Here is a 57671-nt window from a genome sequence, read left to right as displayed (position 1 = left end):
ACCACCACCATGGCCGCCGGAGCGCCGGAGCCCGAGGCCACCGGCGACATCCAGTCTTCCTTGCCGTACACGCGGATCTGCCCGGCGGCCGCGCCGGTGTATTCGGTGAGGAACGCCTGCATCATTTGCGGCTTGGCCGGCAACGACACGTCGGTCTCGGTGGCCATCACCAGTTGCGCGGCCTTGGAGATCAGAAAGTGCACCTCGCGATCCTCGCGCACCAGACAATCCAGCAGGCGCAAACCGTACTGGGCGCCGGACGCGCCGGTCATCGCCAGCGTGATGCGTTCGGGGCCATTGCTCTCGAAACGAGTGTTCATTTCAGCGCCTCGGCGAGTTTGCCGTGCAGGCCACCGAAGCCGCCGTTGCTCATGATCACCACGTGAGTGCCGGGCTGGGCCTGGCTCTTCACCCGTTCGATGATGCCTTCCAGCGAATCGCTGACGATCGACGGCACGGTGCACAACGCGGCGGTGCCTGCCAGATCCCAGCCGAGGTTGGCCGGGGCGTACCAGATCACCTGATCGGCATCGACCACGCTGTCCGGCAGACCGTCACGGTGGGCGCCGAGCTTCATCGAGTTGGAGCGCGGCTCGATGATCGCGATCAGCGGCGCATCGCCAATGCGTTTGCGCAAGCCGTCGAGGGTCGTGGCAATCGCGGTCGGGTGGTGGGCGAAGTCGTCGTAGATGGTGATGCCGCGCACTTCCGCGACTTTCTCCATCCGGCGTTTGACGCTCTTGAACGCGCTCAACCCGGCGATGCCCATCGACGGTACAACGCCGACGTGACGCGCGGCAGCCAGAGTGGCCAAGGCGTTGGCAACGTTGTGCTGACCGGTCAATTCCCACTCGACCACGCCTTGGGACACGCCTTCGAACATCACTTCGAACGCCGAGCCGTCGTCTTTCAGCAACTTGACCTGCCACTGACCGCCAGCACCGGTGGTTTGCACCGGAGTCCAGCAGCCCGTTTCGATCACGCGCTGCAAGGCCGGCTCAGTGGTCGGGTGAATCACCAGCCCTTCGCTCGGGATGGTGCGCACCAAGTGGTGGAATTGCCGTTCAATGGCCGGCAGATCAGGGAAGATGTCGGCGTGATCGAACTCAAGGTTGTTGAGGATCGCGGTACGCGGACGGTAGTGGACGAACTTCGAACGCTTGTCGAAGAACGCGCTGTCGTACTCGTCGGCTTCGATCACGAAGAACGGCGTGCCGCCCAGACGCGCCGACACCGAGAAATTCTGCGGCACGCCGCCGATCAGGAAACCCGGGCTCATGCCGGCGTGTTCCAGCACCCAGGCGAGCATGCTGCTGGTCGTGGTCTTGCCGTGCGTACCGGCAACCGCCAGCACCCAGCGACCTTGCAGCACATGGTCGGCCAGCCACTGCGGGCCGGAAACGTACGGCAGGCCTTTGTTCAGCACATATTCCACCGCCGGGTTGCCGCGGGACATGGCGTTGCCGATCACCACCAGATCCGGCGCCGGATCAAGCTGCGCCGGGTCGTAACCCTGGGTTAGCTGAATACCCTGAGCTTTGAGCTGGGTGCTCATCGGCGGATAGACGTTGGCATCGGAGCCGGTCACATGATGGCCCAGCTCTTTGGCCAGAACCGCCATCGAGCCCATGAAAGTCCCGCAGATACCCAGAATATGAATGTGCATAGTCGACCTCGTAAAACATGGCCGCAGGTTAGCGCAGGGAGGGGGAAATCGCATCCTTTAGCTGATGGAGCCGGGCGAGTGGATCACGACATCTCGGTCCGACTGGAGACTGTTGCCCTCACCCCAGCCCTCTCCCGGAGGGAGAGGGGGCTGATTTGTATGGCTTTCAGAATCTGAGTTCGACCGGATATCTATGTCGACGCAACTTGAGAGAAAACACCGGTCGGTTCCCTCTCCCTTGGGAGAGGGTTAGGGTGAGGGGGCTCTAACTGACACGCCGCTCGATCCCGTGCTTGCGCAGCTTTCTATAAAGCGTATTGCGGCTCACGCCCAGTTGCTGCGCCGTGTGGGTCATGTGCCAGCGTGTGTGTTCCAGCGCATTGAGCAACGCCAGCCGCTCGGCATCTTCCAATGGATGTTCGGACGACGATTCATCGACTTTGACCAACAGCGGCTGCACCTGCCGAAACATCGCCGGCAGATCCTCCAACCCGATCCGCCCTTCATCGCACAATGCCGCCAGCGTGCGCAGCACATTGCGCATCTGCCGCACATTGCCCGGCCAGTTGAAGCCCAGCAACGCCTGGCGCGCCGGTTCTTCGATCAGGATCTTTTCCCCGCCCGCCTCTTCGGCCAGCAGGAAATCCAGCAACTGAGATTTGTCACTGCGCTCGCGCAACGGCGGCAACGCGACTTCCAGTCCGTTGAGCCGGTAATACAGGTCTTCACGGAAACTGCCATCGTCGACCCGCTCCAGCAGATTGCGGTGAGTGGCGCTGATGATCCGCACGTTGACCGCTTCCGGCTCGCCGCCAATGGGCACCACTTGCCGGTCCTCCAGCACCCGCAGCAGACGGGTCTGCAAGGCCAACGGCATGTCGCCGATTTCATCGAGGAACAGCGTGCCGCCATCGGCCTGCTGCAACTTGCCGCGCATGCCGTCCTTGCGCGCGCCGGTGAAACTGCCGCCGCGATAGCCGAACAGTTCGCTCTCGATCAGGCTTTCGGGAATCGCCGCGCAGTTGAGGGCAACGAAGGCTTTGCCGGCGCGTTGACTGGCGTTATGCACAGCCTTGGCGAATGCTTCCTTGCCGGAGCCGGTTTCACCGTTGATCAGCAGCGGCACGTCACGCTCGAATACCCGCAACGACTTGCGGAAATCCGCCTGCAACGTCGCATCACCGAGGCAAATGCCTGCAAGACGCGGCGCTTCCACAGGCGCGGGAGCCGGCGCGACCGGCAACGGCCGGCGGGTCTCACCGCGCAGCACCGCAAACAGATGCCGCCCGTCACGGGTGCGCAGCGGCCAACTGGCGCTGGCATTGGCGCTGGCGCGCCCGAGCAACTCATCCAGCGAACAATCGAAAAACGCCTCAACCGGTTTACCGAGCAAGCCGCCACGAATGTGCCCGAGCAAATTCAATGCGCTCTGATTGACCGCGCTGATCCGCCCTTCCCCGTCAAACGCCAGCAGCCCTTCGCTGAACAGCCCGACGGACTCGGCCTGGAGATGAAAACGCAACAACCATTGATTATCGAAACAGCGCAGGAAATAGCAGCTCTCGATCATCTTCGCCGACAGATTGACCAGCGCCATGGTGTGGAACTGGCTCTGCCGCGAGACATCGTGCCGCGCCGAGGAAACATCGAGCACTGCCAGCAGTTCGCCGTGCGGGTCGAACACCGGACTCGCCGAGCAGGTCAGGCCGGTGTGACGGCCGCGAAAGTGTTCGTCCTGATGGATGGTCAGGGCCTGACGTTCCACCAGGCAGGTACCGATGCCGTTGGTGCCCTCGCAGGCCTCGCTCCAGTCGGAACCCAGCCACAGGCCGGCGCGTTCGAAAATCTTGCGTTCAGCGGGAGCGGTGACGCAGTTGAGGATCACCCCGCGCGCGTCGGTCAGCAGCACCGCGTGGCCGGCGCCGGAGAGTTGTTGATGCAGACTGCTCATTTCATTGCCGGCAATCTGCAACACCTGTTGCAGCCGTTCGCGGCTTTCGAGAACGCGACCGTGTTCGAGCACGGTCGGCGCCATGGTCAGAGCCGGGTCGAGGTGATAGTCCTCAAGACAACGCAGCCACGAACGGGCAATCGACGGGTCGGCACCGGGGCCGTGCAGGTGCGGCTTGCCCTGGGTGACGGTGAGAACCTGCCGGGCATGGCGACTCAAATGGTTGTCGTGCATTTCTTATTATTCTCCCCGAGGCTCATCGGCCCATGCGTGAAGTGGTGCCCAGCATCCTCCAGCCCACCGGTCTTTGCAATGCTGGCAAGACCGCCCGGTCACGGGCTGTGCCAGAAGCGGTACAAACTGTCACCCAGGCTGTACCGATACCGTCACAGGCGCTTGCCACTTGTCCGACAGAAATCACGCAAGGCCTTGATTTGCCTGACCTGCACGGCAGTGGCCCGGCCTTTGCTCTACGCTTATAGCAAGCGCTCATGCGCGTCTCTCTGATAAGTACAACAGCCAAGGAGAACATCATGCGTTACGCTCACCCCGGTACTGAAGGCGCCAAAGTCTCGTTCAAGAGCAAGTACGGTAACTACATCGGCGGCGAGTTCGTCGCGCCTGTCAAAGGTCAGTACTTCACCAATACCTCGCCGGTTAATGGCCAGCCGATTGCCGAATTCCCGCGCTCCACGGCCGAAGACATCGACAAGGCCCTGGACGCCGCCCACGCCGCTGCCGATGCCTGGGGTTCCACTTCCGCCCAGGCCCGCTCGCTGATCCTGCTGAAAATCGCCGACCGCATCGAACAGAACCTCGAAACCCTGGCGATCACCGAAACCTGGGACAACGGCAAAGCCATCCGCGAAACCCTCAACGCCGACATCCCGCTGGCTGCCGACCATTTCCGCTACTTCGCCGGGTGCCTGCGCGCCCAGGAAGGCAGCGCCGCCGAAATCGACGGCAACACCGTGGCCTATCACATCCATGAACCGCTGGGCGTGGTCGGCCAGATCATCCCGTGGAACTTCCCGATCCTGATGGCCGCGTGGAAACTCGCCCCGGCTTTGGCCGCCGGCAACTGCGTGGTGCTCAAACCTGCCGAGCAAACCCCGCTGGGCATCAGCGTGCTGCTGGAGCTGATCGGCGACCTGCTGCCGCCGGGCGTGCTCAACGTGGTGCAAGGGTTCGGCAAAGAAGCCGGCGAAGCCCTGGCCACCAGCAAGCGCATCGCCAAGATCGCCTTCACCGGCTCGACCCCGGTCGGCTCGCACATCATGAAGTGCGCCGCCGAAAACATCATTCCGTCCACCGTGGAACTGGGCGGCAAGTCGCCGAACATCTTCTTCGAAGACATCATGCAGGCCGAGCCAAGCTTCATCGAAAAAGCTGCCGAAGGCCTGGTGCTGGCGTTTTTCAACCAGGGCGAAGTCTGCACCTGCCCTTCCCGCGCACTGGTTCAGGAGTCGATCTATCCGCAGTTCATGGAAGCGGTGATGAAGAAGGTCAGCCAGATCAAACGTGGCGACCCACTCGATACCGACACCATGGTCGGTGCCCAGGCGTCCGAGCAGCAATTCGACAAGATCCTGTCGTACCTGGAAATCGCCAAGGGCGAAGGTGCCGAACTGCTGACCGGCGGCAAAGTGGAAAAACTCGAGGGCAGCCTGGCGACCGGGTATTACATCCAGCCGACACTGCTCAAGGGCACCAACAAGATGCGTGTGTTCCAGGAAGAAATCTTCGGCCCGGTGGTGAGCATCACCACCTTCAAGGACGAAGCCGAAGCCCTGGCGATTGCCAACGACACCGAGTTCGGCCTCGGCGCCGGCCTCTGGACCCGCGACATCAACCGCGCCTATCGCATGGGCCGCGCCATCAAAGCCGGTCGTGTATGGACCAACTGCTACCACCTGTACCCGGCGCACGCCGCGTTCGGCGGGTACAAAAAGTCCGGCGTCGGCCGGGAAACCCACAAGATGATGCTCGACCACTACCAGCAGACCAAAAACCTGTTGGTGAGCTACGACATCAATCCGTTGGGCTTCTTCTAAAACACGGGCTAGGCAGGTGTTTTTGCCTAGCCTTTCTACCGCTATCGCGAGCAGGCTCGCTCCCACACTTACAACGCGTTCCCCCTGTGGGAGCGAGCCTGCTCGCGATTGGCGTCCTTGATGACTACATACATAGCCTGGCCGCTCTGGCACGGGCCTTGCCTACCCGTCATTCAGGATTTGCCTGAACACTGCCGCTGCGTGAACAGCCTCCACCCACCCAACCGCTACTCCTGAAAGTCCAACAGATCGAACAATAAAAAAGACAGAGAGGACTTATGACTTCCACCACACAGCTCAAACCCACACTCGGCACCCTGCACCTCTGGGGCATTGCCGTCGGCCTGGTGATTTCCGGCGAATACTTCGGCTGGAGTTACGGCTGGGGCACCGCGGGAACCCTGGGTTTCCTGGTCACGGCCCTGATGGTCGCGACCATGTACACCTGCTTCATCTTCAGTTTCACCGAACTGACCACCGCGATTCCTCACGCGGGCGGGCCGTTTGCCTACAGCCGTCGGGCGTTCGGCGAAAAAGGTGGATTGATCGCCGGCATCGCCACCCTGATCGAATTCGTGTTCGCCCCGCCGGCCATCGCCATGGCCATCGGCGCCTATCTGAACGTGCAATATCCGGGGCTCGATCCAAAACTCGCGGCGGTCGGCGCGTATTTTGTGTTCATGACCCTGAACATCCTTGGCGTCAGCATCGCCGCGACCTTCGAGCTGGTGGTGACCGTGCTCGCCGTCGCCGAACTGCTGGTGTTCATGGGCGTGGTCGCGCCGGGCTTCAGCTTCAGCAACTTTGTGCTGAACGGCTGGTCCGGCGCCAATGAATTCACGATGGGTTCGATTCCGGGCATTTTCGCCGCGATTCCCTTCGCGATCTGGTTTTTCCTCGCCATCGAAGGCGCAGCCATGGCGGCCGAGGAAGCCAAGGATCCGAAACGCACAATTCCACGGGCCTACGTCAGCGGCATCCTGACTTTGGTGTTTCTCGCTATCGGTGTGATGGTGATGGCTGGCGGCGTCGGCGACTGGCGCCAACTGTCGAACATCAACGACCCGCTGCCGCAGGCGATGAAAGCGGTGGTCGGCAACAATTCGACGTGGATGCACATGCTGGTGTGGATCGGCCTGTTCGGACTGGTGGCGAGTTTCCACGGGATCATCCTCGGCTACTCGCGACAGTTCTTTGCCCTGGCCCGGGCCGGTTATCTGCCCAAAGGTCTGGCCAAACTCTCGCGTTTCCAGACCCCGCACCGGGCGATCCTGGCCGGCGGCGTGGTCGGCATCGCGGCGATCTACAGCGACGGTCTGGTCAATCTGCAAGGCATGACCCTGACGGCGGCGATGATCACCATGTCGGTGTTCGGCGCCATCGTGATGTACATCATCAGCATGCTCAGCCTGTTCAAACTGCGCAAAATCGAGCCGAACCTGGAACGCACCTTCCGCGCGCCGGGCTATCCGGTGGTGCCGGCCATCGCGCTGTTTCTGGCGCTGGTGTGCCTGGTGGCGATGGCCTGGTTCAACACGCTGATCGGTTGTGTGTTCCTCGGGTTCATGGCCGCCGGTTACCTGTATTTCCAGCTGACCGCCAAGCAACGCTCCGAAGCACCGGCAGACGCTATGCTCGAAGGTATATGAATTGCACCGGCACCGCGCCTTTCGCCCGGTGCCCGCTATATAGAAGTGCATAAAGATCCAATGTGGGAGCGGGCTTGCTCGCGAATGCGGTGCGTCATTCAACAATGATGTCGCCTGACACGACGCCTTCGCGAGCAAGCCCGCTCCCACAGGGGATCGAGTTATCCACAGAATCAGGAGGAACGCGCCCAATGGCCGCATTTGCCCATACCGTCGGCGCCCAGACCTACCGCTTCGACAGCCTCAAGGACGTGATGGCCAAGGCCAGCCCGGCACGCTCCGGGGATTTCCTGGCCGGCGTCGCCGCGCTCAACGATGGCGAGCGGGTAGCCGCGCAAATGGCACTGGCCGACATCCCGCTCACGCATTTCCTGCAGGAAGCGCTGATTCCCTACGAAACCGATGAAGTCACCCGACTGATCATCGACAGCCACGATAAACAGGCTTTCGCCGTGGTCAGCCATCTCACCGTCGGCGGCTTTCGCGACTGGCTGCTCAGTGACGCCGCCGATGAAACCAGCCTGCGCGCCCTCGCCCCCGGCCTGACGCCGGAAATGGTCGCTGCCGTTTCGAAGATCATGCGCGTGCAGGATCTGGTGCTGGTGGCGCAGAAGATCCGCGTGGTCACAAAATTTCGCGGCACCCTCGGCCTGCGTGGACGGTTATCCACAAGGCTGCAACCCAATCACCCGACCGACGAACCGTCCGGCATCGCCGCGAGCATTCTCGACGGTCTGCTGTACGGCAACGGCGACGCGATGATCGGCATCAACCCGGCCACCGACAGCATCGCCTCGATCTGCGCGATGCTGGAAATGCTCGACGCGATCATCCAGCGCTACGACATTCCGACCCAGGCCTGCGTGCTGACCCACGTCACCACCTCTATAGAAGCGATCAACCGTGGCGTGCCGCTGGATCTGGTGTTCCAGTCGATTGCCGGCACCGAAGCGGCCAACGCCAGTTTCGGCATCAACCTGAACATTTTGCAGGAAGGTTATGAAGCGGGCCTGAGCCTCAATCGCGGCACACTCGGGCAAAACCTGATGTATTTCGAAACGGGTCAGGGCAGTGCACTGTCAGCCAACGCCCACCACGGCGTCGATCAACAGACCTGCGAGACCCGGGCCTACGCCGTGGCGCGCCATTTCAAGCCGTTTCTGGTGAACACCGTCGTGGGATTCATCGGCCCGGAATACCTCTACAACGGCAAACAGATCATCCGCGCCGGCCTCGAAGACCACTTCTGCGGCAAGTTGCTCGGCGTGCCGATGGGCTGCGACATCTGCTACACCAACCACGCCGAAGCCGACCAGGATGACATGGACACCCTGCTGACCTTGCTGGGCGTGGCCGGGATCAACTTCATCATGGGCATCCCTGGCTCCGACGACATCATGCTCAACTACCAGACCACTTCGTTCCACGACGCGCTCTACGCGCGCCAGACCCTGGGCCTGAAACCGGCGCCGGAGTTCGAGCAGTGGCTGGCGAACATGGGCATCTTCACCCAGGCGGACGGCAAGGTCCGCTTCGGCAACAACCTGCCGCCGGCCTTCCGCCAGGCCTTGGCGCAACTGGGATGAGTCAGATGGAAAAACCGCCCGTCGATCCGCAAAACCCGTGGCTGGAGCTGCGTCGTCTGACCCCGGCGCGCATTGCCCTCGGCCGCACCGGCACCAGCCTGCCGACCCGCGCACAGCTGGATTTCCAGTACGCCCACGCACAGGCACGGGACGCGGTGCATCTGCCGTTCGATCACGCCGGGCTCAGCGCCCAGCTGACTGAACGCCAATGTGAAAGTCTTGTGCTGCACAGCGCGGCGGTGGATCGCAACAGCTACCTGCAACGCCCGGATCTGGGGCGCAAGTTGAGCGATCAATCGGCGCAAACCCTGCGCGAATACGCCCAGGCGCATCCGGGCGGTGTGGATCTGGTGATGGTGGTGGCGGACGGTCTGTCGGCGCTGGCGGTGCATCGGCATACCCTGCCGTTTCTCACCCGTCTGGAAGAGCAGATGAGCGCCGACGAATGGTCGACTGCACCGGTAGTGCTGGTGGAACAGGGTCGAGTGGCGATTGGCGATGAAATCGGCCAGTTGCTGGGCGCGAAAATGGTCGTAATGCTGATTGGAGAGCGTCCGGGCCTCAGTTCGCCGGACAGCCTGGGTTTATATTTCACCTACAATCCCAAGGTCGGCCTCACGGATGCTTATCGCAATTGCATCTCCAATGTGCGGCTGGAAGGGCTCAGCTATGGCATGGCGGCGCATCGCTTGCTGTATCTGATGCGCGAAGCCTGTCGGCGCCAGCTGTCGGGCGTCAATCTGAAGGACGAGGCGCAGGTTCAGACGCTGGAATCGGAAGCCGGTGCAGACATGAAGAGTAATTTCCTACTCGATCCGCCCCCAGCCTGAACCGTTTCCGCATTGCCTTTCTGCGCCGGTTTCAGGCAGGATCGATGCACGGCCGCCCGGGTTTCCCATCGCCGTCAGAGCACGTGAAGACAGCCACTTGAAGGACGAGACCTACCATGCGGATTATCCAAGCGACCCTCGAACACCTGGATTTGCTGACCCCGTTGTTCGTTAAGTACCGCGAGTTTTACGGCTCCCTGCCCTATCCAGACTCGTCCCGGGCCTTTCTCGAAAAGCGCCTGCGACGCAAGGAGTCGGTGATCTACCTGGCCCTGGCCGATGACGACGACAGAAAGCTCATGGGCTTCTGCCAGCTCTACCCGAGCTTTTCCTCGCTGTCGCTCAAGCGCGTGTGGATTCTCAACGACATCTATGTCGCCGAGGACGCCCGCCGCCAATTGGTAGCCGACAACTTGATCCGCACCGCGAAGAAAATGGCCAAGGAAACCCAGGCCGTGCGCATGCGCGTCTCCACCAGCGCCGACAATGAAGTGGCGCAGAAAACCTACGAATCCATCGGGTTCAAGGAAGACACCGAGTTCAAGAACTACGTGCTGCCGATCAGCGAAGAACTCTGATCGCGGGGTGCCCTGCGGGGAGGGAGCAGACTCCCTCCCCAAAATGAATGCCAACCCGACATTTATTCACACCGACATCCCCCGCTACAAAACCAACGCGCTTTTCACCCCTCTGCCCGTATAATCCCGATCTTTCCGGCTTGTAAGAAAAACTACACCCGCTTGTAGGCTTACACGAAGTCATCCGCACAGGTCTGCCGAGTCAGACCGTCACCACAGGTGCCTCCATGGATTTCAACCCGCTCGACCTTATCCTGCATCTCGATGTTTACCTCGACCTGCTGGTGAATAATTACGGGCCATGGATCTACGCCATCCTGTTTCTGGTGATCTTCTGCGAGACCGGTCTGGTGGTGATGCCATTCCTGCCGGGTGATTCCCTGCTGTTCATCGCCGGCGCAGTGGCTGCGGGCGGCGGTATGGACCCGGTATTGCTGGCGGGCTTGCTGATGCTCGCGGCGATTCTCGGCGACAGTACCAACTACGTGATCGGGCGAACGGCGGGTGAAAAGCTGTTCAGCAATCCGAACTCGAAAATCTTCCGCCGCGACTATCTGCAACAGACCCACGATTTCTACGACAAGCACGGCGGAAAAACCGTGACCCTGGCGCGCTTCCTGCCGATCATCCGCACCTTTGCACCGTTCGTCGCCGGTGTCGCCAAGATGCCTTACCCGCGATTCTTCGGCTTCAGCGTGTTCGGCACCGTCCTGTGGGTTGGCGGTCTGGTGACGCTGGGCTATTTCTTCGGCAACGTGCCGTTCATCAAGAAGAACCTGTCGCTGCTGGTGGTCGGCATCATCCTGCTGTCGCTGATTCCGATGATCATCGGCGTGGTTCGCAGCCGTTTCGGCGGCACCAAAGCCCAATCGCACTAAGCCGATGTGGTCGCTGAGCGCCTGGCGCCGCCGGCGCATTCTGGCCAGGCACCCGATTGCCGACGAACTGTGGCAGCGGGTGCGCCATCACCTGAGTTTTCTCGATGGCATCACGCCCGCTGAAGACCAGTGGCTGCGTGAAGCCAGCGTGCTGTTCCTCGAAGACAAACACCTGACCGCCCTGCCCGGAGTCGAGCTGCACCAGGAGCAACGCCTGCTGCTCGCCGCCCAGGCGCAATTGCCGCTTTTGCATCTCGGCGATCTGAACTGGTATCAGGGTTTCCACGAAATCGTCCTCTACCCCGACGACTTCCTCAGCCCCCAGCGCCATCGCGATGCCAGCGGCGTCGAGCATGAGTGGGACGGCGAACACAGCGGCGAGGCCTGGCAACAAGGGCCGATCATCCTCGCCTGGCCCGGCGTAATGGCCAGCGGTGGCTGGGAAGGCTACAACCTGGTGATCCACGAACTGGCGCACAAGCTCGACATGCTCAACGGTGACGCCAACGGCCTGCCCCCGCTGCATGCCGACATGCGGGTGAAAGACTGGGCCGAAGTGATGCAGGCAGCGTACGACGACCTCAATCGCCAGCTCGACCGCCATCCTGACGCCGAAACCGCCATCGACCCGTATGCCGCCGAGAACCCGGCTGAGTTCTTCGCCGTCACCAGTGAGTACTTCTTCAGCGCTCCGGACTTGTTGCACGAGGCTTACCCACAGGTGTATGCGCAGCTGCGGCTTTTCTATCGCCAGGATCCGTTGACCCGCCTGAAGCAACTTCAGGCCAGCGACCCGGTCTATCAGGCTCACGAGTAAAGGTCTGCACGACTTCCGGTACATGGCGTCCACGGCAGAATATGCCTATAATCGCCGCCACTTTTTGGTCAATCCGGCCAAGTGTTTTTGGTCAACTAACGGGGGCAAAGCCCAATGAGCTACAGCAAGATTCCGGCTGGCAAAGACCTGCCGAACGACATCTACGTCGCGATCGAGATCCCGGCCAACCACGCGCCGATCAAATACGAAATCGACAAAGACAGCGATTGCCTGTTCGTTGACCGTTTCATGGCCACCCCGATGTTCTACCCGGCCAACTACGGTTACATCCCGAACACCCTGGCTGACGACGGTGATCCCCTGGACGTGCTGGTCGTAACCCCTTACCCGGTTGCTCCAGGTTCGGTGATCCGCGCGCGTCCGGTCGGCATCCTGAACATGACCGACGACGGCGGCGGCGATGCCAAAGTCATCGCCGTTCCACACGACAAGCTGTCCCAGCTGTACGTGGACGTGAAGGAATACACCGACCTGCCAGCCCTGCTGATCCAGCAGATCGAGCACTTCTTCGCGAACTACAAAGATCTCGAAAAAGGCAAATGGGTGAAAATCGAAGGCTGGGACGGCGCTGAAGCTGCCCGCGCCGCGATCACCAAGTCGGTTGCTGCCTACAAAGGCTAAGCCTCGCGACCTGCGAACGCTTGAAGAAAACCCCGGTTGATCCGGGGTTTTTTGTGCCTGCCTGATAAGTGCTTAAACGAATTGTTTATAGCGGCCTACAGAAAAGTTTTAGTGTGTGTAATTTCCCACAAGGGCGTCTTACATCCCGTCGCAAAATTTGCCCTGATTTTGAACGCAAGGTTTATTCAAACCGCTCTAGGCCGGTCGTAGACTCGTGTTTATGAGAAAGAACACTAGCGGTCCAAGATTCAAGGCACTCCTGGAAGCTGCGAACATCACCACCACGGGATTCGCAAAGTTCTGGGGCACGGAAGCCCAAAACGTTCATAACTGGTACACCCGGGGCGTACCCGCGTACCGCATGGAAGAAGTTGCGCGCCTGCTGTCCGTCAACAGCCAATGGCTGAAGACCGGCGAAGGCCCGAAAGACGCCCCGCACCTGCATACGGAGTCGGGCGACATCCTCGATGCCCATGCCATTCGCGGCGTCTACACGGTGCTCGAAACCAACGACATCGAACTGCCGCTCTACAAGGAAGCCCCGACTGCCCCTGGTTCCGACAAGACCCACGTCATCAAGGACCCGGACCAAACCATCCGTCTGCCCCGCAGCCACCTCGAAGCCCTGGAAATTCGTCACACCGATGCCATCTGCACTCACATGATCGGCAACAGCATGGCCGAGAAAATCGAAGACGGCTCAACCCTCGCCATCGACCGCGGCCTCACCCAGGTGGTGGACGGCGAAATCTACGCCATCGAACACGACGGCATGCTGCGCATCAAATACCTGCACCGCATGCCCGGCAACGCCCTGCGCCTGCGCAGCCACAACAGCGCCGAATACCCGGACGAGATTTTCCGGGCGGCGCAGATTGAGGAGCAGCGGATTCATGTGTTGGGATGGGTGTTCTGGTGGTCGACACTGGGCAAGCGCCGACCGGTGGTGCCGTTTCTCTGATCCAGCTTCTGTCGTGAGGGGCAACCGGCCCGGATAGTCGGTACAAATACGGGATTTTTCATGGATAGAACGCTCTATCCCGCACTTCGCACTGGGAATCCCCAACAAAACTCAGTATCCTGCGCCCCACATTCGCGCATCGGCCCGCCAAGCGGCCCAGATGACGCCTGACGCGGCAGACCACTGTCTGACCAAGTCCCACAGCCGGACGCAAGATCCGGATGTACGTTTTGAAGGCTGGCGCGGTTTACCAAAAATAAACCAAGCCAGTCCCCGAGAAGCCGGCCACAAGCCGGCTTTTTAATGCCTATTGGAAAAGTGGTTTTCGAGAGCCGCTCAGCCAATGGCTGATCAGTACGCAAATCGTGCAGGCGCTACTTGCACAATTGTTCAGCAAAAAAGCTCTTGGCAATTTCGATGCTTAAAGCACTACAAGGACGTTCTAGATTGCTCCCATCTGCCCTGAACTCACGCCTGAAATACGTCGGACTGGTTTCGACCATATGCCTCAGCCTGCCAGCTTGCGTGGGAGTAGGCATTTCCTTCCCTGAAAAAAACACACTCAAAACCGACGCATACAAAACACAAAGTTACCGCTCGCTTCCCCCACAGATCACCAGAACATCAAAATCGACACCCGTCCGAGAATGGTGCGGAGTTACTGTCTGGGCGTTGGTGGTTCCGGTGCCGTTGCAGCTGCCGGTTTGCACGTCGTACTTTGAGCAATCCTTCGGCAAAGACGAGTTCGGAAACGAAGCCGTTCTGCTCAACACACAGCAAAAAGTGCCATCTTCGCTATACGCTTGTGGCCCATTCATGATGTTGGGACCGATCGTCCACGGTTACCAAGGCAACGCGCTTTGCGGTGTTTTCCCGGATTGATGGCGACCATGACAAAGCGGTTTACTCTTTCCCCTCCCAACACTTTCATTTGATTATTCAACCATCGCAATAAGCCATTAGCACATCCGCCCTAATTGCCCCTCACCCAACCTCGCCACTAAATTTCCATTCTGTTTTTGTGCATTGCAAAAGCACCAAGGAATGGAGCAACACCATGTCGTCGTTTTTCAAACTCAATCAATCCCTTGTTCTAGCAACCGCACTTCTGACCGCCACTACTTGCGCGCAGGCAGAAGAACCGAACCCCGTCGGTGACTGGTGGATCATTTACGGCAACGGCATTCCCAACAAGAACATCATGTATGTGGCCGACAGCACTTCAGTCGTGCCGTCGAACCATACCAAGGGTGCGAAATTGGTGGCCGTGACGCTGGTGTATGAAGAACCCGGCAAACCGATGATCGATGCCTACAACCTCGAAGTGCAGTGCTCCACGAACAAGGTCCGCTTTCTTAATGGGCAATCCATAGATCGCATTGCCTACATGATGCGGCACCTGAAAGTTAACAACCAATGGCAGCAGCCGAAGGAGTTCTGGGTACAACGCGCCGCCGAGTTTGTTTGCTCCCCCGCTAAAAAGGACATGATCGCGCTGGGCAAGATGGAGCCCTTGCAGATGATTCAGGGCATGCAACAGATGTTCTTCAAGCTGGCACCGATTCAGGAGAAGGGGCAGATGATGGACAACCTGGATTCGATCCTCGGTAACAAGTAAGCGGCGGAACGCATGATGAATCAATGGACTAAAACGTTACTGGCGGTGCTGCTGACACCCACACTATTGCTGCTGCATGGCTGCCACCTGATTGCTCAGTCTCGCTGGGAAGGACGCGATGTCCAGGAAGCACTCGACCTGTTCGGCAAACCCGACTCGATGAAAAAACAGACCGGTGCCAACGGTGAGAATCTGGCGGTTCTCACTTGGTTCAAATCCTCCAGCTGGACCACTACAGAAGCGGCCGGGACTTCAATGAACCATACCGGCAACGGCATGGTTTACACCGAGTACTACGAGACGGTCGGTCACAGTTCGGATTGCAAACTGGAGGCCACCGTCAATAAGGCCAAGAAGATCGTGCTGTTCAGGATTGAAGACGGGAAGATCATTCACGGGAAGTGCATCAACGTTCCGTTCGTGCCCGGCTACATTCCACCCGGCTTCTAATGCAACCCTGAGCAGGCTCCTGCTCAGGGATAACTAAACGACTTCACCAACGTCAACTCCCCCACCGCCCGCATCGGCACGATGAAAGTCTCCATCTTCTCGCTAGGCGTCCCCTCTTCCGTAATCACCGTCACCTGTGCGGTCGTCAACGGCTGCACCGCCTCTTCCCCACCTTCGTCATCCCCGCGATACCCACCACCAAAATAATTCACATACACCAGATACTGCCCCTTGATCGGCGCCGGCATGGCGAAGATTTCCGGGCCATAGCCGGTGGTTACGTCAACGTCCAAAGCCGCACCGTTGAGGGCGACGCGGTCGCCGTACCAGATGTGTGCGCCGTCAGGTGTGATGAGGTGCAGGTCGAGGTCGGTGCCGTCACTGTCCCACGCCAGCAACACCCGCAGTTTGGCCGGAGTAGCGCCACCGCTGGTGTTGAGAAACTGCGTGCGATGCCGTTGCTGGCCGTCCGGGCTGCGGACTTCGACGCTGTTGCTGCCGTTGGGAAACGAGAACGGGCGGTCGAAGCGGCCGCTGTCGTCGATTTTCAGCGGCATGCTGACGCCGTTGACGATCAGTCGGCCGGGCTCTTTGTTTTTCGGTGTGGCTTTGATTTCACCGCTGATGCGCGCGGTGTTGGCCTGGCCGAGCGGTGTGTTCACCGAGGAGGCAGGATAGTTGACGGTCTGGCGGAAGCTCTCGCCCTCGCCTTCGGGCGCGCCGCTGCGCCAACCGCCGACGGGGGTGTCGAGTTTGACGCCGTCAGCAGCGATCACCGGCGAAACCGCGGCAAATACACAGAGCAACAGCAAGACCTGTGGATAACGGAGTGTCATGGTCTATTCCAGCAAAAGGTGACGGGCGAGCCCTTCGATATAGGTTTCATCCTGGCCATTGGGGTGAGCTTCAAAGGCCAGGTGCAGGTATTCGTGAGTCAGGTCCAGGCGGTCCTGCAAGGACAGCACGCCGCGCACGTAGATGCGCTGGCGTTCGCGGTCGACGAAGGGGCGGCCGAAGGCGAGTTTGCAGACGGCGAAAGTGCTGACTTCGTTGTAACCGGTTTCGCTTTCAAGCGTCGGACGCCAGCCGCGACGTTGTTTTTGCAGCCAGTCTTGCGCGGCGGGCAGCGCTTCGCAGGACGCCACCGGGTTGTCCCAGCGACTGAGGCTCGCGCGCGGATAGGCGTGCAGCAAAATAGCGTCGTAACGCTGGCCGGCATTGGCTTGCTCGACGGCTTGCTGCCAGGCGAGTTTGTCCGAGCCGGGTTGATCGGAGTGATAGGTGACGGTGCTGCCGGCCAACACCAGATCCGCCGTCCATGCGGCGATGTTGCGGGATTCGGCGGAAGCAGGACGCGGGGCGACGCGTTGGCGTGTACTGCTGTCGTCGATGCTCAAACATTCGCCGTTACGCGTGGCGTTCTGCAGCAGATACGTGCGGATTGCCACGGCCAATGCTTTGGCCGCTTCGTGCGGTTCCGGTTTGGCTTCACGCTCCAGCACACGGGCGACGTACTCTTCGCGATCCAGCCGAGCCACAAGCTTGTCGTTGAGCAGAAACAGCTCGCCGTCGCTGTGGATATCCAGCGCATTACCATTGGCGAATTCGACGCGGTAATCGCCCTGCAACGGGCCGGAGCTCACCACTCGATCACCGGCCAGAACCCGCGAAACCGGATAACGCGAGAACAGCCCGACCTCAACACAACGCCCCGCTTCCGCCGGCCATGATGCGGGCAACACCGTCGCTAACGCCGAACCATAATGCCGCAAAACCATCTGACTGGTGCCCCGGCCACCGGCCCAGATCGGCGAGCCATCCGCCGTCCACCCAGCGAATCCACCCTGACGTGATTGCGGGTCCTGATTGCCGAGCCAGCTCCAGGTTTTCACCCGCAAGCGCCCGCCGAGTTCACCGGCGACATTGCCGTCCGCCGCATTCAGCACCACGTCGAGCAGCACCCGACGCATCTGATCCTGAGCCGGCAGCAAAACCAGAACCTTCAGCAAGTCCGCCACGGAAACCCGAGTAGCCGGTTGCACCGATGGCAAATCCAACAACCACGACGGCGCCTGTCGGGCTTGCCAATAGGTTCTCCAATCACCAGCGGTTATGCCCAACCGCGCCGGCTCGAAATACAGCCCGCAGGATTTCACCAGCGCCTGATCACGCTCGATCTTCCCGCCCGCCGTGCAGCAATAAACCTCTTCCTTCGACTGCCCACGACATTCATAAGCCGGTTCCCGCGCACCGGTATCCACCAGCCACGCATAAACGAACACCTTCCACAGACTGCCCAGCGGTGTCTCCAGCGAAGAAGGCAACGGCTCGCGAGCAGTCAGTTGTGTGGTGTTCAGCGACAGCAACTCACCCTTGTAGGCCACGCGCAACGGCTCATCCTGCGCCGTCGCCAGCGCAGGAATCACACACATCAGCAGCCAGACCAGCGGCCGGATCATGTCAGTTGACCGTGACCTGACCGAGGGCCGCTTTCGCTTCGCGGGCTTGATGCTGCGGCGCGTAGACCTGAGTGAAGCGCACCGGCGGCAGGTTGAACTGACCCTTCTGCGAGAAGCGCACCAGATGCCGCAGGCGCAATTCACCGCTCAGCGCATCCACCGGCACCGCGTAGGCCAGTTGGCCCGGCTCGAAACGCGCCTTCTCCAGCGCGGTCGGCTCGGTGCCGTCCTTGCCCTGCAACTTGATGCCCCACGTGGCGCGCTCGACATCCGCGCCCGGCGGCAACGGCACTTCGAGCATGCCGTAGCGCAACGGTTTTGGTGCTTTGCTGGTGAGGATCACCTCGTCCAGATACAGGCTGTCGCTGGACAGCGGTTTAGTGCCGACCGGCTCCAGTTTGAAGGTGAACGCTTCATCACCCGGCACCAGACGCGACAGGCGACGAGTGATGGTCACCGCCATCGGATCGACCGCCGGTTGCTGGGTCTGGTAACTCAGCGCGGCACGCAACGGACGCTCCTGAGTGCCCGATACCGACAACACGCTCGGCACCGGCGCAACACCCTGCCACGTCCAGTACATCTCGCCGGTCGCGCCGTAGTTTTTCTTCCAGCCTTCGCCCGGTGCCAGCGCGATGGTCGGCGAAGCCTGGGCGATGCTGCGTTGCAGCCAGGTCAGCGCCAGCGCACGTTCAAGGGTCGACTGCTGTGGCAACAGGCGTTGCAACAACGCTGTCGCGCGAGCCTGATCGAACGGTTGCAGCGACAGGTTCAGCGCTTCGGCAAACGGCTGCGAACTGACCGACAAGCGCTGTTGCGCAGCACCCAGCTGACGATTGAACGCGTCCGGCAAAGCAACTTTCGACTGGGTTGCCAACGATGCGGTCAAGACCCGCGCCGCCGCCAGACCGAGCGCCGAATCCGGATCGCCCATCACCAGACTGTCTTCGCCATCGTCCATCAGGGTTTCGGCATTGCCTTCCCCGGCCTGGGCCAGATCGTCCAGCAAACCGCTGAGCAGTGTGTTGACCGGCAGATGCATCTGCTTGGCGAAGGACAGAATCAGCGCCCGTTGCAGCAACGGCGTGTTCGGCGCCTGCTTTGCGTAGACCTCCAGCACCCGCTGCCAATGCTCCGGCGGCAAGGTTAGATCGAGCACCTGGCTGGCGTTCCAGTCGGCGTAATAGGCGTAAGCGGTGAGGAACGCATCCGGTTCGCCGTCAAAGCCCCACCAGGTGAAGCTCGCCGACGGCCCGGCCATCTGCACCAGGCGCAGACGGCTGTTCTGCATGATCAGGCGCAAGCGATCGCGGATCTGCGGGCTCGACGCCAGCGACGGATAGGCGATGCTCAGCGGCAGCAAACGGCTGGCGGTCTGCTCGACGCCGCCGTACGGATAGCTGAGCAGGTCATCGAGGGCCGAACGGAACAGCGCTTGCGGGCTGTCATCCAGACGCAGGCGAATGTCGGTGGCGTCCGCCGGCAGGCTCAACGGTGTGTCGCCGATGGCCACGTCGAGGCTCTGGGTCTGCGTTACTTGCCAGCCTTCGCCGGTGGCGGTCAGGCGCACCGCGAGGGCGTCGGCGGTCTTGCCGTCCTGCACCAGTTCGGCGGTCCATTCGCCGGAGGCCAATGCGAAGGCCGGCAGCGGCAGGTAGTTGATGCCGTTGTTGAGGGTCACCGGCAGGCGCTGTTCGGTACCGGCGTAATGCGTCACCAGCTCAGCCTTGACCGGTTTCTCGGCCTGGCTGAAGGCGAACACGCCGAGTTGCGGCTGATCGCCCTTGCGGAATTTGCTCGGCCCGCTCCACTTCAGGTACAGCGGTTTTTCCGAGCGGACGAATTGCTTCTTCTGCCCGACCTGACCGTCGTCGGCGATCGCCCGCGCGGTGATGCGCCAGCGGGTCAGCGAGTCCGGCATCTTGAAGGTGAAGCGGGTCTTGCCGTCGGCGTCGGTCAGCAATTCCGGCTGCCACGCAGCGGTATCGACGTCTTCGCGACGCGGCCGCTCCAGCACTTTCACCCCACGCTCGCTGCGGTTGGCCTTGCCCGGTGCGCCAGGGCTGCCCGGCAACGCCACGTCGTAGCTGATGAACGACAGGCTGGCGCTGGTGCGCACGTTGTTGCGGCGCGGGTGGTAGAAGAACTGGTCGATGGTCGGCGCGACTTCCGGTTGCAGCGCGTAGACCATTTCATCAACCACGCTGACCGTCAGGTGCGCTGGCACTGCCTTGCCGGCGAACTGCGTGGTCAGGTCGACGGTCACGGTATCGCCCGGCTGATAGGTCTCTTTGTCGGTTTTGATTGCCACGTCGATCTGCGGCGCAACAACCTTGATCCCGGCGTTCTGGAAGCTGTACTGACCGCCTTTGGTGTACAGCACGGAGAACGTCAGGTTCGGCGCGAAGTTGTCCTTCACCGGAATGCGTGCGCGGTATTGGGTGTCGCTGAGTTTTTCCAGTTTCAGCCAGTCGCCACCCTTGGCCAGCAGCGCGGTGGCTTCGACCTTGTCACGCTCCAGCGACAGCAGTGCATCGCTGACTGGCTCCGGGAACGTGATCAGCGCCAGCGCTTCGTCGCCGGCCTTGTACTCGGGTTTGTCGAGGACGATTTCCACGGTGCCCGGCACGGCCTTGACGCCGTCGCCGGTGACCGAGTGACCAGTCGCGCCAAGCACTCGGCCGTGCTGATCTTTCAGCGACAGGTTGTAGGTGCCCGGACGATCGAAGGCCACGCTAAAGCCTTTGTCTTTCGCCGCCAGTTTGCCTTCGCCGGTGGTCTGGTCTTCGAGGCGAACCCAGCTGTAGCTGCTCGGCACAACGGCCTGCGCCTGTTGGCTGCCGCCCTCGTTGGCGAAGCTGAACGCGACCTTGCCACCGACTGCACTGAAGCGCTGCGGCGCGGTCAGGCGGAAGCTGGCGGCGCCACGGTCGATGAGGATTTCCTTGGTGGTCTTGACCCGATACGCCGCGCCATCGCTGGCAAACACGGTGAGCATGTAGCGGCTCGGTTTGTCGGCGGCTGGCAGGTCGAGGGTCGCGTTGCCCTTGCTGTCGGTGGTCAGTTCGGTGCTGGTCAGTTCTACCGGGAATTGCCCGAGGTATTGCAGCTCGTTGTCGACCATCGACAGTTGCTGGGCGCGCAGGCTCAAGGTCAGTTTGGCGTTGGCCACCGGTTTGCCGTCCGGGTACAGCAGCACCAGGCTGCCCTTCACCGGTTCGCCGGTGCGGTAATCCTGCTTGGCCAGATTCAGCGAAATTTCAAAGTGCGGCTTGATGTACTCGGCCACACGGAACGCGCTGCTGTAGGCCTGATCCTTGTAGTTGAAACGCAGCTCGTAACCACCGGCCACCGCGTTGTCCGGCAACTGGAAACGGCCCTGAGTACCGGCCTTGGAATCGAGTTTCAGATCGAGCCGCTGCAGCTCGGTGCCGGTGGCATCGAGCACGCTGACATTGACGTCCGCCGCACCCGGCAATACCGAATCCCGCGCGTTCTTGAATTCGCGGCCGACGATTTTCAGCGACACCCAATCGCCCGGGCGATACAGCGGCCGGTCGGTGAAAGCGTAGAGTTTGGTGTCGTAGATTTCGCTGTCGTAATAGAAGTTTTCCGAGACGAATACGCCGCCCTCTTCGTCCTCGCCGATCACGAACGAACGCTCGGGGCTGACGTGTTTCAGGCGCAGCAGACCATCGGTGTCGGTGGCGCCGCTGCTCATCACGCCGAGGCCGTCGGTCCACAGCACGTTGACCTTCGGCACCGAGCTGCCTTCGTGTTTGCGCGCGGCCCACACCAGCAATTCATCACCGGCAATCTTGCTCACCGCCACGGTGTTGGAAACGAAAACCATGGTGGTCGCGCGGTACTTGCCGATCAGCGCTTCGACCAGATAAAGACCCGGTTTCAGATTGCCCAACGGGATGTAGACGTTACCCGGCGCGACGCTGACGAACTCGCTGGAAGACCCGGCCAGATTGACGCCGGTCGGCGGCTGGATCGGCTTGGCCTGCCACAGCGGATAGCGGAACTGGCTGACCACCGGCAGACCCGGAATCAGCGCGAACTGCGGTTGCGCGTCGTACGGCGTCGGCGCGGCGATGGCATTGCCCATCTTCAGCTCCGGCACTTCCTCGGTGACTTGCTGGCGCGACTCGTAAGAGAACGCACGCTGCATCACCCGACGGGATTTGCGGTACCAGTTGTCCCACAGGTACGCCAGGGTGTTCGACAGCCCTTCGCCCTTGAACTGGCCGTCACTGACCACGCGGTGCAGGTTCTTCTGGCGCTTGAGGAAGTCCAGCGGTTTGTCGATCTTGTACACGCGGATGTCGGCGCCGCCGTACGGCTCCATGCGGAAACGACGGTAGTCGCGGCCCGGAGCTTCGAGGCGTACCACCGCCTGTTCGTCGGCGGCGAAACTGCTGTCGGCCAGCAGGAAAAAGCTCTCACCGGACACCGGCGTATAGCCGCTTGGCTCCACGGTGTCTTCGGCATTCACGGCCGAGAACGGCAGGGTCAACAGCAACAGAAAAGGCAGTAAACGCAGCATGCGGGCACCGGTCATTGGGAGAGAAAATTCAGTCGATAGACGCCGATGAAGTTGGGGTTGGCTGCGTCGGGTATCCATCGGGTGTCCTTCCATGTCATGAGTTGCTGCAGGCTTGCCGAACGCATGCCGTTGTCGGTTGGGGTGGTCGTACCGGTGTGATAGGCGATGTAGCGGCCCATCCAGATCATCAGGTGCTGGTCATCGCCCTGATCGAAAAACATCAGATCGCCGGGCCGTGCCTGGGACACGTCGCGGCCAATCAGATGGCTGTTGAACTGAATCAGTTTGATCGCGTTGACGTAGGGCCCGACCTTGCCGCCGCCCTGCTGCCATTGCTGGGCGAGCTTGCGCTGGTCGGCGCTCAGGTCCATCTCCGGCGGCAGATAGCGATTGGACACGCCATTGCTGCGCAGCCATTTGTCGTCGTGGACTTTCAGCGCTTCGTTGGCGGCGAAACGCACCAGGCCGGCGCAATCCTGCTGATACCAGCGCGGGCTCGGGCCTTTGCTCAATTGTTCCTGGGCGATGCGCACGAACCAGGCGCGAAAGACCTGGGATTGCTGCGGATCGAGGGCCGGGGCCTCAACGGCTCGGGCGCCCGCGCTGAGCAAAAGCGCCAGCAAGCCGAGGCTGCGAATCAGTCCGGTCACAGCGCTTTCCACTCCAGCGGCAGCCATTGCCAGTGCCCGTCAGGCTCGCTTCCTTCCGGCAAAGTCAGGGCGTATTTGCCCATGCCGCCGAGGGTGCGCAGTTTCGGGATCAGGTAGGTTTGCGCGGCGTTGTAGAACACCGGCTCCATGTCCTGCGGCAGGCTGTCGAGGGTTTCCTGCTGGATCAGTTGCGCCATCGAATCCGGGCCGAAGTAGATCGGCATCAGCACGTCTTTCGGCAGTACGTCGGCCATCGGCGGGAAGCGTTTGTCGAGGGTGCCGAGGGCCTTGTCGACCAGTTTGTCGTCGAGGGAAAACAGCAGCGTCGAACCGTGGCGCGCCAGGCTGACTTTCATGAACGCACGGCCGGTGATCGCGTCCGGATTCTCGGCATCCTTTGCCGCATACGGGCCGAAGTTGGAGCTGACCTGACGCTGCCAGAGGTGGCTCTGGCCTTCCTGTTTCTCGACCACCGGGAACGCGTGCTCGTCGACCTTGCCTTCGTAGGCACCGACCATCGAATCGAACAGCGTGCCGATATCCGCGTCGAGTTTGCCGTTGTCTTCGTCGTTCAGGCTGGCCACCAGCAATGGCGTGTACAGCCGCGAATCGGCGTACCAGCACAGGCCCGCCGCGCCGGCCACGTGCTCGGTGAGTTTCTGCGCCACCGCTTCTTCGGCGCCGAGCTTCACCAGCAACGGTTTCTGCGGTTCGGCAGCGACCGGCAGGGTCACACAGGCACTGGCGCCCAGCGGCATGGCTTGCCAGACCGGTTTGAAATCGAAGTCCGGCTGGTTCTCCAGTTCGTCCATGGCGAGATAGCTGTGCCAGCCCTTGTCGTCCATGTCGAAACGCAGGCCGGCAAAGTTCGGGATGAAGCGCTGGTAACCCATGGCCAGGACGCTGGAATTGACCGACAGACGCTGTTTGGTTTCAGGCGTTTTGGCCGCGAGCCCGAACGCTTCGGGGAACAGTTTTTCGCCGTTGAGCAGCGCCGCGAGGGCTTGCGGCGAGACGTGGCCGGACTCCTCGGAAGCACCACTTTCCGGGTCGTAGAATTTGGTGGGGTTGGACAGCACCACCAGTTTGTCGCCATGGGAGGCGAACAACAGGGATTTGCCGGCGTTGTAGGTCAGCTGATACAGCGGCACTTCATCGCCACCGACTTTCAGGGTGCTGAGCACGCTCAGTTGCGAATCATCCAGGGCGACTTTCGCCAGCGGCTCCAGCACCTTGGCCAGACCGCCGCGATCCATCACCAGCAGGAAATCCTTCAAGCGACCATCGGCGCCGCGCCACAACGCTACGTCTGCCGGTTGATCGAAGAGCTGCTCGATCAGGCTGTCCTGCAACTTCAGGTCATGCTCGTAAATGATCCGCCGCAGACTGCCGATCAACCCGAGACGGTCGGCGTGGGTTTCGTAATAGAAGACGAAATCCTCGGTGAGCGTGGCCTTGAGGAACGGCACCGTCAGCAGGTCCTTGGGCAACTGGCTCAGGGAGCGGGTTTCCAGCAGCGCGTCCGGGCGGCTCAGGCCGAGCTTGTCGCTGGCCAGTTCCGCCGGCGGCGCCTTCGGCTTGTGCATCAGCCAGCCGAGCCCGCCCGCCACGCCGGCGACAAGGCACAGCCCGACCGCCAGTAACGGCCAGCGCCGGGAAGGTTTGCCGGCAGGTGTTACGGCGGCCGGTGCAGCAGTGTTATCGCTCATCTTTCCAGAACCCGAGTTCATCCGTGGCGGGATGCTTAATAGTTGAAAGTCTTGACCAGCAGCAGATCACCGATGGCCCGCAGGGGCACGATGAACGTTTCGCGTTTTTCGTCGACGGTGTTTTCGTTGAGCACCAGCGTGATTTGCGAGGTGATGACCTCGTTCTGGTTGCTGGTCTCCTCGAAGTTATAGCCGCCGTTACCGAAGTTGCCCCAATAGTTGACGTAAACCAGATAGGTGCCGTGCAGCGGCGCGGTCATGGTGAACATTTCCGGGCCGGGGCCGTCGACGCCGTCCGGATCGAGGCCGCCGCCGTTGCTCATCGCCGGGCGCGCCCAGAAGGCGTGCTGGCCGTCAGGCGTAATGACGTGCAGGTCGAGTTCGGCTTTAGGGTCATCCCAACCGAGCACCACGCGGATCCGCGCCGGCGTGCGCAGGTTATTGGCTTCGTAGAATTGAACGCGCTTGAGCGGCTGGCCGTCGGCGCTGATCACTTCGACGCTGTTGGAGCCGGCGCCGAACGCATACGGCCGGGCGAAACGCCCATCGTCGTCGGTGTACAGATTCAGTGGATTGCCATTCACCGCCAGGCTGTGCGGCGGACGCAGATGCCCGATCGCCTTGAGCTGGCCCTGGATCATCGTGCGATTGCGCTGGATGCCGCGATCGATGGGCGGCGTGGGATAGGCGACCTGCGGGTTTTCCGTGCGATCGAGCAGCCCGTGATAGCGCCAGCCGCCAACAGGCTCCGACAACTCCGCACTCGGCGCTGCCAGCAGCGCGGGTGCGCAGGCCAACCCGATCAGCAGCAAAAGAAGTGAACGCATGTGATGCCTCCTGCCATGCCTGACGAAACCTTGCACCCGATCCTCGGTACTTCACAGCGGTGAAAACTGCGTTTCGTCTGAAAGACCCGTGACTGTCGGGTCGTAGAAGGCGCGAAGGTTAGCGATTCGGCAGTTTTTTAACAATCGGATACATCTGGTTTTGCGGTGAGAATCACGGCGTTCAGTGGACGATGAGCCGAATAGGCGTCATATTCGGCTCACGAAATGAGCCGAATAGCGTTTCTATTCGGCTCACGCACTCAGGAACGGCATTTCATGGCAACTCACTGGATCTGGCAGCAGCCCGATTGGCCCGACTTCAACTGGCAGGCAGAGCGTCTCACTGCGCTGTTGCGCGAATGCGTTCAAGCGCAGGGACAATTGATGGGCATGGCGCGCTCAGTGGGCAATTCACTGAGCGCTCAGACTGAGCTGGACGCGTTGCTGCAGAACATCGTGACCTCCTCGGCCATCGAGGGGGAGCAGTTGAATGTCGAATCCGTGCGCTCTTCATTGGCTCGACGTTTGGGGCTGGAATCACCGGATGGCGACAAAGTCAGCAAGCGCAGCGAGGGGCTTGCGCAACTGATGCTCGATGCCACTCAACGTTTTGCCGAACCGCTGACGCTGGAACGATTGCTGGAATGGCACTCATGGCTGTTTCCAGAACAGGAGAGTGGTTTCCTTTCGCGAGCAATCAATGTCGGTGCATTACGCGGCGATGAGCCGATGCAGGTGGTTTCCGGGCGAATCGACCGCCCGACCGTGCACTTCGAGGCGCCGCCGCGACAAGGCCTCGAGCGACAACTCGACAGTTTTCTCAAATGGTTCGACGCCAGTCGGCATCAGGCAGGCCTCGATCCTTTGCTGCGAGCAGGCATCGCGCATTTCTGGTTCGTCACCTTGCACCCGTTCGACGACGGCAACGGCCGTCTTACCCGCACCCTCACCGATCTGGCACTGGCCCAGGGCGAAGCGCAGGCGATTCGCTTTTATGCGATGTCCGCCAGCATTCTCGATGATCGTGCAGGCTATTACCGGATTCTGGAATCCAGCCAGAAAGCCACGATGGACATCACCGCCTGGCTCGCATGGTTCCTGCAAACCCTGCTGCGCAGCCTGCAACAGGCCATCGCGCGGATTGAAGGCGTACTGGGCAAGTCACGCTTCTGGCAAACGCATCGCGAATCCGAGCTGTCGGTGGAGCAGATCAAAGTGCTCAATCGCCTGCTCGACGGTGGTGAACGTGGTTTCGAGCACGGTATCAGTGCGGCGCAGTATCAGGCCGTGGCAAAAGTCTCCAAGGCCACGGCGACCCGACATCTGGCGGAGCTGCTGGAAAAAGGTTGTCTCGAACGCCTGCCCGGTGGTGGGCGCAGCACGCGCTATCAGATAAGTTTTCCTGGCAAATCCGCGGAGTGATCCACGCCCCGCTCATTTGCCCATACCCCCCCTATCTGCTAGTGTCGCGCCGGTTTAACGTCAACCGGAATTAGCCGCCATGGCCCGCAAAAAAGCTGCACTGGATTTCGAACAGTCCCTCGCCGACCTGCAAACGCTGGTGGAGCGTCTGGAGAACGGTGAATTGTCGCTGGAAGACTCGCTGACCGCTTTCGAGCAGGGCATCGGCCTGACCCGTGACTGCCAGGCGGCGCTGGCCCAGGCCGAGCAGAAAGTCCAGGTGTTGCTGGAGCGCGATGGCGAACTCGCCGAGGAACCCTTCGACGCGGATCAGCCAGAATGATTGCAGCGTATTCGGCCACCAGCCAGGCGCGGGTCAACGCGGCACTGGAAACCCTGTTCAACGCCCCGCTGCCAGAACTGGCGCGCCTTTATGAAGCCATGCGCTATAGCGTGATGAACGGCGGCAAACGCGTGCGTCCGCTGCTGGCGTACGCGGCGTGCGAAGCCCTCGGCGGCAAGGCCGAACAGGCCAACGGCGCGGCGTGTGCGGTTGAGCTGATCCACGCGTATTCGCTGGTGCACGACGATTTGCCGGCGATGGACGACGATGATCTGCGTCGCGGCCAGCCGACCACCCACAAGAAATTCGACGAAGCTTGCGCGATTCTGGCCGGTGACGGTTTGCAGAGTCTGGCGTTCAGCGCCCTGCTCGACCCGCGTCTGAGCGACCTGAGCGCGGACATCCGCCTGCAGCAGGTCACAGCGCTGGCACACGCGGCGGGCCCGGCCGGCATGGTCGGCGGTCAGGCCATCGACCTCGGTTCGGTCGGCCTCAAGCTTGATCAGAAAGCCCTGGAACAGATGCACCGGCACAAGACCGGCGCGCTCATCGAAGTCAGCGTCAAGCTCGGCGCCCTGGCCAGCGGCCGTGCCGAGAGGGATGAACTCAAGTCCCTGCAGACTTATGCACAGGCCATCGGCCTGGCATTCCAGGTCCAGGACGACATTCTCGACGTCGAAAGCGATACCGAAACCCTCGGCAAACGCCAGGGCGCCGACATTGCCCGTGACAAGCCGACCTACCCGGCTTTGCTCGGCCTCGAAGCGGCCAAGGCTTACGCGCTGGAACTGCGCGATCAGGCCCTGCACGCGCTGCGACCGTTTGACGCGGCTGCCGAGCCGTTGCGCGATCTGGCCCGGTATATCGTCGACCGGCGCAACTGAAGGCTTATCTGCCAAAAAAGACCAACGCGTGGGCAGGGGGCGATGCATCAGGTAAACTGCCGCATCTTTTATACCTATAACGATTCGCCTGATGCCCACGACGTTTCATGAGATTCCCCGCAAGCGCCCGACCACGCCCCTGCTCGACCGCGCTAACACGCCGGACGGCCTGCGCCGGTTAGGCGAAGCCGAGCTGGAAACCCTGGCTGATGAGTTGCGCCTGGAATTGCTCTACACGGTCGGCCAGACCGGTGGGCATTTCGGTGCCGGCCTGGGCGTCATCGAGCTGACCATCGCGTTGCATTACGTCTTCGACACCCCGGACGACCGGCTGGTGTGGGACGTCGGTCATCAGGCCTATCCGCACAAGATCCTCACCGGTCGTCGCGAGCGCATGGAATCCTTGCGCCAGAAGGACGGCATCGCCGCCTTCCCGCGCCGCTCCGAGAGCGAGTACGACACTTTTGGCGTCGGCCACTCCAGCACCTCGATCAGTGCCGCGCTGGGCATGGCCATCGCCGCCCGCCTGCAGAACAGCGATCGCAAGGCGATTGCGGTGATCGGCGACGGCGCACTGACCGCCGGCATGGCGTTCGAGGCGCTGAACCACGCGCCGGAAGTCGACGCCAACATGCTGGTGATCCTCAACGACAACGACATGTCGATCTCGCGCAACGTCGGCGGGCTGTCGAACTATCTGGCGAAAATCCTTTCCAGCCGCACCTACGCGAGCATGCGTGAAGGCAGCAAGAAAGTGCTGTCGCGCCTGCCCGGCGCCTGGGAAATCGCCCGTCGTACCGAAGAATACGCCAAAGGCATGCTGGTCCCCGGCACCCTGTTCGAGGAACTGGGCTGGAACTACATCGGTCCGATCGATGGCCACGACCTGCCGACCCTGATCGCCACCCTGCGCAACATGCGCGATCTGAAAGGCCCGCAGTTCCTGCACATCGTCACCAAGAAAGGCAAAGGCTTCGCCCCGGCGGAAGTTGACCCGATCGGTTACCACGCCATCACCAAACTCGAACCGCTGGACGCCCCGGCCGCTGCGCCGAAGAAGGCCGGCGGGCCGAAGTATTCCGGCGTGTTCGGTGAATGGTTGTGCGACATGGCTGCTGCCGACCCGCGTCTGGTGGGCATCACCCCGGCGATGAAGGAAGGCTCGGATCTGGTGGCGTTCAGCGAGCGTTTCCCGCTGCGCTACTTCGACGTGGCGATTGCCGAGCAACACGCCGTGACCCTCGCTGCCGGCATGGCCTGCGAAGGCGCGAAACCGGTGGTGGCGATCTACTCGACGTTCCTGCAACGCGGTTACGACCAGTTGGTGCATGACGTCGCGGTGCAGAACCTCGATGTGCTGTTCGCCATCGACCGCGCCGGTCTGGTGGGCGAAGACGGCCCGACCCACGCCGGCAGCTTCGATCTTTCGTACCTGCGCTGCATCCCGGGCATGGTCATCATGACCCCGAGCGACGAAAACGAATTGCGCAAAATGCTCACCACCGGCCACCTCTACAACGGCCCGGCGGCGGTGCGTTACCCACGCGGTACTGGCCCGAACGCGACCATCGAGAAAGACCTTGAACCGATCGAGATCGGCAAGGGCGTGGTGCGTCGTCAGGGCAGCAAGGTCGCCCTGCTGGTGTTCGGCGTGCAAATGGCCGAAGCCCTGAAGGTCGCCGAGACGCTGGACGCGACCGTGGTCGACATGCGTTTCGTCAAGCCGATGGACGAAGCGCTGGTGCGCGAGATTGCCAACAGCCACGATCTGCTGGTGACCATCGAAGAAAACGCGATCATGGGCGGCGCCGGTGGCGCGGTCAGCGAGTTCCTCGCCCGCGAAAACATCCTCAAGTCGGTGCTGCACCTGGGCTTGCCGGACGTTTACGTCGAGCACGCCAAACCGGCGCAGATGCTGGCCGAGTGCGGGCTGGACGAGGCCGGGATTGAAGCGGCGGTGCGTGAGCGCCTGGAACTGCTTAACCGCTAACTCGCTAGATACACGCAAAACCCCATGTGGGAGCGGGCTTGCTCGCGAAAGCGTCGGATCAGTCGATGATGAGTTGACTGACAAACCGCCTTCGCGAGCAAGCCCGCTCCCACATTTGATTTGTGTACACCTGAAAGACCTACGGAATACCGATGAACCTCTCGCGCGTCGCCCTGCCCCTCCTGCTGCTGCCAACCGCCAACGCCCTCGCCGACACCTTCGAACGCGATCAGGCCCTGAAGCTGCCGGACGTGCTGATCAGCGCCAACCGCCAAGTCGAAGCGCGCAACGACAGTAGTGCCGCCAATACGGTTTTCACCCGCGAAGACATCGAGCGCCTGCAACCGCGCAGCGTCACCGATCTGCTGCAACGGGTGCCGGGCGTGCAAGTGGCGCAAACCGGCGGGCGCGGCAGTCTGCCGGGGATCTACATTCGTGGCACGCAATCGGCGCAAAGCCTGGTGCTGGTCGACGGCCAACGCATCGGCAATTCGACGTCCGGCGACAGCAACTTGCAACACCTGAACATCGAACAGATCGAGCGCGTGGAAGTGCTGCGCGGTTCGCGTTCGGTGATTTACGGTAGCGATGCAATTGGCGGGGTGATTCAGATCTTCACCCGACGCGGCGGCGAACAGGGCTTGCAGCCGCGGATGCATGTGGGCTTCGGCAGCCACCAGACCTGGGAGCGCAGTGTCGGTCTGTCCGGAGGTGATGAGAAAACCCGTTTCAACCTCGGCGCCAGCCTCGATGAAACCGCCGGCCTTGATCGCACCCACGAATCCTATCCCAGCGACAGCGACCACGACGCCTACCGCAATAAGTCCATCAGCCTGAGCCTCAGCCATGCGCTGACCGATGACATCGAAGTCGGCGCCAACCTGCTGGATAACCGTGGCAAAAGCGAGTTCGACAACCCGTTCGGCCGCTTCGACCCGGAGACCTTCGACTCCCTCCAGCAGCAGCCTTACAGCGATTTCACCGTCAGCAGTTTCAGCAGCTACATCGACGCTCGGCTCAACGAGCGCTGGAAGTCGCGCCTGGAACTCGGCCACAGCGAAAACCGCGAGAAGTCCTTCGACAAACTCAGCGTCGAACGCTCGGTGTTCAACACCTACCGCGACTCGGTGACCTGGCAGAACGACCTGACCCTCGATGCGCGCAACAGCCTGATCCTTGGCGGCGACTGGTACGAAGACCGGGTCAACAGCAGCACCGCGTTCGACGAAGACAGCCGCTGGAACCGCGCAGCCTTCATCCAGCATCGCTTCCAGGCCGACAGCTTCTCTACCGAACTGGGCCTGCGTCGTGACGACAACCAGCAGTTCGGCGGCCAGAGCAGCTGGAGCGGCACGCTGACCTTGCCGGTCAACCCGGACAACGATCTGCTGCTCAGCTACAGCGAAGGCTTCCGCGCGCCGACCTTCAACGATCTGTATTACCCGGACTTCAGCAACCCCGACCTGAAACCGGAAACCTCGAAAAGCTACGAACTGCAATGGCGCAGCCAGTTGAGCGACAGCACTCGCCTCGAAGCCTCGCTGTATCGGACCGATCTGGAAGACGCGATCATCTTCGGCAGCAACTCCCGCCCGGAAAACGTCGCCTCGGCGCGGATCAATGGCTTCGAAGCGACCCTGAAACAGGAACTGCTGGGCTGGCAGAGCAACCTCGGCGTAGCGATCATCGATCCCCGCGACCGCGACACCGGCCACACCCTGGCACGTCGTGCCCGTCGCACCTTGAGCTGGGATCTGGATCGGCAATTTGATCGCCTCGGCCTCGGCGCCAGTTGGCAGGCCGTCAGCAGTAGCTACGACGACCTGAACAATCAGCAACCACTGGGCGGTTATGCGCTGCTCGGATTGCGCAGCAGCTGGGCGCTGAACCGCGAGATCAAACTGGATTTCAAGGTCGACAACCTGCTGGACAAGGGTTACAGCCGGGCGTTGTACAGCCATGACGGCAGTCAGTATGGCTATCGCGAGGAGGGGCGGGCGTTCATGTTCGGGGTAACCTGGACACCGCTACTCTGATCCAGAACTTGCGCTGCATTGACTGACCTCTTCGCGAGCAAGCCCGCTCCCACAGGGGGAACGCATTCCAAATGTGGGAGCGGGCTTGCTCGCGAAGAATTCACCTCGGTCTCAGCGGTCTGGCGCGATCAGCTGGCAGAGCTTGGCGGTGGCTTCGATCATCTGCCCGCTCGGGCGTTCAAGGCCTTTGTCGGTGACCAGCAGCAATTGCCCGTGCTTGACCGCTGCCACCTGCGGCCAGGCGTTCCACGCGTCCAGTTGCAGCTGATCGCCGGCCAGAATCACTTCGGGATCACGCTGTAAAACGGCCTCGATGCTCACCTGCGGCGCCGGCAGACTCAAGTCGGCAAACACATTGCGTGCGCCGCACACTTCAAGCGCATCGCTGATGATCTGTCCGCCACCGACGGTGTACAGCGGCTTGTCCCAGACTTGATAGAACACCCGCAGCGGCGCTTCCCGCCTGTAGCGCTGGCGCAGCTCATCGAGGTTGCGCCGTAGCTCGGCGGCCCGTTCAACCCCACGCTCCGGGCGACCCAGCTGTGTCGCGATGGCTTCAATCTGCGCGGTCAGTTGCTCGAGACTGTGGGGCTCGGCAACGAAAGTCGGAATGTTCAGACGCTTGAGCTGATCGCGCTGGGCCGGGCCAACACTGCCGGGCCATAGCAGCAACAAGTCAGGTTTGAGGCTGAGCAGCCGTTCCATGTCGAGCTGGCCGTAACGCCCCACCGAAGGCACGTCCTTGATCGCGGATGGCCGCTCACCGGCATCCAGCACGCCGACCAGCAGATCCGCCGAATCCAGTTCAACCACGATTTCAGACAGAGATGGCGCGAGGCTGACCACCCGCAGGGCGGCCAGCGTTTCACCGCTGACGATCAGCAGCAGAACCGCCAGCCAGAGACGACGCATCAGGCGAGTTGACGCGGGATACGGTAGAGGTAGAACAGCACCGCCGTGGACAGCGCCAGCAACATCAGCGGCACCGCTTCAAGGCCGACAAACACCGCCAGCGCGCCAATCCATGCCGGCAGCGCCGCGACCACGAATGCACTGCGAAGGCAGGCCGCCAGGGCGATCCAGGCGGCGGGCTCGTCAGGGGTATCGAGGGCTTTTTGCGTGGCGATCAGCGCATGCTTGTAGCGGCCGAAAAACTTCAGGCTGACAAACATGGAGGCCACGCCCGCGATAAAGAAAGGCATCGCCAGCACCGGCAGAATTGCCTCGCCCTGACCGAATACAGCGTTGATCACGAACAGCGGCAACAGCGCCAGCGCCAGGTATTTCCACCAGGCGATCGACAGACGGCGCCGCACTTGCCCGCGGGTCACGCCCGGTCTACCTCGCCCTGATGCTCGTTGCCCATCATGTGGTCGAGCTTGCTGGCCTTGGTCGCCAGATAGAGTTTGTTGTGCGGGTTGTGGCCGGTGTGCAGCGGCACGCGCTCGGCGACGACAATGCCCATATCGGTCAAGGCTTTGACCTTGCGCGGGTTGTTGGTCATCAGGCGCAGGGATTTGACGCCCAGATGCTCGAGCATCGGCAGGCACATGGCGTAGTCACGCTGGTCGGCGGCAAAGCCCAGACGCTCGTTGGCTTCAACGGTGTCGGCGCCGCCGTCCTGCAATTCGTAGGCACGGATCTTGTTCAAAAGACCGATGCCGCGCCCTTCCTGACGCAGGTACAGCAACACACCACGGCCTTCCCGAGCGATGGCCTTGAGGGCGCCTTCCAGTTGCGAGCCGCAGTCGCAACGCTGGCTGAACAAGGCATCGCCGGTCAGGCATTCGGAGTGCAGACGGCCGAGTACCGGGGCACCGTCGGCAATCTCGCCCAGGCTCAGCACGACGTGCTCGCGGCCGGTGGCTTCATCGAGAAAACCGTGCATGGTGAATTGCGCAAAAGGCGTTGGCAGCTTGGAAGCGGCGACAAAAACGACAGGCACCGGTGTGCTCCTGATCTGAAAAGTCCGAGATTCGCTGGGCGGCATTGTAACAGCAGGTTCCTACAGGCGCTTAGGCTGAATTATCGGGGATAACTATCAAAAAGTTTGATGACAGGCTCGTCGCTATCGCCTTTACTCGAACGGATATGGCTGCTTCCAGCGCTCGAAGATCGGCTTCAACTCGCCGCTTTTCACCAGTTGCTCCATGCGCTGGTCGTAGATCGACATCAGCGCCCGGCCTTGCGGGGTGTCGGCGAAGCCGAGGTACAGCGGCAACTCTGCCAGATGCGAATAACGGTACGGCGATGGATCGGCGGCGTTTCGCAGCACCGCTTCGATTTCCGTCAGCGCATCGATGTAGTAATCCGCCCGCCCCTGCTTGAGCATCGACAGGATCCCGGTGCGGCGCTCGATCTGGTTGAAGCGTTTGACGTTCGGCAGATAGGTTTCGTAGCGATAGCCTCGCACCCAGGCCAGTCGGTACTTGCCCAGGGTCGCCTGGGTCGGCGAAGGATTGCTGGCCAAGCCGAGCGCGTAGATGTGGTCGGAATCGAAATTCCATTTCGGGTACAGCACCTGCTCGGCTTCGCCGCGATAGGAACCGACCAGTGCATCGACTTCCTTCAGTTGTACCAGCCCCACTGAACGAGTGTAGGGCACGGTGCGAATATCCAGGGTCACGCCGGCCGGCTCGAACACTTTGCGCAACACATCCCAGGCCAGGCCATGGCCGTCGGCGGCGGTGTAGTCTTCCCAGTCTTCGCTGGCCAGGTGAATGACCGACGGCGATGCGTCCTGTGCCTGGGCCACGGCACCAAGCAAGGTCAAAACCACTATCGCCAACCAGCGTCGAGTCATCCCTGCGTCCCTCCTCCACGCCCGGAAATCAGGCGAAAATCCACACCAGTCCCTGCATCGCCAGCCAGGCAAACACGCCGGCCAGCACGTCGTCGAGCATGATGCCGACGCCGCCGTGAACATGCCGGTCGATCCAGCGGATCGGCCACGGTTTGAGAATGTCGAAGAAGCGGAACACCAGGAACCCGGCGAGCAACCAGTACCAGCCTTCCGGCACCAGCCAGAGGGTGATCCACATCCCGACCATTTCGTCCCAGACGATGCCCTCGTGGTCGTGCACCCGCAGATCGTCGGCCACTTTGCCGCACAGCCAGAAGCCGAACAACATGGTGATCCCGAGCATCAGCCAGTAACCCCAGTCCGGCAGCATCTGCCACAACGGGATAAAGGGTAGCGCAACTAACGAGCCCCAAGTGCCCGGCGCCTTGGGCAAGGTGCCCGAGCCAAAGCCGAACGCGAGGAAATGCCAGGGATTGCGCCAGACCGACGGCGGAACGAATTCGGCCGGAACCTGTTTCGGGTGATCTGTCACGGTGACTCCTGAAAATGTTGATAACCCCGGATTTGCGGGGTGATGTCGTGCCCGTCGCGATCCAGCAGCACTACGCCCTGCCCTTGCGTCACGCGGCCGATCACATGGATCGACCAGCCATCGGCGAGCAGCGCCGGCAACTCGACGGCCGGCAGGGTGAAGGCCAGCACGTAATCATCGCCACCGCTCAAGGCCGCACGTTCGGCGCCACGCTGACCGAGAAACGCCACCAGCGCCTCCGACAACGGAACGCGCTCGCGCTCGACTTCGAGTCGAACCTTCGAGGCCAATGCGATGTGACCGCAATCGGCGAGCAGCCCATCGGAGATATCCAGCGCCGAAGTGGCCTTGCCACGCAGGGCCTGACCGAGAGCGAGTTGCGGTTGCGGCGACCAGTAATGATCAAGCAGCGGCTGGGCGATGTGTGGTTCGGCGTCTCGCTGCCCCAGCACCAGCGGCAGGGCCCCGGCGGCATTGCCCAGCTCACCGCCGACACACAGCAGATCGCCCGGCTGCGCGCCGCTGCGGGTCAGCGCTTTACCGGCCGGGACGCGACCGAACACAGTGACGGTCAGACTTAACGGCCCGCGGGTCGTGTCGCCGCCGACCAGTGCCACGCCGCAGCCTTGCGCCATTCGGTTCAAACCGCGGGCATAGGCTTGCAGCCAATCGGCGGTCACCGTCGGCAAGGTCAGGGCAAGGGTAAAGGCGACGGGCGAGGCGCCCATGGCAGCGAGGTCGCTGACCGCCACGGCCAGCGAGCGCTGACCGAGCAGAAACGGATCGCAGGGATCGGCGAAATGCACGCCGGCCACCAGCGTATCGGTGGAAACCGCCAGCTGTTCCCCGGAAGGGACCGCCAGCAAGGCGCAGTCGTCACCGATCCCCAGTGCAACGCCTTCGCCGCCCTGCGCACAAGGCGCGGCGGCGAAGAAATTGCGGATCAGCTCAAACTCGCCCATGGCTGAGAAAAAGTATTCAAGCGCGGATCAGCGCTTGAACGCCTTTACTTCAGCTTCACGCAGGCGCGGAGCCAGCTTGTCGAGCACGCCGTTGACGAACTTGTGGCCGTCGGTCGAACCGAACACCTTGGCCAGCTCGATACCTTCGTTGATCACAACTCGGTACGGCACGTCGACGCGCTTGAGCAGTTCCCAGGTAGACAGGCGTAGAACTGCCAGTTCAACCGGGTCCAGCTCTTCGATCGCCAGGTCCAGGCAAGGCGTGAGCGCGGTGTCGATTTCGGTCTTGAACTGCGGAACCCCGTGCAGGATTTCGCGGAAGTAAGCCCCGTCGACATCGGTGAAATCGTTATCGACCCGGAACTGCGCTTCGATCTCGTTCAACGATTGCCGAGCCATGTGCCATTGATACAGGGCCTGGGTCGCGAGCTGACGGGCTTCGCGGCGCTTGGCGCTCTTCGATGGCTTGCCAGCATCCGCAGGTTTCGGATCGCGCGGGTTGAAACGATCGCTTTCGTCGCTAATCACTTGGCCTCCAACTGCGCCAGCAGGCTGACCATTTCCAGAGCGGACAGGGCAGCTTCAGCACCTTTGTTGCCGGCCTTGGTGCCGGAACGTTCGATGGCTTGCTCGATGGAATCAACGGTCAGGACGCCGAAAGCGACCGGTACGCCGAATTCCATGGACACCTGGGCCAGGCCCTTGGTGCACTCGCCCGCTACGTATTCGAAGTGCGGAGTACCGCCACGAATGACCGCGCCCAGGGCGATGATTGCTGCGAACTCGCCTTTCTGGGCGACTTTCTGCGCAACCAGCGGGATTTCGAAGGCGCCAGGTGCGCGGATGATGGTGATGTCGCTTTCGCTCACGCCGTGGCGAACCAGGGCATCAACTGCACCGCTGACCAGGCTTTCAACCACGAAGCTGTTGAAGCGGCCCACTACCAAAGCGTAGCGGCCTTTAGGGGCGATGAAGGTACCTTCGATGGTCTTCAGGGTCATTCGTCAGATCTCTTAAAGAGCCGGGACGCGTCTGTTTCGCGTCCCTCAGTGATTTATTTGCCGCGAATACAGGGCCGGAAACAACCGGTCATTATTCGGAGGGCACGTATTCTACAACTTCCAGATCGAAACCGGATATCGCATTGAACTTCATTGGCGCGCTCATCAAACGCATTTTACGCACGCCGAGGTCACGCAGGATCTGCGAACCGGCACCGACGATGCTGTAGGTGGTCGGTTTTTTCGGTGCGGCCTGATCGCCGGTTTCGCGGATGTGCGCCAGCAGCACGTCGCCATCCAGTGGGTGACCGAGCAACAGCACCACACCGCTGCCGGCCTCGGCGACCGCAGCCATGGCGGCGCGCAGACTCCAGCGGCCCGGTTGCTTGACCATCAGCAGATCGCGCAGCGGGTCCATGTTGTGCACGCGAACCAGGGTCGGCTCTTCGGCGCAAACGGTGCCCAAGGTGAGTGCCATGTGCACGTCGCCTTCCACCGAATCACGATAGGTCACCAGGTTGAATTGGCCCAGTTCGCTGTCCAGCGGCTGTTCGGCAATCCGCTGAACGGTACGTTCGTGGATCATCCGGTAGTGAATCAGGTCGGCGATGGTACCGATCTTGATGTTGTGTTCAGCGGCGAAGGCTTCCAGCTCGGCGCGACGGGACATGGTGCCGTCATCGTTCATCACTTCGCAGATCACGCCGCTCGGCTCGAAACCGGCCATGCGCGCCAGGTCGCAGGCGGCTTCGGTGTGGCCGGCGCGGGCCAGGGTGCCACCGGCCTGGGCCATCAGCGGAAAAATGTGGCCCGGGCTGACGATGTCTTCGGCCTTGGCGTCTTTCGCGGCGGCCGCTTGCACGGTGCGCGCACGGTCAGCGGCGGAAATGCCGGTGGTCACGCCTTCGGCCGCTTCGATCGAGACGGTGAACTTGGTGCCGAAACCGGAACCGTTGCGCGGAGCCATCAGCGGCAGCTTCAGGGTTTCGCAGCGCTCGCGGCTCATCGGCATGCAGATCAGGCCACGGGCGTATTTGGCCATGAAGTTGATGTGCTCGGCCTTGCAGCATTCGGCGGCCATGATCAGGTCGCCTTCGTTCTCGCGGTCTTCGTCATCCATGAGGATGACCATCTTGCCTTGGCGGATGTCTTCAACCAGTTCTTCGATGCTATTGAGCGCCACAAGGCACCCCCTTCAGTCAGGATTTGAGGTAGCCGTTGGCGGCCAGAAAGCTTTCAGTGATGCCACCGCCAAGCTTTTGTGAAGAGTCAGGCTCAGCGGCCCTGTCGCCCAGAAGCAGACGCTCCAGATAACGCGCCAGCAGGTCGACTTCCAGGTTCACCCGGCGACCTGGCTTGTAGGACGCCATGATGGTTTCGCTCAGGGTGTGCGGGATGATCGTCAGCAGGAATTCGGCGCCATCGACCGCGTTCACGGTCAGGCTGGTGCCGTCGACGGTGATCGAGCCTTTGTGGGCGATGTACTTGGCCAGCTCTTTCGGCGCGCGGATGCGAAATTCCACGGCGCGGGCATTGTCGCTGCGCGAAACCACTTCGCCGACACCGTCGACATGACCGCTGACCAGATGGCCGCCGAGACGGGTGGTCGGGGTCAGGGCTTTTTCCAGGTTGACCGGGCTACCGCTTTTCAGGTCATTCATGGCGGTGCAGTCGAGGGTTTCGCGACTGACATCGGCGGCGAAGCCGTTGCCCGGCAGTTCAACCGCAGTCAGGCACACGCCATTGACCGCGATGCTGTCGCCGAGTTTGACGTCGCTCAGGTCGAGCTTGCCGGTTTCGACATGCACCCGCACATCACCGCCCTTTGGGGTCAGTGCGCGGATACTGCCGATGGATTCGATGATGCCGGTAAACATGGGGTTCTCCTTGAGAACGAAGCCAGCGCTAACGCGATGGCCGGGAATTATACGCTCGCCGATGGGACAGGGATGGCAGTGACTCGCCAGTCATCGCCAACCGCGCGAATTTCAGTGATTTTCAGCTCCGGCGCATCCTTCATACAGGCCAGCGGCCAGTCCAGAAGCGGACGCGCCGTGGAGCCGAGGAACTTGCCGGCAATGAAGATCACGAACTCGTCGACCAGTCCGAGCTGGGCAAACGCGCCGGCCAGTCGCGGGCCGGCCTCGACCAGCACTTCGTTGACGCCACGGTTGGCCAGTTCGACCAGCAACTGGTGCAGATCGACCTGACCGTCATCGCCCGGCACGATCAGGCATTCCGGGCCGTGGGCGTACTGCTCTTCGATGGCCACACACGTGGCGACAAGTGCCGGGCCGGCCTTGAAGAACGGCGCATCCAGCGGCACCCGCAGACGCCCGTCGATCAATACCCGCAGCGGCGGGCGGCTCAGGGCCAGTGCGGTTTGTTCGGCATCCAGCCCCAGCTCATCGCCGCGAACGGTCAGGCGTGCGCCATCGGCCAGCACCGTGTCGGCGCCGGTCAGCACCACGCTGGCTTGGGCGCGCAGACGCTGCACCGCCGAACGCGCGGCAGGGCCGGTGATCCATTGGCTCTCACCGCTTTCCATCGCTGTGCGGCCATCGAGACTCATGGCCAACTTGACCCGCACGAACGGCAAGCCGTGTTCCATGCGCTTCAAAAAACCTTGATTGAGCTTGCGCGCCTCAGCTTCCAGCACGCCGTTTTCGGTGGCGATGCCGGCATCGGCCAGACGCTGCAGACCGCGTCCGGCGACTTGAGGATTGGGATCACGCATCGCCGCGACCACCCGGCCAACACCGGCATTCACCAGCGCATCGGCGCACGGCGGCGTACGGCCGTGGTGGCTGCAAGGTTCGAGGGTGACGTAAGCCGTGGCGCCCCGGGCCAGTTCACCGGCGGCGCGCAGGGCGTGGACTTCGGCGTGGGGTTCGCCGGCGCGTTCATGCCAGCCTTCGCCGACAATCTGCCCGTCGCGCACGATCACGCAGCCAACCCGTGGATTGGGGTGCGTCGTGTAATGCCCCTTGCGCGCCAGCTCCAGGGCCCGGGCCATGAAGTGAGCGTCGAGGATGGCCTGCTCGGCGGCGGTGGTCATTCTTTCACCGGTTCGCGGGCGAGGCGGTCGATCTCTTCGCGGAATTCGTTGAGGTCCTGGAAGCGGCGGTACACGGAGGCGAAACGGATGTAGGCGACTTCATCGAGCTTTTGCAGCTCGGCCATCACCAGTTCGCCGACCACGAGGGATTTGACCTCACGCTCGCCGGTGGCGCGCAGCTTGTGTTTGATATGGACCAGCGAGGATTCGAGGCGCTCGACGCTCACCGGACGTTTCTCCAGGGCGCGTTGCATGCCGGCGCGGAGTTTTTCTTCGTCGAACGGTTGGCGGCTGCCGTCGGTTTTGATCAGGCGCGGTAACACCAGTTCGGCCGTCTCGAACGTCGTGAAACGTTCGCCGCAGGCCAGGCATTCACGCCGGCGGCGCACCTGTTCGCCCTCGGCGACCAGACGCGAGTCGATGACCTTGGTGTCGTTGGCACCGCAGAAGGGACAGTGCATGGTGGCTGGCAACAAAAAAAGGGAGGGCCATGGTAGCGCATCCCGGTGGCAAGACAAGCCATAGGCTTTGCGGTATACAGACTGCCATGATCGATTGATCCATGGATTTCATTTTGCTGGAGCCACCAATGTCCCTACGACCGCTCGTTTTGCTCAGTGTTTTCAGCCTGCTGGTGGCCTGTGGCAGCGACGCGCCCAAGCCTCAGCCACCCACGCCGGGCCCGGCGCCGCAACAGGCGCAGAAAAAAGCCCGGGAAGCTGCTGATCTCGGCCCGCTGCCCGCGTATCAACGCGAACTGAGCGGCACCCTGCAAGGCGTGCCGGCCGGTGCCGAAGTCGAACTGGCGCTGCTGGTGATCGACGAGAAGGATCGCCCGCAACAATTGCTCGCCAGTTCCAGCCTGATCGGCAACAACCAGATTCTGCCGTTTCACCTGCGCTTCAACCCCGAATCCTTCCCGGTTGGCGCCCGGGTTGAATTGCGCGGCCGCGCCAGCCAGTCCGGCCAGTTGATCCTGCACCTGCCGTCGCAGACCATCACTCAGCCAACCACCCAGGCGTTGGGCCAGCTGCAATTTGTCAAAGCCCCATGAATGCCCCGTCAGACCTGCAACAGTCGCTGGGCGAGTTGCTCGGCGACGCCCGACTGAAAGCCTGCACATTGCCGGACACCGATTTGCAGCTGTGGCTGATCGATGGCGACAACATGGCGCGTGAATTCAGCCAGGAAGAAACCCAACGAATCCTGCATGAACCGCCGTACTGGAGTTTCTGCTGGGCCAGCGGTCTGGCGGTGGCGCGCTATCTCGCGCAATTCCCCGAGTGGGTCCGGGGCAAACGCGTACTGGATTTCGGCGCCGGTTCCGGGATCGCCGGCATCGCGGCGGTGAAGGCCGGCGCGCTGGAAGTGGTGGCCTGCGACCTTGACCCGCTGGCGATTGCCGCCTGTCGGGCGAATGCCGAACTCAATGATGTACAAATGAGCTATTCCACGGATTTTTTCGCCGAGGCGGATCGCTTCGATCTGATCCTGGTGGCCGACGTCTTGTACGACCGGGAAAACCTGCCGCTGCTCGACGCCTTCCTGAGCCGTGGCCGCGAAGCGCTGGTGGCGGATTCGCGGGTTCGGGATTTCCGTCACCCACTGTACCGGCGCATCGAAATGCTCGAAGCCATGACCCTGCCGGATCTGGCCGAGCCCGAAGAGTTTCGCCATGTCAGCCTCTACCATGCGGCCCGCGCCTGACCGTATAGTTGCCCCATTCACGCTTTTACGAGATACCCCATGAGTCAGCAAACGCCGTACATCTTCGACGCCACGACGGCCGACTTCGACCAGTCGGTGATCGAGGCTTCCTTTCAAAAACCGGTGCTGGTGGATTTCTGGGCCGAATGGTGTGCGCCGTGCAAGGCGCTGATGCCGATGCTGCAAGGCATCGCCGAGAGCTATCAGGGCGAGTTGCTGCTGGCCAAGGTCAATTGCGATATCGAGCAGGACATTGTCGCCCGCTTCGGCATCCGCAGCCTGCCGACCGTGGTGCTGTTCAAGGACGGCCAACCGGTAGACGGCTTTGCCGGCGCGCAACCGGAATCCGCCGTGCGCGCCCTGCTCGAACCCCATGTACAGATGCCCGCGCCGTCGGCTGCCGATCCATTCGAACAGGCTCAGGCACTGTTTGACGAGGGCCGCTACGCCGACGCGGAAGCGACATTGGTCACGCTGCTGGGCGAAGACAATACCAACGCCAAGGCGTTGATCCTCTACGCTCGCTGCCTGACCGAACGCGGTGAACTGGGCGAAGCGCAAACCGTGCTCGACGCGGTCAAGAGCGATGAGCACAAAGCCGCGCTGGCTGGCGCCAAGGCGCAGATCAAGTTCCTCGGCCTGGCCCGTGACCTGCCAGATGCTGCCGACCTGAAAAGCCGTCTGGCGCAGAACCCGCAGGACGATGAAGCGGTGTATCAACTGGCAATCCAGCAACTGGCCCGCCAGCAATACGAAGCGGCGCTGGACGCACTGCTCAAGCTGTTCATCCGCAACCGCAGCTACGGCGAAGGTCTGCCGCACAAGACCTTGCTGCAAGTGTTCGAACTGCTGGGCAACGATCACCCGCTGGTGACCGCTTACCGGCGCAAGGTGTTTGCCGCGCTGTACTAACCCCCTTACTCGATCCAGCTGTAGAGCGGCGTATCCCCGCCGCTCGCCACCTTCACATCTGCCGAATGACGCAGACGCACCAGCAAGCGCTTGCCCGCCGCTGCGCTGCCGGTCAGCCCTTCGAGCTGATCCAGCAGATCCGGGCCGCTGAGCTGTCCGGCCTTGCGCAGCAAATCCCTGGCGACCTGCCACAACGCATCGTCCTGATTCACAGGTTTCGCCACTGGCGCCGCTGCGGTCTGTGGCTGAGCGGCCTGCACCTGCACGCCAAACTGCGAACCGAGCCGCGCCCAGTCGCTTTCATCCAGTTCCAGGGTCAAATCCACCGGCAAGTCGCCGACGGTTCCGCGTATCCGCAACATAAGCTTTCTCCCGCACATTTCTGACCTGCATGCTCCCATGGGACTTGTGTAACGCCAAGCGGGCGGGCAAACTCTGCGCACTTTCGTTATAAGATTACATAACAAACTCTTCACTTTACTTCCCGGAGACCGCCATGCGTCGTCTGCTGCTCGCTTTGCCGTTTGCCCTGTTGCCGCTGGCCATCGCCCAGGCTGCCGATGAGCATGATCACGACCATGAGCACGGCAGCCTCGCTGCCCACGAACATGGCGTTGGACGCCTGAACGCCGCGCTCGACGGCCAGACCCTGGAGCTGGAGCTGGAAAGCCCGGCGATGAACCTTGTGGGTTTTGAACACGTCGCCACCAGCGATGCCGACAAGGCCAAGGTCGCCGCCGCCCGCGCGCAACTGGAAAAACCGCAGGCTCTGTTCAGCCTGCCGGCCGCCGCCGGTTGCAAAGTCACCAGCCAGGAGCTGGAAAGCCCGCTGTTCGGCGACAAGCCGGATGCCGACGACCACGACGAAGAGGAGGCCGGCAAGGACGGTCACGAGCATCATCACGACCACAGCGAAATCCACGCCCACTACCAGTTCAGCTGTGCGGCACCGGGTGCGTTGAAAACCCTGGATCTGGCGAACCTGTTCACTACTTTCCCGGCCACCCAGAAAATTCAGGTACAACTGATCGGCCCGAGCGGCCAGCAAGGCACGGAAGTGACGGCCAAGGCCGCCGCCCTGAAGTTCTGACACGAAACGGCGCCATGACCCAAGCACTCATCGAACTGTCCGACCTGGGCTTCAACTGGCCCGGTCACCCGCCGCTGCTGGACATCCCGGCGTTTCGCCTGGAAGCCGGCGAAACCCTGTTCCTCAAGGGCCCCAGCGGCAGCGGCAAGACCACCCTGCTCGGCCTACTTGGCGGGGTGCAGAAACCCGGTCGCGGCAGCATTCGCCTGCTCGGCCAGGAACTGACCGAACTGGGTGCCGGCGCCCGTGATCGCTTTCGCGTCGATCACACCGGCTACATTTTCCAGCAGTTCAACCTGTTGCCGTTTCTCTCGGTGCGCGAGAACGTCGAGTTGCCGTGCCACTTTTCGAAGCTGCGCGCCGAGCGTGCGAAACAGCGTCACGGCAGCGTTGATCAGGCCGCCGCCACCCTGCTCGCCCACCTGGGTTTGAAGGACGAAAGCCTCCTGAGTCGCCGCGCCGATTCGCTGTCGATCGGTCAGCAGCAACGGGTCGCCGCTGCCCGTGCATTGATCGGGCAACCGGAACTGGTGATCGCCGACGAACCGACCTCGGCACTGGATTACGACGCCCGGGAAAACTTCATTCGTCTGCTGTTCGCCGAGTGCCGCGAAGCCGGCTCGAGCCTGTTGTTCGTCAGCCACGACCAGAGCCTCGCGCCGCTGTTCGACCGTCACCTGTCCCTGGCCGAACTCAATCGCGCCGCCACGTCTGCCGAGGTCTGAGATGTATCTGTTCCGTCTGGCCATGGCCAGCCTCGCCAACCGGCGTTTCACCGCCCTGCTCACTGCTTTCGCCATCGCGCTTTCTGTCTGCCTGCTGCTGGCAGTCGAGCGGGTGCGAACTGAAGCCAAAGCCAGTTTCGCCAGCACCATCAGCGGCACTGACCTGATCGTCGGCGCCCGCTCGGGCTCGGTGAACCTGTTGCTGTATTCGGTGTTCCGCATCGGCAACGCCACCAACAACATCCGCTGGGACAGCTTCGAACACTTCGCCAGCAACCCGAAGGTGAAGTGGGCGATTCCGATGTCCCTCGGTGACTCCCATCGCGGCTACCGGGTGATGGGCACCACCGAAGCCTATTTCGAGCATTACCAGTACGGTCGCCAGCAGCATCTGCAACTGGCGGATGGCCGCGCCTTCGCCACCGATCCGTTCGAAGTGGTGCTCGGTGCCGAAGTGGCCGAAGCGCTGCATTACAAGCTCGGCGACAAACTGGTGTTGGCCCATGGCGTGGCGGCGATCAGTCTGGTCAAGCACGACGACAAGCCGTTCACCGTGGTCGGCATTCTCAAGCGCACCGGCACCCCGGTGGACCGCACGCTGCACATCAGCCTCGGCGGCATGGAGGCGATTCACATCGACTGGCACAACGGTGTGCCGGCCCGTGGCAACGGCCGGATCAGCGCCGATCAGGCACGCAACATGGACCTGACGCCGCAAGCCATCACCGCGTTCATGCTCGGCCTCAACAGCAAGATCTCGACCTTCGCCCTGCAACGGGAGATCAACGAGTTCCGTGGCGAGCCGATGCTGGCGATTCTGCCGGGCGTGGCCTTGCAGGAGTTGTGGAGCCTGATGAGCACCGCCGAAAAAGCGTTGTTCGTGGTCTCGCTGTTCGTGGTGCTGACCGGATTGATCGGCATGCTCACGGCGATTCTCACCAGCCTCAACGAACGCCGCCGCGAGATGGCGATCCTGCGTTCGGTGGGCGCGCGGCCGTGGCATATCGCAAGTCTGCTGGTGCTGGAAGCGTTCGCTCTGGCGCTGACCGGGGTGATCGCCGGACTGGCGTTGCTGTACGTCGGCATCGCTGCGGCACAGGGTTATGTGCAGGCCAATTACGGTCTGTATCTGCCGCTGGCCTGGCCAAGCGAGTATGAATGGACGCTGCTCGGTGGCATTCTGGCGGCCGCGCTGCTGATGGGCAGCGTGCCGGCCTGGCGCGCGTATCGCCAATCTCTGGCCGACGGCCTGTCGATCCGTTTATGAGGATGTTCACCATGCCCCGCGCCGTGCTTGCGCTGCTGTTGCTGGTCGCCCTGCCCGTGTGGGCGGCGGCGCCAAAAGACCTGACCTGGTCGGAAATGATCCCGCCGGACGCCGCGCCCGAAGTGCCGAACATGACGCCGCTGCACGACCTGTCGAAGATGGGCGACGCGCTGTCGGCGGAGTCCGCGCCAGCGGCCAAACAGGACATGCCCAACGCCCCCGTGGTGCAAAGCCTCGATGGCCAGAACATCCGCCTGCCGGGCTACATCGTGCCGCTGGAAGTGAGCGAAGAAGGTCGCACCACGGATTTCCTGCTGGTGCCATATTTCGGCGCCTGCATCCACGTGCCGCCACCGCCGTCGAACCAGATCGTGCACGTAAAAAGCGAACTCGGCGTGAAGCTCGACGAGCTGTATCAGCCGTACTGGGTGGAAGGGCCGTTGCAGGTCAAGCAGTCCACCAGCGAACTGGCCGATGCCGGGTATCAGATGGAAGCGGACAAGATTTACGTCTACGAACTGCCGGAGTAAATCCGTTGCTCTGTGTTGATTGATCGATTGCCATCGCCAGCAGGCTGGCGATGAGGCCATGAAAGTTCCACAAAAATCCGGAGCATCACTGTTTCATTGAGCTGAGTCAAAAGACCGTATCAGACGGATTCGTACCATAGGACATCAAACATTTTTAACGTCCTTTGGGAGCTTCCATGAACAAGTCCTTGCTCAGCGCCTCGCTGTTTGCCCTCGCGCTCGCAGCCCCGCTCGCCCACGCCCACGAAGCCGGCGACATCATCGTTCGTGCCGGTGCGATCACCGTCAACCCGAAGGCCGACAGCTCCAGCGTCAAGGTCGATCAGGGTCCGCTGAGCGGCGCCAACCTGGGCGGCAAGGCGACCATGAGCAGCGACACCCAACTGGGCCTGAACTTCGCCTACATGCTGACCAACAACATCGGTATCGAGCTGTTGGCCGCCTCGCCGTTCGAACATGACGTGAAGCTCAAGGGCACCGCCCTGCCAGCCGCCAACGGCAAACTCGGCACCCTCAAACACCTGCCGCCGACCCTGAGCGTCGTCTACTACCCGCTGGACGCGAAATCGCCGTTCCAGCCGTACATCGGCGGCGGCATCAACTACACCTGGATCTACGACGAGCACGTCGGCAGCGAAGCCCAGTCCAACGGCTTCAGCAACTTCAAGGCGAAAAACTCCTGGGGCCTGGCCTGGCAGGTCGGCGCCGACTACATGCTGACCGACAACATCATGCTCAACGCCCAGGTGCGCTACATCGACATCGACACCCGTGCCACCGTCGAGAACAACGCCGTAGCCCCGGGCACCCGTGCACGGGTGAATGTGGACGTTGATCCCTTCATCTACATGGTTGGTCTAGGCTACAAGTTCTAAATAACGTTCACGTGGTGGTGAATGAGGCTTGGTGGCGGGCAGCTCAGAACTGACGGCGATGTTACGCAATCGACCGGGGAGCAAGCTCCCTCGCTACAGGAAACAGGTTTGAAACCCGATTTCCGGCCGTGAAAAAGGCGCCTGTCAAAAGGCGCCTTTTTCATGTCTGCGAAAAGCTCAGCGGCCGAGCAGACGGGCCAGGCCGACGTTCATCGGCGTTGGCGTCGGGCACTTGAATCGCTCCAGCAACCGGCTGTTGTTCGCCCGCGAGTGGCGGATGTCACCGGAGCGCGCCGGGCCATAGCTGACGGGCGGCAACTCGCCGACCACCGCTTCGAGCGCGGCCAGCATCTGCTTGAGGTTGGTCGCCTGATTCCAGCCGACGTTCACCGCACCGACGTCCACTTGCGGCTTCTCGATCGCCTGCACCAGGACGTCGACCAGGTCTTCGACGTACATGAAATCCCGGGTCTGCTCGCCATCGCCGAACACGGTGATCGGCATGCCTTTCTGCGCGCGTTCGCTGAAGATGCTGATCACCCCGGAATACGGCGAGGACGGATCCTGGCGCGGGCCGAAGATGTTGAAGAAACGGAAGATCGCCGGTTCCAGACCGTGCTGGCGGCGGTAGAAATCGAAGTACTGCTCGCCGGCCAGTTTGTCCGACGCATAAGGCGTCAACGGCGCCTTGGGCGTGTCTTCGTCAATCGACTCGCCTTCGCCATTGTTGCCGTAGACCGCCGCACTGGAAGCGTACAGCACACGTTTGACGCCGGCCTCGCGCATGGCTTCGCAGACGTTCAGCGTGCCGATGAAATTGCTCTGGTGGGTTTTCACCGGATCGTCCACCGACGCCTGCACCGACGCAACGGCAGCCAGATGGGCGACAGCGCTGCAACCCTGCATTGCCTGTGCGACCAATGCGGCATCGGCCACATCGCCGACGATCAGTTCGACCCTGGGATTATCCAGCGGCAGATTGCTGCGCTTGCCGGTCGACAGGTCATCGAGGATCCGCACCGAATGGCCCTTGGCAAGCAGCGCGTCAGTCAGGTGCGAGCCGATGAAACCGGCGCCGCCGGTGATGAGAACAGGGCCTTCAGCCATGACGATAAAACCTATCCAGTAAGCCCGGGAGTGCGGCACGCCAGGCGCGCGGCTTGATCCCGAAGGTGTGCAGAATTTTCTTGCAGGCGAGTACCGCGTGTTGCGGTTCTTCGGCGGCATCCGGCCGCGCGGCGTGGGCCTGGGCGGTCGGCGCTTCGATGGCCAGCGGGTGCAGGCTGCGCGCTTCGGAGAGAATCGCCTGACCCAGTGCCAGCGGCGTGGTCGCCTCGTGGCCGGCGTAGTGGTATGTGCCCCACAGCGGCGCGGCGCAATCGAGTTGCTTGAGCACCGAAATGATCACCCGCGCGGCATCGTCGACCGGCGTCGGATTGCCACGGCGGTCATCGGCCAGCAGCAACTCTTCCGGCTGTTCGGCACGGGCCAGGAAGCGTCCGAGGATCCCTTCCGGGCTGTCGTCGAGCAGCCAGCCGAAGCGCAGCAGCACATGTTGCGGGCAAGTGGCGCGTACGCTCTGTTCGATCCGCCACAGGGCCTGACCGCGCAGGCCCAACGGCACCGGTTCGTCCTTTTCGCTGTAGGCGGTGGCGCGGGAGCCGTCGAATACCCGATAACTGGACGGCTGCACCAGCACGATGTTGTGGTGCTGGCACAGTTCGGCCAGGCGTTCGATGGCGCGTTCCTGCCCGGCCAGACGGCTTTCACTGACGACCTCGGCCTGGAACCAGTCGAAATAGTAGGCAAGGTTGATCAATGCATCGGGACGGGTGTCGTCGAGCAATTGGGTCAGGCTCGCGGCATCCCAGCCGTCTTCGGGCGGGCGGGGGGCGAGGAAACCGATGTCTTCCTCCGCACCGAGGCGAATCAGCGCCTGCCCAAGGGCATTTCCGCCGCCCAGTAACATAAGGCGCATTCGCATAGAGTCAGCAGGCCCAGTCTGATTGGAACGATGGCTTTGGCGACGATGCTTTGTGACACCGTCGTCGATAATTGCCGGAATCGTTGCATTTTGCGGGTTTAGTGCGCAACCGTCACCCGTAAAGTGTAGATCCCGAGCGGTACTTGCAACTTCGCCCACCCACCCGCATAACTGGAGCCATGAATCTGCCCCTTCCCACGGACGCGGCGCTGGCAGGCTTTCACCCCGCCGTCAGCGCCTGGTTCAGCAGCACCTTCCCGACGGTAACCGCCGCCCAGGCCCGCGCATGGCCGTTGATCCGCCAGCGCCGTTCGACGCTGATCGCCGCGCCCACCGGTTCCGGCAAGACCCTCACCGCGTTCCTCGCCGTGCTCGACGAACTGGTCCACCGCGGCCTGGAAACCCCGGAAGGTCTGCCGGACGAAACCCTGGTGGTCTACGTTTCGCCGCTCAAGGCGCTGTCCAACGACATCCGCATCAACTTGCAGAACCCGCTGGCCGGGATTACCGAGCAGTTACGCCAAATGGACCTGCCGGCGCTGGAAATCACCACCGCCGTGCGCACCGGCGACACCCCGCAGAAAGACCGCGCCGCCATGCGCAAGAGTGCGCCGCACATACTGGTGACCACCCCGGAATCGCTCTACGTGCTGCTCGGCTCGGAGTCCGGGCGAAAAATGCTCGGCACCACGCGCACCGTAATCGTCGACGAGATCCACGCCATCGCCGCCGGCAAACGCGGCAGCCACCTGGCCTTGAGCCTCGAACGCTTGCAGGCGCTGTGTCCTGAACCACTGACCCGCATCGGCCTGTCGGCCACGCAAAAACCGATCGATGCGGTCGCACGATTTCTGGTCGGCCATGACCGCCCGTGCGAAATCATCGACATCGGCCACGCGCGCCCACGGGATCTGGGCATCGAAGTGCCGCCGGTGCCGTTGACGGCGGTGATGGCCAACGACGTCTGGGAACTGGTCTACGACCGCCTCGCAGCACTGGCCCATGAACACCGCACCACGCTGATTTTCGTCAACACCCGCCGTCTGGCCGAACGCCTGAGCCGGCACCTCAGCGAACGCCTCGGAAAAGACGCCGTGGCCGCGCACCACGGCAGTCTGGCCAAGGAGTTTCGCCTCGACGCCGAACAACGGCTCAAGCGTGGCGAGCTGCAAGTGCTGATCGCCACCGCCTCGCTGGAGCTGGGGATCGATATCGGCGAAGTCGACCTCGTCTGCCAGATCGCTTCACCGCGCTCGATTGCCGGTTTTCTGCAACGGGTCGGCCGCTCCGGGCACCAGGTCGGCGGTACGCCCAAGGGCCGCCTGTTCGCCACCACCCGCGACGATTTGATCGAGTGCGCCGCCCTGCTCGACAGCGTGCGCCGGGGTGAACTCGATACGCTGCACATACCCGAAGCGCCGCTGGATGTGCTGGCGCAGCAGATCATCGCCGAGGTCAGTTGCCAGGAATGGGCCGAAGACGATTTGCTCACGCTGTTCCGCCGGGCCGAGCCCTACGCCCGCCTTGACGAAAAACATTATCAGGCGCTGCTGGGCATGCTCGCCGAAGGCTACAACGGTCGCCAGGGCATCCGCAGCGCCTATCTGCACCGCGACGCCATCAGCCGAACCCTGCGCGGACGACGCGGTGCAAGGCTGACGGCAGTCACCAGCGGCGGCACCATCCCCGACAATGCCGACTACAGCGTCTTGCTCGAACCCCAGAGCCTGAACATCGGCAGCGTCAACGAAGACTTCGCCGTGGAAAGCATCGCCGGCGATGTGTTCCAGCTCGGCAACGCCTCTTACCGGATCCTGCGGGTGGAAGCCGGCAAGGTGCGGGTCGAAGACGCCCGGGGCCTGCCGCCGACCATTCCGTTCTGGCTCGGCGAGGCGCCGGGACGCAGCGATGAACTGTCGGCGGCCGTGGCGCGCCTGCACGCGCAGCTCGATCAACTGCTCAGCGCCAGCCCCGGCAACCTGCAACCGGCCCTCGACTGGCTGACCGACACCCTCGGCCTGAACCTGGCCAGCGCCGAGCAACTGGTGGATTACCTGGCCCGCGCCCGCCTCGCCCTCGGTGCCTTGCCGTCGCGAGACACGCTGCTGATGGAGCGGTTTTTCGACGAGTCCGGCGGCACCCAGTTGATCATCCATTCGCCATTCGGCAGCCGAATCAACCGCGCCTGGGGCCTGGCCCTGCGCAAGCGTTTCTGCCGCACCTTCAACTTCGAATTGCAGGCCGCCGCCAGCGAAGACGCGATCGTGCTGTCGCTGTCCACCAGCCACAGTTTCGAACTCGACGAGGTCTGGCGTTACCTGCACAGCAACAGCGCCGAGCACATCCTGATTCAAGCCGTGCTGGATGCGCCGCTGTTCGGTGTGCGCTGGCGCTGGAATGCCGGGGTGGCGCTGGCCCTGCCGCGCTTCACCGGCGGGCGCAAGGTCGCGCCGCAATTGCAGCGGATGAAAAGCGAAGACCTGATCGCCAGTGTGTTTCCCGATCAGATCGCCTGCCTGGAAAACCTCGCCGGTGAACGGGAAATTCCCGAGCATCCGCTGGTGGAACAGACCCTCGACGATTGCCTGCACGAAGCGATGGACAGCGAAGGCTGGCTGCAACTGCTGCGGCGCATGGAGCGCGGCGAAGTGCGCCTGATCGCCCGCGACCTGCCGGCGCCCTCGCCGTTGGCGGCGGAAATCCTCAGCGCCCGCCCCTACACCTTTCTCGACGACGCGCCGCTGGAAGAGCGTCGCACCCAGGCCGTGCTCAACCGCCGCTGGAGCGATCCGCAATCCACCGACGACCTCGGCGCGCTGGACGCCGACGCGATCAACGCCGTGCGCGAAGAAGCCTGGCCGACGCCGAACAGCGCCGATGAAATGCATGAAGCGCTGATGAGCCTGGCCTGCATCAGCGATCGCGAAGTCGAGGCCAATCCGCATTGGCGCGAGTGGCTGAATGCTTTGGCCGAAACCGGGCGAGCCTGCCGATTGCAGATCGATCCCGAGCACTCACTGTGGCTGGCGAGAGAACGCCTGACCTGTCTGCAAGCGCTTTATCCACAGGCGCATTCTGACCTGGCCGCGTTGCCCGGTTTCGACGAAGCATGGACCGCCGATGATGCACTGATCGAAGTGATCCGCGCGCGGCTCGGCGCATTCGGTCCGCAACCGCTGGTGGCGATTGCCGAATCGCTGGCCCTGATGCCGGCCGCTGTTCATCAAGCCCTCGCTCATCTGGAGCGTGAAGGTTATGTACTGCGCGGCCAGTTCACGCCGGGGTCGACCGTTGAAGAATGGTGCGAACGGCATCTGCTGGCGCGCATTCACCGCTACACCGTCAAGCGTCTGCGCCGGGAAATCGAGCCGGTGGCGTTGCAGGATTTCATGCGGTTTCTGTTCGACTGGCAGCATGTGTCCCCGTCCACCCGTGGTCAGGGCAACGCCGTATTGCCGGCGATTGTCGGCCAGTTCGAAGGCTACCCGGCCGCCGCTTCGGCCTGGGACAGCGACATTCTTCCGGCGCGGCTCAAGGATTATTCACCGAGCTGGCTGGATGATCTGTGCCGCAGCGGCAAACTGGTATGGACACGCCTCAGCGCCCGGCAAAACATCAGCGGCACGGCATTGCGCAGCACCCCCATCGTGTTGCTGCCGCGCAGTCAGGTCGGCTTGTGGAGCGCGCTGGCCGAGCAGACGCCGGTCAGCGAACTGTCGCCCAAAACCCGCAAGGTGTTCGACGCGCTGAGCCAGCACGGTGCGTTGTTTTTCGATGAGCTGACTCATGAAGCACACCTGCTGCGCACCGAGCTGGAAATCGCCTTGCAGGAACTGGTCGGCGCCGGGCTGGTGAATGCCGACAGTTTTGCCGGATTGCGGGCGCTGATCACCCCGGCGAGCAAGCGCCAGCAGCGCAGCAGTCGACGCGGGCGCGGGGCGTTTGTCGGTGGCATGGACGATGCGGGGCGCTGGGCGCTTTTGCGTCGCGGGCCGGTGGTGGAAAACCGTCAAACGGCGTCGCCCGAAACCCTCGAACACATCGCCATGACTCTGTTACGCCGCTATGGCGTGGTGTTCTGGCGCCTGTTGGAGCGCGAAGCAGACTGGCTGCCGAGCTGGCGCGAGTTGTTGCGCACGTTCCATCGACTGGAAGCGCGGGGCGAGATTCGTGGCGGGCGCTTTGTCAGCGGTCTGGCCGGCGAGCAATTCGCCCTGCCCGAGGCGATTCCGCTGCTGCGCGAAGTCCGCCGTCGCCCCCATGACGGCAGCCTGATCGCGGTGTGCGGCGTCGATCCGCTGAACCTCGCCGGGACCTTGTTGCCGGGGGCGAAAGTGCCGGCGCTGGCGAGCAATCGGCTGGTGTATCGCGATGGGTTGCCGGTCGCTGCCGAGGTCGCGGGCAAGCCGCAATTCTGGGTGGAGCTGGACTCCGCCGCCATGAGCGAAATCCGCAACAGGCTGACCCGTCACTGAGTGCGCGCCTGCTCCGGTAACACCACCGACGAATGCGCCGGCGCCACCTCTACTTCCGGTCGCTTGGGCAGCAAAACCTGCTGTGGATAAGTCTGCGCGAAATGCACCCACGGGCTGTTATCCACAAGCTTTTTCAAGCGCTGATTGAACGCGCGGCTCACCGCGTATTGCCCGCCCGAGACCGTGCGAAATTGCGCGGTCAGCACCACGCCGTTCAGATCCATCTTGTCCACGCCAAATACATCCAGCGGCCCTTGCAGGTTGTACTTGAGGAACGGGTCTTCGCGAATCGAATCCCCCGCCTCGCGGATCAGCTCGATGGCCTTGTCGACATCAGTGTCATAGGTGAACTGCACCGAGAAAAACGCGAACGCAAACTGTCGCGATTGATTGGTCACGGCCTTGATCTGGCCGAACGGCACCGAGTGCACGAAGCCCTTGCCGTCGCGCAGGCGCAGGGTGCGAATGGTCAGGCCTTCGACCGTGCCGGCATGCCCGGAATCGAGCACCACCCAGTCGCCGATCGACAGGGTGTCTTCGATGATGATGAACAGCCCGGTGATCACGTCCTGCACCAGTTGCTGCGAGCCGAAACCGATGGCCAGGCCGACCACCCCGGCACCGGCCAGCAGCGGCGCGACATTGATCCCGAGATTGGCCATGGTGGTGATCGCGCAGATCACCACCAGGATGATTTTGATCGCATTGCGCAGCAGCGGCAGGATGGTTTTCACCCGGGTGCTGGGCTGGCGCGCCGAGCGTTTGCTGACCGGTGGTTTGAGTGCTTCCTGAATCGCCGTGTCGAGCACCACCCACAACAGCCACGTCACGAGGAAGATCAGACCGATGCTGCTCAGGGCATTGCTGATCGCCCGACCGACCGTGCTGCTCTGCGCAAAATCGAGCAGCGACACCCCCCAGATCCGCCCGAGAATATCGATGAACGCAATCGCAATGACGATCCGCAGCAAGGCGTGCAACAGGCTGAGAAAGCGTTCCTTGTAGGCACTGCTGCGCTGGATCGCCTCGGCCCTGCGCGACTTGAAAAGATGCTGAAGAATCGTGCTGAGAAACACCGTGCCGATCAGCAGCACCGTGGTGAACAGCGCACATCGCAGGGCCTTTTGATTGTCCTCGCCGATGCCGATCAGATTGACCGCCGAGACCAGCACCATCAACACGATCGGCCAGTACCAGAGCCCGGAAAAAATCCTCAGGGACTCCTGCAGCGACGGCTGTTTCAGGCGCTGGGCCAGCGGGCGATTGCGGATCAGGTGCGCCACCGGCCGACGCAGGCGAATCACCAGCAGGCCGAAGATGATCGACGCCAGCAGACCGGTGAACACCGCAATGCTGCTGGTGATGTTGCCGCCCAGTTGCCGGGCGATCTGCGGGCTGGTCAGGGCGTCACTCAACGCGGCGAGAAAGCCGATCAGGAACAGCGGTTTCGGGCAGTAGTCGCGGATGATCTGCACGGCGCGGCGCTTGTGGCCGACATTGAACATCACCACCACGCACAACAGCATCGACGTGGAAAATATCCCGCTGCTGGTGGCGTAGGCGAAACACAGCGCCAGCGCTCGCCCCACCGAGGCCGACAGAAAATGGCTGACGTACAGGGTCAGCGGCAGGCAGATCAGCGCGGGCAGCGTGTAGGGCAACAGGTAACCGAGCAAATCCTGGCTGCGCTGGCGGGTGCGCAGCCAGCGCCCTTCCCGCAGCCGCTTGCCCAGCACACTGCCGAGTACCGTCAACACGGCAAACGTGCCCAGCCACACGCCGGACAGCATCATGAAATCCCCCGCCACGCTCCAGCCTGAGCGGTTCGAAGGTTGATTGACCAGCCTGTCGACTTCATCCGCCGCCCGATCGGCGCGCAGGCGCCAGGCGTCGACCAGATGTTCGTTGAGGTCGAGCTTGTCCTGCACGTCGTCGATGCTGGAACTGATGGCGCCGAGCAGTCCGCCCTGGACGATCGGTTCCGGTTTGGCCGGCTCTTCACTGGCCGCCGGAACGCCCGGCAGGCTGGCGGCTTGCACTGCATGGCCGCCGAACAACAGCAATGCCCCCAATAGAATCGCGATCCTGAACCTGGTCAAAACGCAGAGCTCCCTCGGTTGAACCTGTAAGGAACTGATCGACATTTGACCGACAAAGTTCAAGAGCCCCCTCACCCCAGCCCTCCCGAAACGTCGGACCGCCCGGAGGGAGAGGGAGCCGACCGAGGTGTTTTCACGAGTTACATCGACCTGCAAAGTTCGTTTTGTTCTCAAGTCCGAGAGCCGGCCTATGCTGCGTCGAAACCTGAGTATGGCTCGGTGTATCACGTCGGCGTAACTCAAAAGGACACATCGATCAGTCCCCTCTCCCCCCGGGAGAGGGTTAGGGTGAGGGGGTGCTTTTGATCTTTGCGCCCAGATCAAATATCAAATGCCCACCCCTGTATTTTTCCACCCCCACCAAACCCCGACACTGCGCTCCATTCAATCCCCTACCGGAGTGCCGTCATGCCCATTGCCCTGCTCGCGCTGACCCTCAGCGCTTTCGCCATCGGGACGACCGAGTTCGTCATCGTTGGCCTGCTTCCCACCATCGGCGCCGATCTCGGCGTCAGCTTGCCGTCCGCCGGTCTGCTGGTCAGTCTCTACGCCCTCGGCGTAGCCATCGGTGCGCCGGTCTTGACCGCCCTCACCGGCAAAGTCCCGCGCAAACTGTTGCTGCTGTCGCTGATGGTGCTGTTCACCCTCGGCAACCTGCTGGCCTGGCTGGCGCCGAGTTATGAATCGCTGGTATTGGCGCGGATCGTCACGGGTCTGGCCCATGGCGTGTTCTTTTCGATCGGCTCGACCATCGCCACCAGCCTGGTGCCCAAGGAGAAAGCCGCCAGTGCGATTGCGATCATGTTCACCGGCCTGACCGTGGCGCTGGTCACCGGCGTGCCGCTGGGCACGTTCATCGGTCAGCATTTCGGCTGGCGTGAAACCTTCCTTGCCGTTTCAGCACTGGGCGTGATCGCGTTTATCGGCAGCCTGCTGTATGTGCCGAACAACATTGCCCACAGCAAACCGGCGTCGCTGTTGCAGCAATTGCAGGTGCTCAAGCAACCGCGTCTATTGCTGGTATATGCCATGACGGCCATCGGTTACGGCGGCTCGTTCATCGCCTTCACGTTCCTGGCGCCGATCCTTCAGGACATCTCCGGCTTCAGCGCCGGCACCG

Annotated in this window: 51 protein-coding genes (2 of these 51 cut by a window edge); 26 read left to right on the top strand and 25 right to left on the bottom strand. The window is 62.2% G+C overall.

Annotation, left to right across the window (positions count from 1 at the left end; all coding sequences use genetic code 11):
* The 3 genes from ubiX to CAF76_RS23225 form a co-directional block, all read right to left on the bottom strand.
* Window positions 1–320, bottom strand: the beginning of a protein-coding gene (ubiX, locus tag CAF76_RS23235) for a flavin prenyltransferase UbiX (protein ID WP_039771880.1). The gene continues 328 nt to the left of window position 1, outside the view; 320 of the gene's 648 nt are visible here — the first part of the coding sequence; it begins with the start codon at window positions 318–320; its stop codon lies off the left edge, out of view.
* Complete coding sequence (gene mpl, locus CAF76_RS23230; RefSeq protein WP_085648680.1) at window positions 317–1666, bottom strand: UDP-N-acetylmuramate:L-alanyl-gamma-D-glutamyl-meso-diaminopimelate ligase; 1350 nt, start codon at window positions 1664–1666, stop codon at window positions 317–319. Before mpl ends, ubiX begins: the two co-directional genes overlap by 4 nt.
* 265 nt (window positions 1667–1931) lie before the next feature.
* Window positions 1932–3851 carry a sigma-54-dependent Fis family transcriptional regulator gene (locus CAF76_RS23225; RefSeq protein WP_085648679.1) on the bottom strand — a complete coding sequence of 640 codons (1920 nt, stop codon included), beginning with the start codon at window positions 3849–3851 and terminating at the stop codon, window positions 1932–1934.
* Between the two features lie 299 nt (window positions 3852–4150).
* On the opposite strand from CAF76_RS23225, the gene CAF76_RS23220 reads away from it, so the two are divergent.
* From CAF76_RS23220 to CAF76_RS23165, 11 genes are all read left to right on the top strand, one after another.
* The gene (locus CAF76_RS23220; RefSeq protein WP_039771883.1) at window positions 4151–5671 is read left to right on the top strand and encodes an aldehyde dehydrogenase family protein; all 1521 of its coding nucleotides are present in this window, start codon (window positions 4151–4153) and stop codon (window positions 5669–5671) included.
* 278 nt (window positions 5672–5949) lie between these two features.
* Window positions 5950–7320, top strand: a complete 1371-nt coding sequence (gene eat / locus CAF76_RS23215) for an ethanolamine permease (RefSeq protein WP_085648678.1) — start codon at window positions 5950–5952, stop codon at window positions 7318–7320.
* 191 nt (window positions 7321–7511) lie between these two features.
* Window positions 7512–8906: an ethanolamine ammonia-lyase subunit EutB gene (locus CAF76_RS23210; RefSeq protein WP_085648677.1), complete on the top strand. Its 1395-nt coding sequence runs from the start codon at window positions 7512–7514 to the stop codon at window positions 8904–8906.
* Window positions 8903–9736 (top strand): ethanolamine ammonia-lyase subunit EutC, encoded by an 834-nt coding sequence (gene eutC / locus CAF76_RS23205; RefSeq protein ID WP_371857912.1) that lies wholly within the window; start codon window positions 8903–8905, stop codon window positions 9734–9736. Before CAF76_RS23210 ends, eutC begins: the two co-directional genes overlap by 4 nt.
* A gap of 116 nt (window positions 9737–9852) precedes the next feature.
* Window positions 9853–10314 carry an N-acetyltransferase gene (locus tag CAF76_RS23200; RefSeq protein WP_039771887.1) on the top strand — a complete coding sequence of 154 codons (462 nt, stop codon included), beginning with the start codon at window positions 9853–9855 and terminating at the stop codon, window positions 10312–10314.
* Between the two features lie 227 nt (window positions 10315–10541).
* The gene (locus tag CAF76_RS23195; RefSeq protein WP_011336118.1) at window positions 10542–11192 is read left to right on the top strand and encodes a DedA family protein; all 651 of its coding nucleotides are present in this window, start codon (window positions 10542–10544) and stop codon (window positions 11190–11192) included.
* A gap of 4 nt (window positions 11193–11196) precedes the next feature.
* Window positions 11197–12009 (top strand): zinc-dependent peptidase, encoded by an 813-nt coding sequence (locus CAF76_RS23190; protein WP_085612536.1) that lies wholly within the window; start codon window positions 11197–11199, stop codon window positions 12007–12009.
* Window positions 12010–12123: 114 nt separating this feature from the next.
* Window positions 12124–12651, top strand: coding sequence for an inorganic diphosphatase (gene ppa / locus CAF76_RS23185; RefSeq protein ID WP_085648675.1), 528 nt, complete (start codon window positions 12124–12126; stop codon window positions 12649–12651).
* Between the two features lie 220 nt (window positions 12652–12871).
* Entirely contained in the window at window positions 12872–13612 is a 741-nt protein-coding gene (locus CAF76_RS23180; protein ID WP_085648674.1) for a helix-turn-helix transcriptional regulator, read from the top strand.
* A gap of 1057 nt (window positions 13613–14669) precedes the next feature.
* Window positions 14670–15230, top strand: a complete 561-nt coding sequence (locus CAF76_RS23170; protein ID WP_064599708.1) for a hypothetical protein — start codon at window positions 14670–14672, stop codon at window positions 15228–15230.
* Between the two features lie 15 nt (window positions 15231–15245).
* The gene (locus CAF76_RS23165) at window positions 15246–15680 is read left to right on the top strand and encodes a hypothetical protein (protein ID WP_039772002.1); all 435 of its coding nucleotides are present in this window, start codon (window positions 15246–15248) and stop codon (window positions 15678–15680) included.
* A 23-nt stretch (window positions 15681–15703) separates the two neighbouring features.
* Here the strand turns inward: CAF76_RS23165 and CAF76_RS23160 are convergent, their stop codons facing one another.
* From CAF76_RS23160 to CAF76_RS23135, 6 genes are read right to left on the bottom strand one after another with little or no spacing between them, the layout of a single operon-like run.
* Window positions 15704–16516 (bottom strand): YfaP family protein, encoded by an 813-nt coding sequence (locus CAF76_RS23160; RefSeq protein WP_085648672.1) that lies wholly within the window; start codon window positions 16514–16516, stop codon window positions 15704–15706.
* Window positions 16517–16519: 3 nt separating this feature from the next.
* On the bottom strand, window positions 16520–18139 hold the full coding sequence (locus CAF76_RS23155) for a DUF2300 domain-containing protein (RefSeq protein ID WP_085648671.1): 1620 nt from the start codon (window positions 18137–18139) through the stop codon (window positions 16520–16522).
* Window position 18140: 1 nt separating this feature from the next.
* The gene (locus CAF76_RS23150) at window positions 18141–22706 is read right to left on the bottom strand and encodes an alpha-2-macroglobulin (protein WP_085648670.1); all 4566 of its coding nucleotides are present in this window, start codon (window positions 22704–22706) and stop codon (window positions 18141–18143) included.
* Window positions 22703–23368: a DUF1175 domain-containing protein gene (locus CAF76_RS23145; protein ID WP_085648669.1), complete on the bottom strand. Its 666-nt coding sequence runs from the start codon at window positions 23366–23368 to the stop codon at window positions 22703–22705. Before CAF76_RS23145 ends, CAF76_RS23150 begins: the two co-directional genes overlap by 4 nt.
* Complete coding sequence (locus tag CAF76_RS23140; protein ID WP_085648668.1) at window positions 23338–25050, bottom strand: DUF2138 domain-containing protein; 1713 nt, start codon at window positions 25048–25050, stop codon at window positions 23338–23340. The genes CAF76_RS23145 and CAF76_RS23140 overlap by 31 nt, the downstream gene beginning before the upstream one ends.
* Before the next feature lie 35 nt (window positions 25051–25085).
* Entirely contained in the window at window positions 25086–25877 is a 792-nt protein-coding gene (locus tag CAF76_RS23135; RefSeq protein ID WP_085648667.1) for a YfaP family protein, read from the bottom strand.
* Between the two features lie 276 nt (window positions 25878–26153).
* Between CAF76_RS23135 and CAF76_RS23130 the strand changes: the two genes are divergently transcribed.
* From CAF76_RS23130 to CAF76_RS23110, 5 genes are all read left to right on the top strand, one after another.
* Complete coding sequence (locus CAF76_RS23130) at window positions 26154–27299, top strand: Fic family protein (RefSeq protein ID WP_085648666.1); 1146 nt, start codon at window positions 26154–26156, stop codon at window positions 27297–27299.
* A 79-nt stretch (window positions 27300–27378) separates the two neighbouring features.
* Window positions 27379–27621 carry an exodeoxyribonuclease VII small subunit gene (locus CAF76_RS23125; protein WP_007894317.1) on the top strand — a complete coding sequence of 81 codons (243 nt, stop codon included), beginning with the start codon at window positions 27379–27381 and terminating at the stop codon, window positions 27619–27621.
* The gene (gene ispA, locus CAF76_RS23120; RefSeq protein WP_085648665.1) at window positions 27618–28505 is read left to right on the top strand and encodes a (2E,6E)-farnesyl diphosphate synthase; all 888 of its coding nucleotides are present in this window, start codon (window positions 27618–27620) and stop codon (window positions 28503–28505) included. Before CAF76_RS23125 ends, ispA begins: the two co-directional genes overlap by 4 nt.
* A 91-nt stretch (window positions 28506–28596) precedes the next feature.
* Window positions 28597–30495, top strand: coding sequence for a 1-deoxy-D-xylulose-5-phosphate synthase (gene dxs / locus CAF76_RS23115; RefSeq protein ID WP_085648664.1), 1899 nt, complete (start codon window positions 28597–28599; stop codon window positions 30493–30495).
* A 152-nt stretch (window positions 30496–30647) separates the two neighbouring features.
* Window positions 30648–32531 carry a TonB-dependent receptor domain-containing protein gene (locus tag CAF76_RS23110; protein ID WP_085648663.1) on the top strand — a complete coding sequence of 628 codons (1884 nt, stop codon included), beginning with the start codon at window positions 30648–30650 and terminating at the stop codon, window positions 32529–32531.
* A 111-nt stretch (window positions 32532–32642) separates the two neighbouring features.
* Here the strand turns inward: CAF76_RS23110 and CAF76_RS23105 are convergent, their stop codons facing one another.
* From CAF76_RS23105 to nrdR, 12 genes are all read right to left on the bottom strand, one after another.
* Window positions 32643–33443 carry a cobalamin-binding protein gene (locus CAF76_RS23105; protein WP_085648662.1) on the bottom strand — a complete coding sequence of 267 codons (801 nt, stop codon included), beginning with the start codon at window positions 33441–33443 and terminating at the stop codon, window positions 32643–32645.
* Window positions 33443–33862, bottom strand: coding sequence for a hypothetical protein (locus tag CAF76_RS23100; RefSeq protein ID WP_064599728.1), 420 nt, complete (start codon window positions 33860–33862; stop codon window positions 33443–33445). Before CAF76_RS23100 ends, CAF76_RS23105 begins: the two co-directional genes overlap by 1 nt.
* Window positions 33859–34476 (bottom strand): GTP cyclohydrolase II, encoded by a 618-nt coding sequence (gene ribA, locus CAF76_RS23095; protein WP_007955551.1) that lies wholly within the window; start codon window positions 34474–34476, stop codon window positions 33859–33861. Before ribA ends, CAF76_RS23100 begins: the two co-directional genes overlap by 4 nt.
* A gap of 132 nt (window positions 34477–34608) precedes the next feature.
* Window positions 34609–35334, bottom strand: a complete 726-nt coding sequence (locus CAF76_RS23090) for an ABC transporter substrate-binding protein (protein ID WP_064599730.1) — start codon at window positions 35332–35334, stop codon at window positions 34609–34611.
* Window positions 35335–35362: 28 nt separating this feature from the next.
* On the bottom strand, window positions 35363–35866 hold the full coding sequence (locus CAF76_RS23085) for a phosphatidylglycerophosphatase A (protein ID WP_007910933.1): 504 nt from the start codon (window positions 35864–35866) through the stop codon (window positions 35363–35365).
* Entirely contained in the window at window positions 35863–36828 is a 966-nt protein-coding gene (thiL, locus tag CAF76_RS23080; RefSeq protein ID WP_085648661.1) for a thiamine-phosphate kinase, read from the bottom strand. Before thiL ends, CAF76_RS23085 begins: the two co-directional genes overlap by 4 nt.
* A 27-nt stretch (window positions 36829–36855) precedes the next feature.
* On the bottom strand, window positions 36856–37356 hold the full coding sequence (gene nusB, locus CAF76_RS23075; protein ID WP_024014489.1) for a transcription antitermination factor NusB: 501 nt from the start codon (window positions 37354–37356) through the stop codon (window positions 36856–36858).
* A complete protein-coding gene (gene ribE / locus CAF76_RS23070) occupies window positions 37353–37829 on the bottom strand; it encodes a 6,7-dimethyl-8-ribityllumazine synthase (protein ID WP_003228649.1) in 477 nt (158 codons plus the stop codon). The genes nusB and ribE overlap by 4 nt, the downstream gene beginning before the upstream one ends.
* Window positions 37830–37920: 91 nt before the next feature.
* On the bottom strand, window positions 37921–39012 hold the full coding sequence (gene ribBA, locus CAF76_RS23065) for a bifunctional 3,4-dihydroxy-2-butanone-4-phosphate synthase/GTP cyclohydrolase II (RefSeq protein ID WP_039771922.1): 1092 nt from the start codon (window positions 39010–39012) through the stop codon (window positions 37921–37923).
* Window positions 39013–39028: 16 nt separating this feature from the next.
* Window positions 39029–39706 carry a riboflavin synthase gene (locus tag CAF76_RS23060; RefSeq protein WP_064599735.1) on the bottom strand — a complete coding sequence of 226 codons (678 nt, stop codon included), beginning with the start codon at window positions 39704–39706 and terminating at the stop codon, window positions 39029–39031.
* Window positions 39707–39753: 47 nt separating this feature from the next.
* Window positions 39754–40887, bottom strand: coding sequence for a bifunctional diaminohydroxyphosphoribosylaminopyrimidine deaminase/5-amino-6-(5-phosphoribosylamino)uracil reductase RibD (ribD, locus tag CAF76_RS23055; RefSeq protein WP_085648660.1), 1134 nt, complete (start codon window positions 40885–40887; stop codon window positions 39754–39756).
* A complete protein-coding gene (gene nrdR, locus CAF76_RS23050) occupies window positions 40884–41348 on the bottom strand; it encodes a transcriptional regulator NrdR (protein ID WP_003228656.1) in 465 nt (154 codons plus the stop codon). Before nrdR ends, ribD begins: the two co-directional genes overlap by 4 nt.
* A 128-nt stretch (window positions 41349–41476) precedes the next feature.
* On the opposite strand from nrdR, the gene CAF76_RS23045 reads away from it, so the two are divergent.
* From CAF76_RS23045 to trxA, 3 genes are read left to right on the top strand one after another with little or no spacing between them, the layout of a single operon-like run.
* The gene (locus CAF76_RS23045; RefSeq protein WP_011336139.1) at window positions 41477–41941 is read left to right on the top strand and encodes a YbaY family lipoprotein; all 465 of its coding nucleotides are present in this window, start codon (window positions 41477–41479) and stop codon (window positions 41939–41941) included.
* Complete coding sequence (locus CAF76_RS23040; RefSeq protein ID WP_039771928.1) at window positions 41938–42594, top strand: methyltransferase; 657 nt, start codon at window positions 41938–41940, stop codon at window positions 42592–42594. The genes CAF76_RS23045 and CAF76_RS23040 overlap by 4 nt, the downstream gene beginning before the upstream one ends.
* 39 nt (window positions 42595–42633) lie before the next feature.
* A complete protein-coding gene (gene trxA, locus CAF76_RS23035; protein ID WP_007955581.1) occupies window positions 42634–43506 on the top strand; it encodes a thioredoxin in 873 nt (290 codons plus the stop codon).
* A 5-nt stretch (window positions 43507–43511) separates the two neighbouring features.
* Here the strand turns inward: trxA and CAF76_RS23030 are convergent, their stop codons facing one another.
* Window positions 43512–43868: a hypothetical protein gene (locus CAF76_RS23030; RefSeq protein WP_085648659.1), complete on the bottom strand. Its 357-nt coding sequence runs from the start codon at window positions 43866–43868 to the stop codon at window positions 43512–43514.
* Between the two features lie 134 nt (window positions 43869–44002).
* Between CAF76_RS23030 and CAF76_RS23025 the strand changes: the two genes are divergently transcribed.
* The 5 genes from CAF76_RS23025 to CAF76_RS23005 all read left to right on the top strand — a co-directional run bounded on the left by CAF76_RS23025 (window position 44003) and on the right by CAF76_RS23005 (window position 47993).
* A complete protein-coding gene (locus CAF76_RS23025) occupies window positions 44003–44596 on the top strand; it encodes a DUF2796 domain-containing protein (protein WP_064599741.1) in 594 nt (197 codons plus the stop codon).
* A gap of 14 nt (window positions 44597–44610) precedes the next feature.
* Window positions 44611–45321 (top strand): ABC transporter ATP-binding protein, encoded by a 711-nt coding sequence (locus CAF76_RS23020; RefSeq protein ID WP_064599743.1) that lies wholly within the window; start codon window positions 44611–44613, stop codon window positions 45319–45321.
* Between the two features lies 1 nt (window position 45322).
* Window positions 45323–46588, top strand: a complete 1266-nt coding sequence (locus CAF76_RS23015; protein ID WP_085648658.1) for an ABC transporter permease — start codon at window positions 45323–45325, stop codon at window positions 46586–46588.
* A gap of 11 nt (window positions 46589–46599) precedes the next feature.
* Complete coding sequence (locus CAF76_RS23010; RefSeq protein ID WP_039772003.1) at window positions 46600–47118, top strand: DUF3299 domain-containing protein; 519 nt, start codon at window positions 46600–46602, stop codon at window positions 47116–47118.
* A gap of 176 nt (window positions 47119–47294) precedes the next feature.
* A complete protein-coding gene (locus tag CAF76_RS23005) occupies window positions 47295–47993 on the top strand; it encodes an OmpW family protein (RefSeq protein WP_064599746.1) in 699 nt (232 codons plus the stop codon).
* A gap of 177 nt (window positions 47994–48170) precedes the next feature.
* On the opposite strand, the gene CAF76_RS23000 is transcribed toward CAF76_RS23005, so the two are convergent.
* Window positions 48171–49100, bottom strand: coding sequence for an NAD-dependent epimerase/dehydratase family protein (locus CAF76_RS23000; RefSeq protein ID WP_085648657.1), 930 nt, complete (start codon window positions 49098–49100; stop codon window positions 48171–48173).
* Entirely contained in the window at window positions 49093–49977 is an 885-nt protein-coding gene (locus CAF76_RS22995) for a sugar nucleotide-binding protein (RefSeq protein ID WP_074691645.1), read from the bottom strand. Before CAF76_RS22995 ends, CAF76_RS23000 begins: the two co-directional genes overlap by 8 nt.
* A gap of 179 nt (window positions 49978–50156) precedes the next feature.
* Here CAF76_RS22995 and CAF76_RS22990 point away from each other — a divergent pair, with 179 nt between their 5' ends.
* Window positions 50157–54452 (top strand): DEAD/DEAH box helicase, encoded by a 4296-nt coding sequence (locus tag CAF76_RS22990; protein ID WP_085648656.1) that lies wholly within the window; start codon window positions 50157–50159, stop codon window positions 54450–54452.
* On the opposite strand, the gene CAF76_RS22985 is transcribed toward CAF76_RS22990, so the two are convergent.
* Window positions 54446–56551, bottom strand: a complete 2106-nt coding sequence (locus CAF76_RS22985; RefSeq protein WP_085648655.1) for a mechanosensitive ion channel family protein — start codon at window positions 56549–56551, stop codon at window positions 54446–54448. The genes CAF76_RS22990 and CAF76_RS22985 overlap by 7 nt on opposite strands.
* Before the next feature lie 408 nt (window positions 56552–56959).
* Here CAF76_RS22985 and CAF76_RS22980 point away from each other — a divergent pair, with 408 nt between their 5' ends.
* Window positions 56960–57671, top strand: partial view of an MFS transporter gene (locus tag CAF76_RS22980; protein ID WP_039771949.1) — the 5' portion only. It continues 500 nt past the right edge of the window; 712 of the gene's 1212 nt are visible here — the first part of the coding sequence; the start codon lies at window positions 56960–56962; its stop codon lies beyond the right edge, outside the window.

It is taken from the genome of Pseudomonas sp. B40(2017) (genome assembly GCF_002112855.1).
GTDB classification, from domain to species: Bacteria; Pseudomonadota; Gammaproteobacteria; order Pseudomonadales; family Pseudomonadaceae; genus Aquipseudomonas; species Aquipseudomonas pharyngis.
This window is presented reverse-complemented; position numbering and strand designations above follow the sequence as displayed.

Excerpts from the sequence above, each read along its gene's own strand:
- mpl (WP_085648680.1), bottom strand. The coding sequence starts at position 1,666 with ATGCACATTCATATTCTGGGTATCTGCGGGACTTTCATGGGCTCGATG.
- CAF76_RS23225 (WP_085648679.1), bottom strand. The coding sequence starts at position 3,851 with ATGCACGACAACCATTTGAGTCGCCATGCCCGGCAGGTTCTCACCGTC.
- CAF76_RS23220 (WP_039771883.1), top strand. The coding sequence starts at position 4,151 with ATGCGTTACGCTCACCCCGGTACTGAAGGCGCCAAAGTCTCGTTCAAG.
- eat (WP_085648678.1), top strand. The coding sequence starts at position 5,950 with ATGACTTCCACCACACAGCTCAAACCCACACTCGGCACCCTGCACCTC.
- CAF76_RS23210 (WP_085648677.1), top strand. The coding sequence starts at position 7,512 with ATGGCCGCATTTGCCCATACCGTCGGCGCCCAGACCTACCGCTTCGAC.
- eutC (WP_371857912.1), top strand. The coding sequence starts at position 8,903 with ATGAGTCAGATGGAAAAACCGCCCGTCGATCCGCAAAACCCGTGGCTG.
- CAF76_RS23200 (WP_039771887.1), top strand. The coding sequence starts at position 9,853 with ATGCGGATTATCCAAGCGACCCTCGAACACCTGGATTTGCTGACCCCG.
- CAF76_RS23195 (WP_011336118.1), top strand. The coding sequence starts at position 10,542 with ATGGATTTCAACCCGCTCGACCTTATCCTGCATCTCGATGTTTACCTC.
- CAF76_RS23190 (WP_085612536.1), top strand. The coding sequence starts at position 11,197 with ATGTGGTCGCTGAGCGCCTGGCGCCGCCGGCGCATTCTGGCCAGGCAC.
- ppa (WP_085648675.1), top strand. The coding sequence starts at position 12,124 with ATGAGCTACAGCAAGATTCCGGCTGGCAAAGACCTGCCGAACGACATC.
- CAF76_RS23180 (WP_085648674.1), top strand. The coding sequence starts at position 12,872 with ATGAGAAAGAACACTAGCGGTCCAAGATTCAAGGCACTCCTGGAAGCT.
- CAF76_RS23170 (WP_064599708.1), top strand. The coding sequence starts at position 14,670 with ATGTCGTCGTTTTTCAAACTCAATCAATCCCTTGTTCTAGCAACCGCA.
- CAF76_RS23165 (WP_039772002.1), top strand. The coding sequence starts at position 15,246 with ATGAATCAATGGACTAAAACGTTACTGGCGGTGCTGCTGACACCCACA.
- CAF76_RS23160 (WP_085648672.1), bottom strand. The coding sequence starts at position 16,516 with ATGACACTCCGTTATCCACAGGTCTTGCTGTTGCTCTGTGTATTTGCC.
- CAF76_RS23155 (WP_085648671.1), bottom strand. The coding sequence starts at position 18,139 with ATGATCCGGCCGCTGGTCTGGCTGCTGATGTGTGTGATTCCTGCGCTG.
- CAF76_RS23150 (WP_085648670.1), bottom strand. The coding sequence starts at position 22,706 with ATGACCGGTGCCCGCATGCTGCGTTTACTGCCTTTTCTGTTGCTGTTG.
- CAF76_RS23145 (WP_085648669.1), bottom strand. The coding sequence starts at position 23,368 with ATGGCTGCCGCTGGAGTGGAAAGCGCTGTGACCGGACTGATTCGCAGC.
- CAF76_RS23140 (WP_085648668.1), bottom strand. The coding sequence starts at position 25,050 with ATGAGCGATAACACTGCTGCACCGGCCGCCGTAACACCTGCCGGCAAA.
- CAF76_RS23135 (WP_085648667.1), bottom strand. The coding sequence starts at position 25,877 with ATGCGTTCACTTCTTTTGCTGCTGATCGGGTTGGCCTGCGCACCCGCG.
- CAF76_RS23130 (WP_085648666.1), top strand. The coding sequence starts at position 26,154 with ATGGCAACTCACTGGATCTGGCAGCAGCCCGATTGGCCCGACTTCAAC.
- CAF76_RS23125 (WP_007894317.1), top strand. The coding sequence starts at position 27,379 with ATGGCCCGCAAAAAAGCTGCACTGGATTTCGAACAGTCCCTCGCCGAC.
- ispA (WP_085648665.1), top strand. The coding sequence starts at position 27,618 with ATGATTGCAGCGTATTCGGCCACCAGCCAGGCGCGGGTCAACGCGGCA.
- dxs (WP_085648664.1), top strand. The coding sequence starts at position 28,597 with ATGCCCACGACGTTTCATGAGATTCCCCGCAAGCGCCCGACCACGCCC.
- CAF76_RS23110 (WP_085648663.1), top strand. The coding sequence starts at position 30,648 with ATGAACCTCTCGCGCGTCGCCCTGCCCCTCCTGCTGCTGCCAACCGCC.
- CAF76_RS23105 (WP_085648662.1), bottom strand. The coding sequence starts at position 33,443 with ATGCGTCGTCTCTGGCTGGCGGTTCTGCTGCTGATCGTCAGCGGTGAA.
- CAF76_RS23090 (WP_064599730.1), bottom strand. The coding sequence starts at position 35,334 with ATGACTCGACGCTGGTTGGCGATAGTGGTTTTGACCTTGCTTGGTGCC.
- thiL (WP_085648661.1), bottom strand. The coding sequence starts at position 36,828 with ATGGGCGAGTTTGAGCTGATCCGCAATTTCTTCGCCGCCGCGCCTTGT.
- ribE (WP_003228649.1), bottom strand. The coding sequence starts at position 37,829 with ATGACCCTGAAGACCATCGAAGGTACCTTCATCGCCCCTAAAGGCCGC.
- CAF76_RS23060 (WP_064599735.1), bottom strand. The coding sequence starts at position 39,706 with ATGTTTACCGGCATCATCGAATCCATCGGCAGTATCCGCGCACTGACC.
- ribD (WP_085648660.1), bottom strand. The coding sequence starts at position 40,887 with ATGACCACCGCCGCCGAGCAGGCCATCCTCGACGCTCACTTCATGGCC.
- nrdR (WP_003228656.1), bottom strand. The coding sequence starts at position 41,348 with ATGCACTGTCCCTTCTGCGGTGCCAACGACACCAAGGTCATCGACTCG.
- CAF76_RS23045 (WP_011336139.1), top strand. The coding sequence starts at position 41,477 with ATGTCCCTACGACCGCTCGTTTTGCTCAGTGTTTTCAGCCTGCTGGTG.
- CAF76_RS23040 (WP_039771928.1), top strand. The coding sequence starts at position 41,938 with ATGAATGCCCCGTCAGACCTGCAACAGTCGCTGGGCGAGTTGCTCGGC.
- trxA (WP_007955581.1), top strand. The coding sequence starts at position 42,634 with ATGAGTCAGCAAACGCCGTACATCTTCGACGCCACGACGGCCGACTTC.
- CAF76_RS23030 (WP_085648659.1), bottom strand. The coding sequence starts at position 43,868 with ATGTTGCGGATACGCGGAACCGTCGGCGACTTGCCGGTGGATTTGACC.
- CAF76_RS23025 (WP_064599741.1), top strand. The coding sequence starts at position 44,003 with ATGCGTCGTCTGCTGCTCGCTTTGCCGTTTGCCCTGTTGCCGCTGGCC.
- CAF76_RS23020 (WP_064599743.1), top strand. The coding sequence starts at position 44,611 with ATGACCCAAGCACTCATCGAACTGTCCGACCTGGGCTTCAACTGGCCC.
- CAF76_RS23015 (WP_085648658.1), top strand. The coding sequence starts at position 45,323 with ATGTATCTGTTCCGTCTGGCCATGGCCAGCCTCGCCAACCGGCGTTTC.
- CAF76_RS23010 (WP_039772003.1), top strand. The coding sequence starts at position 46,600 with ATGCCCCGCGCCGTGCTTGCGCTGCTGTTGCTGGTCGCCCTGCCCGTG.
- CAF76_RS23005 (WP_064599746.1), top strand. The coding sequence starts at position 47,295 with ATGAACAAGTCCTTGCTCAGCGCCTCGCTGTTTGCCCTCGCGCTCGCA.
- CAF76_RS23000 (WP_085648657.1), bottom strand. The coding sequence starts at position 49,100 with ATGGCTGAAGGCCCTGTTCTCATCACCGGCGGCGCCGGTTTCATCGGC.
- CAF76_RS22995 (WP_074691645.1), bottom strand. The coding sequence starts at position 49,977 with ATGCGAATGCGCCTTATGTTACTGGGCGGCGGAAATGCCCTTGGGCAG.
- CAF76_RS22990 (WP_085648656.1), top strand. The coding sequence starts at position 50,157 with ATGAATCTGCCCCTTCCCACGGACGCGGCGCTGGCAGGCTTTCACCCC.